50 protein-coding genes and 1 pseudogene (2 of these 51 only partly in view) are annotated in these 57,399 nt (G+C 65.2%); 23 read left to right on the forward strand and 28 right to left on the reverse strand.

The features are described 5' to 3' along the window. From betB to selO, 5 genes are all read left to right on the forward strand, one after another. Window positions 1-1,001: the 3' portion of a betaine-aldehyde dehydrogenase gene (gene betB, locus NJH59_RS00755; RefSeq protein ID WP_043860370.1), read on the forward strand. The gene continues 472 nt to the left of window position 1, outside the view; only the last 1,001 of its 1,473 coding nucleotides appear in the window; its start codon lies beyond the left edge, outside the window; the stop codon is at window positions 999-1,001. An 81-nt stretch (window positions 1,002-1,082) separates the two neighbouring features. Then, window positions 1,083-2,780: a choline dehydrogenase gene (betA, locus tag NJH59_RS00760; protein ID WP_253086231.1), complete on the forward strand. Its 1,698-nt coding sequence runs from the start codon at window positions 1,083-1,085 to the stop codon at window positions 2,778-2,780. Between the two features lie 260 nt (window positions 2,781-3,040). Next, window positions 3,041-4,783 carry a potassium/proton antiporter gene (locus tag NJH59_RS00765; RefSeq protein ID WP_043860372.1) on the forward strand — a complete coding sequence of 581 codons (1,743 nt, stop codon included), beginning with the start codon at window positions 3,041-3,043 and terminating at the stop codon, window positions 4,781-4,783. 36 nt (window positions 4,784-4,819) lie between these two features. Further along, on the forward strand, window positions 4,820-8,152 hold the full coding sequence (mscK, locus tag NJH59_RS00770; RefSeq protein WP_123753431.1) for a mechanosensitive channel MscK: 3,333 nt from the start codon (window positions 4,820-4,822) through the stop codon (window positions 8,150-8,152). After that, window positions 8,149-9,609 (forward strand): protein adenylyltransferase SelO, encoded by a 1,461-nt coding sequence (selO, locus tag NJH59_RS00775; RefSeq protein ID WP_253086232.1) that lies wholly within the window; start codon window positions 8,149-8,151, stop codon window positions 9,607-9,609. The genes mscK and selO overlap by 4 nt, the downstream gene beginning before the upstream one ends. A 103-nt stretch (window positions 9,610-9,712) precedes the next feature. Here the strand turns inward: selO and NJH59_RS00780 are convergent, their stop codons facing one another. Further along, the gene (locus NJH59_RS00780; protein ID WP_043860375.1) at window positions 9,713-10,198 is read right to left on the reverse strand and encodes a DUF4265 domain-containing protein; all 486 of its coding nucleotides are present in this window, start codon (window positions 10,196-10,198) and stop codon (window positions 9,713-9,715) included. A 155-nt stretch (window positions 10,199-10,353) separates the two neighbouring features. Here NJH59_RS00780 and trxC point away from each other — a divergent pair, with 155 nt between their 5' ends. After that, a complete protein-coding gene (gene trxC / locus NJH59_RS00785) occupies window positions 10,354-10,788 on the forward strand; it encodes a thioredoxin TrxC (protein WP_054915555.1) in 435 nt (144 codons plus the stop codon). Here trxC and NJH59_RS00790 read toward each other — a convergent pair. Both NJH59_RS00790 and NJH59_RS00795 read right to left on the reverse strand, forming a co-directional pair. Then, window positions 10,785-11,555, reverse strand: a complete 771-nt coding sequence (locus NJH59_RS00790) for a ParA family protein (protein WP_043859929.1) — start codon at window positions 11,553-11,555, stop codon at window positions 10,785-10,787. The genes trxC and NJH59_RS00790 overlap by 4 nt on opposite strands. A 66-nt stretch (window positions 11,556-11,621) precedes the next feature. Then, window positions 11,622-12,521: a LysR family transcriptional regulator gene (locus tag NJH59_RS00795; RefSeq protein ID WP_253086233.1), complete on the reverse strand. Its 900-nt coding sequence runs from the start codon at window positions 12,519-12,521 to the stop codon at window positions 11,622-11,624. 215 nt (window positions 12,522-12,736) lie between these two features. On the opposite strand from NJH59_RS00795, the gene NJH59_RS00800 reads away from it, so the two are divergent. Further along, on the forward strand, window positions 12,737-13,906 hold the full coding sequence (locus tag NJH59_RS00800; RefSeq protein ID WP_168186837.1) for an MFS transporter: 1,170 nt from the start codon (window positions 12,737-12,739) through the stop codon (window positions 13,904-13,906). Window positions 13,907-13,963: 57 nt separating this feature from the next. Here NJH59_RS00800 and NJH59_RS00805 read toward each other — a convergent pair whose 3' ends face one another. From NJH59_RS00805 to pilM, 12 genes are all read right to left on the reverse strand, one after another. Next, complete coding sequence (locus NJH59_RS00805) at window positions 13,964-14,311, reverse strand: YgiW/YdeI family stress tolerance OB fold protein (RefSeq protein ID WP_043859932.1); 348 nt, start codon at window positions 14,309-14,311, stop codon at window positions 13,964-13,966. 87 nt (window positions 14,312-14,398) lie between these two features. Beyond that, window positions 14,399-14,899 carry a hypothetical protein gene (locus NJH59_RS00810; RefSeq protein WP_116052377.1) on the reverse strand — a complete coding sequence of 167 codons (501 nt, stop codon included), beginning with the start codon at window positions 14,897-14,899 and terminating at the stop codon, window positions 14,399-14,401. Between the two features lie 147 nt (window positions 14,900-15,046). Next, window positions 15,047-16,111: a uroporphyrinogen decarboxylase gene (gene hemE, locus NJH59_RS00815; RefSeq protein WP_043859934.1), complete on the reverse strand. Its 1,065-nt coding sequence runs from the start codon at window positions 16,109-16,111 to the stop codon at window positions 15,047-15,049. Window positions 16,112-16,291: 180 nt separating this feature from the next. Further along, on the reverse strand, window positions 16,292-17,710 hold the full coding sequence (locus NJH59_RS00820; protein WP_043859935.1) for an FAD-dependent oxidoreductase: 1,419 nt from the start codon (window positions 17,708-17,710) through the stop codon (window positions 16,292-16,294). A gap of 33 nt (window positions 17,711-17,743) precedes the next feature. Next, complete coding sequence (gene gltB / locus NJH59_RS00825) at window positions 17,744-22,189, reverse strand: glutamate synthase large subunit (protein ID WP_078481687.1); 4,446 nt, start codon at window positions 22,187-22,189, stop codon at window positions 17,744-17,746. Window positions 22,190-22,556: 367 nt separating this feature from the next. Further along, complete coding sequence (locus NJH59_RS00830) at window positions 22,557-24,152, reverse strand: AAA family ATPase (RefSeq protein ID WP_043859937.1); 1,596 nt, start codon at window positions 24,150-24,152, stop codon at window positions 22,557-22,559. Between the two features lie 16 nt (window positions 24,153-24,168). After that, window positions 24,169-25,266, reverse strand: coding sequence for a 3-dehydroquinate synthase (gene aroB / locus NJH59_RS00835; RefSeq protein WP_043859938.1), 1,098 nt, complete (start codon window positions 25,264-25,266; stop codon window positions 24,169-24,171). 100 nt (window positions 25,267-25,366) lie between these two features. Then, entirely contained in the window at window positions 25,367-25,885 is a 519-nt protein-coding gene (aroK, locus tag NJH59_RS00840; RefSeq protein ID WP_043859939.1) for a shikimate kinase AroK, read from the reverse strand. 4 nt (window positions 25,886-25,889) lie between these two features. Next, window positions 25,890-27,137, reverse strand: coding sequence for a type IV pilus secretin PilQ (locus tag NJH59_RS00845; protein WP_231390559.1), 1,248 nt, complete (start codon window positions 27,135-27,137; stop codon window positions 25,890-25,892). Between the two features lie 48 nt (window positions 27,138-27,185). Continuing rightward, window positions 27,186-28,091 carry a pilus assembly protein PilP gene (locus NJH59_RS00850; protein WP_088514653.1) on the reverse strand — a complete coding sequence of 302 codons (906 nt, stop codon included), beginning with the start codon at window positions 28,089-28,091 and terminating at the stop codon, window positions 27,186-27,188. Further along, window positions 28,088-28,618, reverse strand: a complete 531-nt coding sequence (locus tag NJH59_RS00855) for a PilN domain-containing protein (protein WP_253086234.1) — start codon at window positions 28,616-28,618, stop codon at window positions 28,088-28,090. Before NJH59_RS00855 ends, NJH59_RS00850 begins: the two co-directional genes overlap by 4 nt. Beyond that, a complete protein-coding gene (gene pilM, locus NJH59_RS00860) occupies window positions 28,615-29,466 on the reverse strand; it encodes a pilus assembly protein PilM (protein WP_253086235.1) in 852 nt (283 codons plus the stop codon). The genes NJH59_RS00855 and pilM overlap by 4 nt, the downstream gene beginning before the upstream one ends. A 174-nt stretch (window positions 29,467-29,640) precedes the next feature. Here pilM and NJH59_RS00865 point away from each other — a divergent pair, with 174 nt between their 5' ends. Further along, entirely contained in the window at window positions 29,641-32,073 is a 2,433-nt protein-coding gene (locus NJH59_RS00865) for a penicillin-binding protein 1A (RefSeq protein ID WP_173925097.1), read from the forward strand. Window positions 32,074-32,185: 112 nt separating this feature from the next. Here NJH59_RS00865 and NJH59_RS00870 read toward each other — a convergent pair whose 3' ends face one another. The 3 genes from NJH59_RS00870 to rpmE all read right to left on the reverse strand — a co-directional run bounded on the left by NJH59_RS00870 (window position 32,186) and on the right by rpmE (window position 34,683). Beyond that, the gene (locus NJH59_RS00870; protein ID WP_043860148.1) at window positions 32,186-33,454 is read right to left on the reverse strand and encodes a malic enzyme-like NAD(P)-binding protein; all 1,269 of its coding nucleotides are present in this window, start codon (window positions 33,452-33,454) and stop codon (window positions 32,186-32,188) included. Between the two features lie 183 nt (window positions 33,455-33,637). Beyond that, window positions 33,638-34,435, reverse strand: a complete 798-nt coding sequence (locus tag NJH59_RS00875; RefSeq protein WP_253086236.1) for a thermonuclease family protein — start codon at window positions 34,433-34,435, stop codon at window positions 33,638-33,640. Between the two features lie 32 nt (window positions 34,436-34,467). Next, complete coding sequence (rpmE, locus tag NJH59_RS00880; protein WP_043860144.1) at window positions 34,468-34,683, reverse strand: 50S ribosomal protein L31; 216 nt, start codon at window positions 34,681-34,683, stop codon at window positions 34,468-34,470. 166 nt (window positions 34,684-34,849) lie between these two features. Between rpmE and NJH59_RS00885 the strand changes: the two genes are divergently transcribed. The 3 genes from NJH59_RS00885 (at window position 34,850) to NJH59_RS00895 (ending at window position 39,677) form a co-directional block, all read left to right on the forward strand. After that, the gene (locus NJH59_RS00885; protein ID WP_078481693.1) at window positions 34,850-37,069 is read left to right on the forward strand and encodes a primosomal protein N'; all 2,220 of its coding nucleotides are present in this window, start codon (window positions 34,850-34,852) and stop codon (window positions 37,067-37,069) included. Between the two features lie 177 nt (window positions 37,070-37,246). Further along, window positions 37,247-38,983, forward strand: coding sequence for an arginine--tRNA ligase (argS, locus tag NJH59_RS00890; protein ID WP_043860142.1), 1,737 nt, complete (start codon window positions 37,247-37,249; stop codon window positions 38,981-38,983). A gap of 1 nt (window position 38,984) precedes the next feature. After that, window positions 38,985-39,677: an SPOR domain-containing protein gene (locus NJH59_RS00895; RefSeq protein WP_043860141.1), complete on the forward strand. Its 693-nt coding sequence runs from the start codon at window positions 38,985-38,987 to the stop codon at window positions 39,675-39,677. A 40-nt stretch (window positions 39,678-39,717) separates the two neighbouring features. Here NJH59_RS00895 and NJH59_RS00900 read toward each other — a convergent pair whose 3' ends face one another. Beyond that, window positions 39,718-40,140, reverse strand: coding sequence for a TM2 domain-containing protein (locus NJH59_RS00900; protein WP_043860140.1), 423 nt, complete (start codon window positions 40,138-40,140; stop codon window positions 39,718-39,720). A gap of 156 nt (window positions 40,141-40,296) precedes the next feature. Here NJH59_RS00900 and NJH59_RS00905 point away from each other — a divergent pair, with 156 nt between their 5' ends. Further along, the gene (locus tag NJH59_RS00905) at window positions 40,297-40,935 is read left to right on the forward strand and encodes a C40 family peptidase (RefSeq protein WP_043860139.1); all 639 of its coding nucleotides are present in this window, start codon (window positions 40,297-40,299) and stop codon (window positions 40,933-40,935) included. On the opposite strand, the gene NJH59_RS00910 is transcribed toward NJH59_RS00905, so the two are convergent. Then, window positions 40,932-41,966: a type IV pilus twitching motility protein PilT gene (locus NJH59_RS00910; protein WP_058541786.1), complete on the reverse strand. Its 1,035-nt coding sequence runs from the start codon at window positions 41,964-41,966 to the stop codon at window positions 40,932-40,934. The two genes, NJH59_RS00905 and NJH59_RS00910, sit on opposite strands and share 4 nt — an antisense overlap. 66 nt (window positions 41,967-42,032) lie before the next feature. On the opposite strand from NJH59_RS00910, the gene NJH59_RS00915 reads away from it, so the two are divergent. From NJH59_RS00915 to NJH59_RS00955, 9 genes are all read left to right on the forward strand, one after another. Beyond that, entirely contained in the window at window positions 42,033-42,719 is a 687-nt protein-coding gene (locus NJH59_RS00915; protein WP_054915543.1) for a YggS family pyridoxal phosphate-dependent enzyme, read from the forward strand. A gap of 38 nt (window positions 42,720-42,757) precedes the next feature. After that, window positions 42,758-43,576 carry a pyrroline-5-carboxylate reductase gene (gene proC / locus NJH59_RS00920; protein ID WP_116052385.1) on the forward strand — a complete coding sequence of 273 codons (819 nt, stop codon included), beginning with the start codon at window positions 42,758-42,760 and terminating at the stop codon, window positions 43,574-43,576. 10 nt (window positions 43,577-43,586) lie between these two features. Continuing rightward, entirely contained in the window at window positions 43,587-44,177 is a 591-nt protein-coding gene (locus NJH59_RS00925; protein ID WP_054915542.1) for a YggT family protein, read from the forward strand. Between the two features lie 95 nt (window positions 44,178-44,272). After that, window positions 44,273-45,412 (forward strand): homoserine O-acetyltransferase, encoded by a 1,140-nt coding sequence (locus NJH59_RS00930; RefSeq protein WP_043860134.1) that lies wholly within the window; start codon window positions 44,273-44,275, stop codon window positions 45,410-45,412. Between the two features lie 7 nt (window positions 45,413-45,419). Then, window positions 45,420-46,040 (forward strand): methionine biosynthesis protein MetW, encoded by a 621-nt coding sequence (metW, locus tag NJH59_RS00935; RefSeq protein WP_043860133.1) that lies wholly within the window; start codon window positions 45,420-45,422, stop codon window positions 46,038-46,040. Window positions 46,041-46,066: 26 nt separating this feature from the next. After that, window positions 46,067-46,501: a DUF4426 domain-containing protein gene (locus NJH59_RS00940; RefSeq protein WP_253086237.1), complete on the forward strand. Its 435-nt coding sequence runs from the start codon at window positions 46,067-46,069 to the stop codon at window positions 46,499-46,501. After that, window positions 46,498-47,094, forward strand: a complete 597-nt coding sequence (gene rdgB / locus NJH59_RS00945) for an RdgB/HAM1 family non-canonical purine NTP pyrophosphatase (protein WP_043860131.1) — start codon at window positions 46,498-46,500, stop codon at window positions 47,092-47,094. The genes NJH59_RS00940 and rdgB overlap by 4 nt, the downstream gene beginning before the upstream one ends. Continuing rightward, window positions 47,091-48,305, forward strand: coding sequence for a radical SAM family heme chaperone HemW (gene hemW / locus NJH59_RS00950; RefSeq protein ID WP_253086238.1), 1,215 nt, complete (start codon window positions 47,091-47,093; stop codon window positions 48,303-48,305). Before rdgB ends, hemW begins: the two co-directional genes overlap by 4 nt. A gap of 9 nt (window positions 48,306-48,314) precedes the next feature. Next, entirely contained in the window at window positions 48,315-48,638 is a 324-nt protein-coding gene (locus tag NJH59_RS00955) for a DUF3392 family protein (protein ID WP_043860129.1), read from the forward strand. Between the two features lie 85 nt (window positions 48,639-48,723). Here NJH59_RS00955 and trmB read toward each other — a convergent pair whose 3' ends face one another. The 4 genes from trmB to NJH59_RS00975 form a co-directional block, all read right to left on the reverse strand. Further along, window positions 48,724-49,446 carry a tRNA (guanosine(46)-N7)-methyltransferase TrmB gene (trmB, locus tag NJH59_RS00960; protein ID WP_043860128.1) on the reverse strand — a complete coding sequence of 241 codons (723 nt, stop codon included), beginning with the start codon at window positions 49,444-49,446 and terminating at the stop codon, window positions 48,724-48,726. Between the two features lie 9 nt (window positions 49,447-49,455). Continuing rightward, the gene (locus NJH59_RS00965) at window positions 49,456-50,250 is read right to left on the reverse strand and encodes a thiazole synthase (RefSeq protein ID WP_043860127.1); all 795 of its coding nucleotides are present in this window, start codon (window positions 50,248-50,250) and stop codon (window positions 49,456-49,458) included. A 48-nt stretch (window positions 50,251-50,298) separates the two neighbouring features. Beyond that, on the reverse strand, window positions 50,299-50,499 hold the full coding sequence (thiS, locus tag NJH59_RS00970) for a sulfur carrier protein ThiS (protein WP_043860147.1): 201 nt from the start codon (window positions 50,497-50,499) through the stop codon (window positions 50,299-50,301). Between the two features lie 101 nt (window positions 50,500-50,600). Next, the gene (locus NJH59_RS00975; RefSeq protein ID WP_043860126.1) at window positions 50,601-50,972 is read right to left on the reverse strand and encodes a DUF423 domain-containing protein; all 372 of its coding nucleotides are present in this window, start codon (window positions 50,970-50,972) and stop codon (window positions 50,601-50,603) included. Window positions 50,973-51,006: 34 nt separating this feature from the next. On the opposite strand from NJH59_RS00975, the pseudogene mtgA reads away from it, so the two are divergent. Beyond that, a pseudogene (gene mtgA / locus NJH59_RS00980) lies at window positions 51,007-51,764 on the forward strand (monofunctional biosynthetic peptidoglycan transglycosylase). Between the two features lie 95 nt (window positions 51,765-51,859). Here the strand turns inward: mtgA and rpoH are convergent. The 4 genes from rpoH to ftsY form a co-directional block, all read right to left on the reverse strand. Further along, window positions 51,860-52,714: an RNA polymerase sigma factor RpoH gene (rpoH, locus tag NJH59_RS00985; protein ID WP_043860124.1), complete on the reverse strand. Its 855-nt coding sequence runs from the start codon at window positions 52,712-52,714 to the stop codon at window positions 51,860-51,862. Window positions 52,715-52,825: 111 nt separating this feature from the next. Next, complete coding sequence (gene ftsX / locus NJH59_RS00990; RefSeq protein WP_043860123.1) at window positions 52,826-53,857, reverse strand: permease-like cell division protein FtsX; 1,032 nt, start codon at window positions 53,855-53,857, stop codon at window positions 52,826-52,828. Beyond that, window positions 53,854-54,525, reverse strand: coding sequence for a cell division ATP-binding protein FtsE (ftsE, locus tag NJH59_RS00995; protein ID WP_043860122.1), 672 nt, complete (start codon window positions 54,523-54,525; stop codon window positions 53,854-53,856). Before ftsE ends, ftsX begins: the two co-directional genes overlap by 4 nt. Further along, window positions 54,522-56,021 (reverse strand): signal recognition particle-docking protein FtsY, encoded by a 1,500-nt coding sequence (gene ftsY, locus NJH59_RS01000; protein ID WP_123753417.1) that lies wholly within the window; start codon window positions 56,019-56,021, stop codon window positions 54,522-54,524. Before ftsY ends, ftsE begins: the two co-directional genes overlap by 4 nt. A gap of 229 nt (window positions 56,022-56,250) precedes the next feature. Here ftsY and NJH59_RS01005 point away from each other — a divergent pair, with 229 nt between their 5' ends. After that, window positions 56,251-57,399, forward strand: partial view of a pitrilysin family protein gene (locus tag NJH59_RS01005; RefSeq protein WP_043859990.1) — the 5' portion only. It continues 207 nt past the right edge of the window; the window shows 1,149 of its 1,356 coding nt (coding positions 1-1,149); it begins with the start codon at window positions 56,251-56,253; its stop codon lies off the right edge, out of view.

Below are 57,399 nucleotides of genomic sequence, written 5' to 3' on the forward strand. Positions count from 1 at the left end.
TCGCCCTGTGGAAATCCGCCCCGGCCCTGGCCGCCGGCAACGCGATGATCTTCAAGCCCTCGGAAGTCACTTCGCTGACCACCCTGAAACTGGCCGAGATCTACACCGAGGCCGGCCTGCCGGACGGCGTGTTCAACGTACTGACCGGCAGCGGCCGCGACGTCGGCACCTACCTCACCGAACACCCGCGCATCGAGAAGGTCTCGTTCACCGGCGGCACCGCCACCGGCAAGAAGGTCATGGCCAGCGCCTCGAGCTCCTCGCTCAAGGAAGTCACCATGGAGCTGGGCGGCAAGTCGCCGCTGATCATCTGTGAAGACGCCGACCTGGACCGCGCCGCCGACATCGCGATGATGGCCAACTTCTACAGCTCGGGCCAGGTGTGCACCAACGGCACCCGCGTGTTCATCCCGGCCTCGCTCAAAGCCGCCTTCGAAGCCAAGATCGCCGAGCGCGTGGCGCGCATCCGCATCGGCAACCCGCAGGACGAGAACACCAACTTCGGCCCGCTGGTCAGCTTCGCCCACATGGAAAGCGTGCTGGGCTACATCGCCAAGGGCAAGCAAGAAGGTGCCCGCGTACTGTGTGGCGGCGAGCGCCTGACCGACGGCGAGTTCGCCAAGGGCGCCTTCGTGGCCCCGACCGTCTTCACCGACTGCCGTGACGACATGACCATCGTCAAGGAAGAGATCTTCGGCCCGGTGATGAGCATCCTCTCCTACGAGACCGAAGAAGAAGTCATCCGTCGCGCCAACGACACCGACTACGGCCTGGCCGCCGGTGTCTGCACCAACGACATCAGCCGCGCGCACCGCATCATCCATCAGCTGGAAGCGGGCATCTGCTGGATCAACGCCTGGGGCGAATCGCCGGCCGAGATGCCGGTCGGTGGCTACAAGCAATCCGGTGTCGGCCGTGAAAACGGTGTCAGCTCGCTGGCCCAGTACACGCGGATCAAGTCGGTACAGGTCGAGCTGGGCAACTACGCCTCGGTGTTCTAAGCACCCGTGTAGCCGCGCCCGGGCCGCCAGGTCCGGGCGCCTCCCCCGCTCCCCTGCTCACTGCCTATGAGGGTACGCAACATGTCCCACGTTTTTGACTACATCATCGTCGGGGCCGGCTCGGCCGGTAACACCCTGGCGACCCGCCTGACCGAAGACGAAGGCGTCACCGTATTGCTGCTGGAAGCCGGCGGCCCGGACTACCGCTTCGACTTCCGCACCCAGATGCCGGCCGCACTGGCCTTCCCGTTGCAGGGCCGACGCTACAACTGGGCCTACGAGACCGACCCGGAGCCGCACATGGACGGCCGCCGCATGGAATGTGGCCGCGGCAAGGGCCTGGGCGGCTCCTCGCTGATCAACGGCATGTGCTACATCCGCGGCAACGCCATGGACTACGACGGCTGGGCCAAGCTGCCAGGCCTGGAAGACTGGTCTTACCTGGACTGCCTGCCGTACTTCCGCAAGGCCGAAACCCGTGACATCGGCCCCAACGACTACCATGGCGGCGAAGGCCCGGTGAGCGTCACCACGCCAAAAGCCGGCAACAACCCCCTGTTCCACGCCATGGTCGAAGCCGGCGTGCAGGCCGGTTACCCGCGCACCGAAGACCTGAACGGCTACCAGCAGGAAGGCTTCGGCCCGATGGACCGCACCGTGACGCCCAAGGGCCGTCGCGCCAGCACCGCCCGCGGCTACCTGGACACCGCCAAAAAACGCTCGACCCTGACCATCGTCACCCATGCCCTGAGCGACCGCGTGCTGTTCGAAGGCAAGCGCGCCGTAGGCGTGACCTACCTGGTGGGCGCCAGCGAAGAGCGCGTCGAAGCCCGTGCCCGCAAGGAAGTCATCGTGTGCAGCGGCGCCATCGCCTCGCCACAGTTGCTGCAGCGCTCCGGCGTGGGCCCGGCGGCCCTGCTCGAAAGCCTGGACATCCCGGTGGTGCACGACCTGCCGGGCGTGGGCGAGAACCTGCAGGATCACCTCGAACTGTACCTGCAGTACGCCTGCACCCAGCCGGTGTCGCTGTACCCGTCGCTGCTCTGGTACAACCAGCCGGCCATCGGTGCACAGTGGCTGTTCGCGGGCACCGGCATCGGCGCCAGCAACCAGTTCGAGGCCGGCGGCTTCATCCGCTCGCGCCCGGAATTCGAATGGCCGAACATCCAGTACCACTTCCTGCCGGTGGCGATCAATTACAACGGCAGCAACGGCGTGCAGGAACACGGCTTCCAGGCGCACATGGGCTCGATGCGTTCGCCTAGCCGCGGGCGTATCCAGCTCAAGTCCAAGGACCCGCGCCAGCACCCGAGCATCCTGTTCAACTACATGGCCACCGAGCAGGACTGGCAGGAGTTCCGTGACGGTATCCGCCTGACCCGCGAGATCATGGCGCAGCCGGCGCTGGACGCCTACCGTGGCCGCGAGATCAGCCCCGGTGCCGACGTGCAGACCGACGAGCAGCTGGACACATTCATCCGCGAGCACGCCGAGACCGCGTTCCACCCATCGTGCTCGTGCAAGATGGGCATCGACGAGATGGCGGTGGTCGACGGCCAGGGCCGCGTGCATGGCATGCAGGGCCTGCGCGTGGTGGATGCCTCGATCATGCCGATCATCACCACCGGCAACCTGAACGCGCCGACGATCATGATGGCCGAGAAGATCGCCGACAAGATCCGTGGCCGCCAGCCATTGCCGCGCAGCACGGCCAAGTACTATGTGGCCAATGGTGCACCGGTGAAGGGCAAGCCGATGCGTGAGGTGCCGCAGGCTTAAGACCCTGCTGCCCCCATCGCGGGTCAAGCCCGCTCCCACAGAGACCAATGTGATCCTTGTGGGAGCGGGCTTGACCCGCGATGGGGGCGGTACATTCACAGCAGATCAAGCACCCCTGCGGTGCTTTTTTTGTGCCCGCGATAATCGCTTTACAGCCCGCCAACCTCACAGGTTAGAATCCTTGGCACGCGACCTGCTAGCTGAAGTCAGGCAAAAAGCAAGTCGCGCCTCTTTCTGCAATCCCCCCTGGAGTACTGCCTTTGGATGCGTCCACCATCAATAGCCTGTTCTTGATCGGCGCATTGCTGGTAGGTGCAAGTATCCTGGTCAGTTCACTCTCCTCGCGCCTGGGCATCCCGATCCTGGTGATCATCCTGGCAGTGGGCATGGTTGCCGGCGTCGACGGCGGCGGCATCATCTTCAACAACTACCCGACCGCCTACCTGGTGGGCAACCTGGCACTGGCCGTGATCCTGCTCGACGGCGGCCTGCGCACCCGCGTCTCGAGTTTCCGCGTGGCCCTGTGGCCGGCGCTGTCGCTGGCCACGGTGGGGGTGATGATCACCACCGGCCTCACCGGCCTGGCCGCCGCCTGGCTGTTCGACCTGAGCCTGATGCAGGGCCTGCTGATCGGCGCCATCGTCGGCTCCACCGACGCCGCCGCGGTGTTCTCGCTGTTGGGCGGCAAAGGCCTCAACGAGCGGGTGACGGCCACCCTGGAAATCGAGTCGGGCAGCAACGACCCGATGGCGGTGTTCCTCACCGTGACCCTGATCGAGATGATCGCCAGCGGCCAGAACGGCCTGCACTGGGGCCTGCTCGGCCACCTGGTGCGCGAATTCGGCATCGGCAGCCTGCTGGGCCTGGGCGGCGGCTGGCTGATGCTGCAGCTGGTCAACCGCATGAACCTGGCCGGCGGCCTGTACCCGATCCTGGTGATCAGCGGCGGTCTGGTGGTGTTCGCGCTCACCAACGCCCTGCACGGCAGCGGCTTCCTGGCCGTGTACCTGTGCGGCCTGGTGCTGGGCAACCGGCCGATCCGCAGCCGCCACGGCATCCTGCACATGCTCGACGGCATGGCCTGGCTGGCCCAGATCGGCATGTTCCTGGTGCTGGGCCTGCTGGTAACGCCCCACGACCTGCTACCCATCGCGCTGCCGGCCCTGGGCCTGGCGCTATGGATGATCCTGTTCGCGCGGCCGCTGTCGGTGATGATCGGCCTGCTGCCATTCAAGGCCTTCCATGGCCGCGAAAAGGTGTTCATCTCATGGGTCGGCCTGCGCGGCGCGGTGCCGATCATCCTTGCGGTGTTCCCGTTGATGGCCGGGCTGCCGCATGCCCAGCTGTACTTCAACCTGGCCTTCTTCATCGTGCTGGTGTCGCTGCTGGTGCAGGGCACCAGCCTGCCGTGGGTGGCGCGCCTGCTCAAGGTGACCGTGCCGCCCGACCCGGCGCCGATCTCGCGCTCGGCCCTGGAAGTGCACATCACCAGCGAGTGGGAGCTGTTCGTGTATCGCCTGGGCGCGGAGAAGTGGTGCATCGGTGCCGCCCTGCGCGAGCTGAAAATGCCCGAAGGCACGCGTATCGCTGCCCTGTTTCGCGGCCAGCAACTGCTCCATCCGTCGGGAAGTACCACCCTCGAAGTCGGCGACCTGCTGTGCGTGATCGGCCACGAACACAACCTGCCGGCGCTGGGCAAGCTGTTCAGCCAGGCGCCGCAACGCGGCCTGGACCTGCGTTTCTTCGGCGACTTCGTGCTCGAAGGTGACGCAGAACTGGGGGCTGTAGCGGCGTTGTACGGTTTGCAGCTCGACGGCCAGGACCCGCACCAGCCGCTGGCGCACTTCATCGAGCAGAAGGTCGGCGGCGCACCGGTGGTGGGCGACCAGATCGAATGGAACAACACCCTGTGGACCGTTGCGCTGATGGAAGGGAACAAGATCCTCAAAGTGGGTATCAAATTCCCCGAAGGTTCTCGACCCGGCCCCGGGTTGTTCCTTTAAACTTCGATTCTCTGCCCGGTTCTACGACGTCTGCCTATGTCCCTGCGCACTGTTGTTAGCGCAGCCCTGCTCGGGCTGTGCCTGTCCCTCTCCTTCGCCCAGGCGGCGGAACCCCCCACCACGGCAAGCGTCCAGCACAGCCTGGACAAGATCGCCGAGCGCAAGCTGCCGGAGGCCGACCAGAAGGCCCTGCAGCAAGTGCTGGAGCAGACCCTTGGCCTGCTGGCCTCGCGCGACGACTACGACAAGCGCCTGGCCGCGCTCAAGCAGCAACTGGCCGACGCCCCGCGCCAGACCAGCGAAAACCAGCGCGAGCTGACCCGGCTCAAGGACACCAAAACCCTGCCCGTGGCGCAGCGCTACGCCAGCATGGGCGTGCCGCAGCTGGAGCAGTTGCTGTCCGAGCGCACCACCCAGCAGGGCGAGCTGCAGAAGGCGCTGTCCGAAGCAAACAGCCTGATCATCAACTCCCAGACCCGCCCCGAGCGCGCCCAGGCCGAGATCAGCAGCAACCAGACCCGCACCCAGCAGATCAACAGCATCCTCAAGCTGGGCAAGGACAACGGCAAGAGCCTCTCGGCCGACCAGCGCAACCAGCTCAATGCCGAACTCGCCTCGCTCAACGCGCTGACCCTGCTGCGCCGCCAGGAACTGGCCGGCAACAGCCTGCTGCAAGACCTGGGCAACAGCCAGCACGACCTGCTGATCGAGCGCGCCGCGCGCCTTGAGCAGGAGATCCAGGACCTGCAGACGCTGATCAACCAGAAGCGCCTTGCGCAGTCGCAGCAGACCGTCACCGAACAGTCCATCGAGGCACAGAAGGCCGGCGGCAGCAGCGTGCTGGCCACCGAAAGCGCCACCAACCTGAAGCTGTCCGACTACCTGCTGCGCAGCACCGACCGCCTCAACGAGCTGACCCAGCAGAACCTGCAGACCAAGCAGCAGCTCGACAGCCTGACCCAGGCCGACCAGGCACTGGACGAACAGATCAGCGTGCTCAAGGGCAGCCTGTTGCTGTCCAAGATCCTCTACAAGCAGAAGCAGGCCCTGCCGCACCTGAAGGTCGATCGCGACCTGGCCGACCAGATCGCCGACATTCGCCTGTACCAGTTCGAGGTCAACCAGCAGCGCGAGCAGATCAGCAGCCCCAGCAGCTACGTCGACAAGCTGCTGGCCACCCAGCCGCCCGACAGCGTCACCCCACAGTTGCGCAAGGCCTTGCTGGAGGTGGCGATCACCCGCAGCGATTTGCTGGAGCGGCTCAACCGCGAGCTGAGCGCCCTGCTCAACGAATCCATCACCCTGCAACTGAACCAGAAGCAGCTGCTGAGCACCGCACAGAACCTGCGCGGCACCCTCGACGAACAGATGTTCTGGATCCCCAGCAACAAGCCGCTGGACTTCGAATGGCTGCGCAGCGTGCCCGAACGCCTGCAAAAGCAGGTGGTGAGCCTGCCGTGGGGGTCGGGCATCAACGAACTGGCCGACGGCCTGACGCAGCGCCCGCTGCTGTTCCTGCCGCTGCTGTTGCTGATCGGCGCCCTGCTGTGGCGGCGCAAGTACCTGTATGCGCGGCTGAACAAGGTTCACCAGGATGTGGGCCACTTCAAGCGTGACAGCCAGTGGCACACGCCCCAGGCCATTCTGATCAATATCCTGCTGGCGATGCCGCTGAGCCTGGGCCTGGCGCTGTGCGGCTATGCGCTGCAGATCGACGCCCGCGGCCAGAACGCCAACCTGGGCGCCGCGCTGTGGCAGATCGCCCAGGCCTGGCTGGTGTTCTACACCGCCTACCGGATTCTGGCGCCCGGCGGCGTGGCCGAGCTGCACTTTCGCTGGGAAAAGGCCCAGGTCGAGTTCCTGCGCGGCTGGATCCGCCGCCTGGGCAGCGTGGTACTGGCGCTGGTCGGCGTGGTGGCGGTGGCCGAGCACCAGCCCTCGGCGCTGGCCGACGACGTGCTCGGCATCGGTGTGGTACTGACCTGTTACGCACTGATGGCCTGGCTGCTCAGCCGCCTGCTGCTGAGCAGCCCCGCGCACCGCAATACCTCGCTGTTTCGCAAGGCCGTGGGCGTGGCGTTCACGGCGCTTCCGGTGGCGCTGTTCATTGCCGTGTGCTTTGGCTACTACTACACCGCACTCAAGCTCACCGACCGCCTGATCGACACCCTGTACCTGCTGATGTTCTGGCTGGTGATCGAGGCCGCCTTCGTGCGCGGCCTGGCCGTGGCCGCCCGGCGCCTGGCCTACCAGCGCGCACTGAGCAAGCGCCAGGCCACCAAGGAAGGGCTCGATGGCGAGGTGATCGTCGAGGAGCCGACCCTGGACATCGAGCAGGTCAACCAGCAGTCGCTGCGCCTGATCCGCCTGGCCCTGCTGGGCGGCTTCATCGCCGCGCTGTACTGGGTGTGGGCCGACCTGATCAGCGTGTTCGCCTACCTCGACAACATCACCCTGTACGAGTACACCAGCGGCACCGGCGCGGCCATGAGCATGGTGCCGATCAGCCTGGGCGACCTGCTCGGGGCACTGGTGATCATCGGCATCACCTTCGCCCTGGCCGGCAACCTGCCGGGGCTGCTCGAGGTGCTGGTGCTGTCACGCCTGAACCTGGCCCAGGGCAGCGCGTATGCGACCACCACGTTGCTGTCGTACGTGATTGCCGGGGTGGGCTTCGTCACCACGCTGTCGACCCTCGGCGTCAGCTGGGACAAGCTGCAATGGCTGGTGGCGGCGCTGTCGGTGGGCCTGGGCTTCGGCATGCAGGAGATCTTCGCCAACTTCATCTCCGGCATCATGATCCTGTTCGAGCGCCCGGTGCGCATCGGCGACACCATCACCATCGGCAATCTGTCGGGCACGGTGAGCAAGATCCGCATCCGCGCCACCACCATCACCGACTTCGACCGCAAGGACATCATCGTCCCCAACAAGACCTTCATCACCGGCCAGTTGATCAACTGGTCGCTGACCGACACCATCACCCGCGTCACCCTCAAGCTGGGCGTGGACTACGGCTCGGACCTGGACCTGGTACGCACCCTGCTGCTGCAGGCAGCCAACGAGAACCCGCGGGTGCTCAAGGAGCCGGCACCGATCGTGTACTTCCTGAACTTCGGCGAGAGTACCCTGGACCACGAACTGCGCATGCACGTGCGTGACCTGGGCGACCGCAACCCGGTACTCGACGAGATCAACCGCTACATCAACAAGGAATTCAAGCGCCAGCACATCAACATCTCGTTCCGCCAGATGGAGGTGTACCTGAAGAACATGCAGGGCCAGGAGTACAAGATGGTACCGGTCGAAGCGCCGAACAAGACCGTGCTGCCCGAGCCCCCCACCGATGCGCCAGGAGATGGCCGTTGAAATCCCTCGACGAACTGACCTTCGACAACCGCTTCGCCCGCCTGGGCGATGCGTTCTCTACCCACGTGCTGCCCGAGCCGATTGCCGAGCCGCGCCTGGTCGTGGCCAGCGACGCGGCCATGGCACTGCTCGACCTGGACCCTACCGAGGCGCATTCCCCGGTGTTCGCCGAGCTGTTCAGCGGACACAAGCTGTGGGCCGAGGCCGAGCCGCGGGCGATGGTGTATTCGGGGCATCAGTTCGGTTCGTACAACCCGCGCCTGGGTGACGGTCGCGGGCTGTTGCTGGGCGAGGTGTACAACGATGCCGGCGAGCACTGGGACCTGCACCTCAAGGGTGCCGGGCAGACGCCGTATTCACGCATGGGCGATGGCCGTGCGGTGCTGCGCTCGTCGATCCGCGAGTTCCTCGCCTCCGAGGCTCTGCACGCGCTGGGCATCCCCAGCAGCCGCGCGCTGTGCGTGATCGGTTCGAGCACGCCGGTGTGGCGCGAAACCCAGGAGCGCGCGGCGATGGTGCTGCGTCTGGCGCCCAGCCATGTGCGCTTTGGCCACTTCGAATACTTCTACTACACCCGCCAACCCGAGCAGCAGCGCGAGCTGGCCGAGCACGTGCTCAACCTGCACTTTGCCGAGTGCCGCGAGCAGCCCGAGCCGTACCTGGCGATGTTCCGTACCATCGTCGAACGCAATGCCGAGCTGATTGCGCGCTGGCAGGCCTATGGTTTCTGCCACGGGGTGATGAACACCGACAACATGTCGATCCTGGGCATCACCTTCGACTTCGGGCCGTTTGCCTTCCTCGACGACTTCGATGCCGGCTTCATCTGCAACCATTCCGACGACCAGGGGCGCTACAGCTTCAGCAACCAGGTGCCGATCGCACACTGGAACCTGAGCGCGCTGGCCCAGGCGCTGACGCCGTTCATCAGCGTCGAGGCGCTGAAGGAAACGCTGGGGCTGTTCCTGCCGTTGTACCAGGCCCATTACCTGGACCTGATGCGTCGACGCCTGGGGCTGACCGAGGCGCGCGATGACGATTCGGCGCTGGTCGAGCGCTTGCTGGGGCTGATGAACAAGGGCGCTGTGGACTACACGCTGTTCTTTCGCAAGCTGGGTGATCAGCCGGCGGCGCAGGCTGTGCGGGTGGTGCGCGACGATTTCGTCGACCTGGCCGGGTTCGATGCCTGGGCGGTGGAGTACCTGGCGCGCCTGGGCCAGGAGCCGGGCAATGCCGAAGGCCGGCGCGCGCGGATGCACGCGGTGAACCCGCTGTACATTCTGCGCAACTACCTGGCGCAGCGTGCCATCGAGGCGGCTGAAGGCGGGGATTACGAGGAAGTGCGACGCCTGCACCAGGTGCTGACACGGCCGTTCGAGGAACAGCCGGGGATGCAGGCCTATGCCGAACGCCCGCCCGAGTGGGGCAAGCATCTGGAGATCAGTTGTTCATCCTGAGATCGCAGCGCCTGCTTCGCGGGTCAAGCCCGCTCCCACAGGTACTGCGGTGTTCTTGTGGGAGCGGGCTTGACCCGCGATAGAGCGCGCAGCGCTCGCAGCTTCAGTTGTCGACCCACCAGTTCAGCAACGTCTCATCCTCGTCGTCATCGAGGTTCTGGTAGATGTTGGCGTAATACCACTGCACCCCCGTCGCCTCCCGAAACCGGTCGAACACCGGGCGAATCGCCTCGAACCCATTGCTCGCCGGCACTGCCAGCGTCAGGTTGCCTTTGTAGCGACCGTCCAGCGTGCCGCCCAGCAACGTCTGCACCTCGCTTTCCAGCGTGTCGACGGCATCCTGGGGCAGCTCGTTGGCGTAGATATGAATGCAAAAATTGCCACCCCGGCGCACCACCTCGACATGCTGATCGGGGATGGCCGTGCAGATGATGTCGCCGCGCGCCATGTTCAGCGCCAGCCCCGGCGACGACAGCAGTTCATAGGTATGTTCGCCCACTTCGCGCACCGGCACGCTTTCGAACACCGGCTCGCCGTTCTTCTTTCTGTCGACGAATACGCGAATGTGCGGTGAATGCTGACAATCCATCGGTCTGTCCCTGGCCTGTTCAGAAAGGCCGCATGCTAAACCATTACAGCCTCTTCGCCAGCATCGCTGGCTTATCTGGCAGGCTATGGCATCTTGCAATCCACCCTCATCACCTCCAGATACCCAATATCACCTGACGCATCCGGACTCCCACCATGACCGACCCCCTCCACATCCCCTGCCCCCACTGCAACGGCCTCAACCGCATCCCCGCCGCACGCCTGAGGGACGCACCCAAGTGCGGGCGCTGCAAGGGTGAGGTCCTGTTGCACAAGCCATTCGAATTGAAACAGGGCGACTACGCCAGCCAGATCAAGGGCGACCTGCCATTGCTGATCGATGTGTGGGCCGACTGGTGCGGGCCCTGCAAGGCGTTCGGCCCGGTCTTCGAACAGGCCGCCGGCCAACTGGCCGGACGCTGCCGCCTGGCCAAGCTCGACAGCGAAGCCAATCAGCAACTGGCCGGGCAACTGGGCATACGCTCCATTCCCAGCCTGATCCTGTTCAAGAACGGCCGCGAAGTGGCGCGCCAGAGCGGCGCCTTCCCACTCCAGCAACTGCTGGAATGGCTGCGCAGCCAGGGGGTCTAGGCATTTTCCAGCAGCGTATGCAGTTCGACGAACTGCTGGGTCAGCTTGTGCCGCGGTTCCAGGTGAATCAGCGGCAGGCTGGCCTGGTGGGACTCGCGCATCTTCACCGAGCTGTTGAGGTACACCGGCAGCACCGGCAAGCCTTCGGCAATCAGTTCGTCGAGCATCTGCTGCGGCAGGCTGGCCCGCGCCTGGAACTGGTTGACCACGATGCCCTCGACTTCCAGGCCCTCGTTGTGGTCTTCCTTGAGCTCTTCGATCTCGGCCAGCAGGCCGTACAGCGCCTGACGCGAGAAGCTGTCGCAGTCGAAGGGGATCAATACGCGATCGGCGGCGATCAACGCTGAAACCGCATAGAAGTTCAGCGCAGGCGGGGTGTCCAGGTAGATGCGGTCGTAATCGTCGGACAGCTCGTCCAGCAGCTTTCGCAGTTTGTTGATCTTGTGCTTGGCCTCGAGCTTGGGCTGCAGGTCGGCCAGCTCTGCCGTGGCGGTCACCACATGCAGGTTGTCGAACGGGGTTTCATAGATGTCGACCTTGTTCTTCTTGGCGAAGGGCCCCGAGGACAGGGTCTGCTTGAAGAAGTCGGCAATGCCCATGGGAATGTCCTCGCCGGTCAGGCCGGTGAGGTACTGGGTCGAGTTGGCCTGGGCGTCCAGGTCGATCAACAGGGTTCGATAGCCTTCGTTGGCACTGACGGCCGCCAGGTTGCAGGCAATGCTCGACTTGCCCACGCCACCTTTCTGATTGAACACCACGCGCCGCATGAACAGACCTCCATGTGAAAGGAACTACCGAGTATGTGAGGGTTGCGCCGGTTTAGCCAGTGCCTTTCAGCCCTGCGCCTGGGCCTGGCGGATCAACAGTTCGGTGAACGCCCGGGCCATCGCCGACACGTCCTCGCGCCGCTGCGCCAGCCATACCGCTGTCACCGCGTCGGCGTCGAGCAAGGTGCGGTACGCCACCCCGTCGATGCGCATGCGCTTGAACGACGCCGGCAGCACCGACACCCCAAGCCCCGCCGATACCAGGCCGATGATGGTCATGGCCTCGCCTGCCTCCTGGGCAAAGTGCGGGCTGAAGCCGGCCGAGCGCGCCAGGCTGAGCAACTGCGCGTGCAGGCCGCTGCCGTAGCTGCGCGGGAAGAACACGAACGGCTCCTGGGCCAGGGCCGCCAGCGGCAGGCCCTGCTCGTTGCCCTGGGCCAGCGGGTGCGCGGCATTGAGCACCGCCACCAGCGGCTCGCGGAACAGTTCGGTGATCACCACGCCATCGGGCACGCTCATCGGGCGCATCAGGCCAACCTCGATGGACTCGTCGAGCAAGGCATCCACCACGTCGCGGCTGCTCATTTCCTTGAGGTTCAGGTGCACCGCCGGGAAGCGCTGGCGAAACGCATTGATGGCCTTGGGGATGCTGGAGTTGAACGGCGCCGAGGAGGTGAAGCCGATCTTCATCTCACCCAGCTCGCCGAGCTGGGCACGCCGCGCCACGTCGGCGGCCTTGTCGACCTGCGCCAGCACCTGGCGCGCCTCGTCGAGAAACAGCCGGCCGGCTTCGCTGAGTGCCACCCGTCGGTTGGTACGCTCGAACAGGCGTGCACCCAGCTCCTGCTCCAGGGCCTGGATCTGCTGGCTCAGCGGCGGTTGAGAGATGCCCAGTTGCTGTGCGGCACGGCCAAAATGCAGCTCTTCGGCCACGGCGATGAAGTAGCGAAGGTGGCGCAGTTCCATGGCAACTCCAATAGGTCGTAAAACCTCTTAAACAGGTCGAACAATATATTGGAAAAGATCAATAGCCAGCTATATGCTTTTTTCACTGCCTGCGAGGCCGTGCCCCTTTCGAGGTCCCCGTGAAAACTGCTGTTGCCCATGAGCTGCCCCCTGCCCCGGCGAACACCGCCGCCCCCCTGAACGAAAGCTGGATCGAGAAAGGCACCCCTGCGTTCATGCGCACGGTGCTGGCATTGTTCTGTGGCGGCTTTGCCACCTTCGCCCTGCTGTACTGCGTGCAGCCGATGATGCCGCTGCTGTCCCACGAGTTCTCCATCAATGCCGCCCAGAGCAGCCTGGTGCTGTCGGTGTCGACCGGCCTGCTGGCGTTCGGGCTGCTGGTGACCGGGCCGATTTCCGACCGCGTCGGGCGCAAGCCGGTGATGGTGTTCGCCCTGTTCTGCGCCGCGCTGTGCACCATCGCCAGCGCATTGATGCCCAGCTGGCACGGCGTGCTGGCCATGCGTGCCTTGGTGGGCCTGTCGCTGAGCGGGCTGGCGGCGGTGGCCATGACCTACCTGAGCGAAGAGATTCATCCGCAGCACATCGGCCTGGCCATGGGGCTGTACATCGGCGGCAACGCCATCGGCGGCATGAGCGGGCGCCTGATCACCGGGGTACTGATCGACTTTGTCAGCTGGCACACCGCGATGCTGGTGATCGGCGGCCTGGCACTGGTCGCGGCGGCAGTGTTCTGGAGGATCCTGCCCGAGTCGCGCAACTTCAGTGCACGCTCGATGAACCCGCGCAGCCTGCTGAACGGCTTCACCCAGCACTTTCGCGACGCCGGGCTGCCGTGGCTGTTTCTGGAAGCGTTCCTGCTGATGGGCGCCTTCGTCACGCTGTTCAACTACATCGGCTACCGGCTGCTCGCCGAGCCGTACCACATGAGTCAGGCGCTGGTGGGGCTGCTGTCGGTGGTGTACCTGGCAGGCATCTACAGCTCGGCGCAGATCGGCGCACTGTCGGACAAGCTGGGGCGGCGCAAGGTGTTCTGGATGAGCATCCTGCTGATGTTCGGTGGGTTGCTGCTGACGCTGTTCTCGCCCCTGGTGCTGGTGATCGTCGGCATGCTGGTGTTCACCTTCGGCTTCTTTGGCGCGCATTCGGTGGCCAGCAGCTGGATCGGCCGGCGTGCGCTCACGGCCAAAGGGCAGGCCTCTTCGCTGTATCTGTTCAGCTATTACGCGGGGTCGAGCGTGGCGGGCACGGCAGGCGGGGTGTTCTGGCATTACGGTGGGTGGAACGGCATCGGGCTGTTCATCGGCAGCCTGCTGGTGATCGCACTGCTGGTGGCGTTGCACCTGAGCAAGCTGCCGGCGCTGCCGGGGAATGTGAAGGGCTGATACCCCTCGCCGGCAAGGCCGGCTCCTACCAGGAGCCGGCCTTGCCGGCGAAGCTGTTCAGTTGATGATTTCGACCAGGTCGACATCGATCTCGCGGGACATCAGGTTCTTCTCGACCTCACCGGTCAGCTTGACCTTGGTCTTGTCGTTGAAGGCCACCGCCGGCAAGTCTTCGTTGTCGATCTCGACGGTGATGGTGCCGCTGGCATCCTTGAATTCGTACTTGTCGTCGTTGTTGAGCTTCTTGACCACAAAGCCCTGCAGTACCACCGGAGTGTCGTCGGCGGCGTCGTTGGCTGCCGCGACCGTGGTGACCGGCTGGGCGCCAGGGCCGGTGTAGCCGGCGGCCATCGCGCCAGTGGTGAACAGCGGGGCAAGCAGCAGAGCCAGGTAACGAGTTTTCATGGTGGGCATTCCGTTTCAAGTGGGGATGCGCTCAGGTTAATCCCCACGCCTGAACTGAAGCTTAATGCGCGATGGTGGGAAACCCGATCAGGCCAGCAACGCGGTGAGGCTCAGAATCGGCATAAGGATGGCCAGCCCGATGAACAGCATCACACCGCCCGTCATCGCCAGCATCAATGGCTCAAACAGGCCCAGGGCTCGTTCAACCCTTACGTCCGACAGCAAACCGTGCCACCTCAGTCGACGCCGCAGTGCGTGCAACGCGAGCCGTGCGAACACGCCGGCGGCGACCAGCACACCGGCAAACGGCAGCGCAAAGCGCTGCCCGCTCTCGTTCAGCGCCATCGAAATGCGGATCGTGGCCGGCAACGCCTGCTGGTGATGGGCGAATATCTGCACGACATCAGGGATCACGACACCCAGCAGGAACGCGAAGATGGCCAGCACGGCGCACATCAGAATCGCCGGACACAGCAACGCCAGGCGGATGCCCTGACGCGTCAGTTGCTGGTTGTCACCGTGCTCGGCAAGCCGTTGGCAGGTTGCCGCCAGCAGGGGATGCTGTACTGCGCGGGTATCCTTGGGCACGGGTTCCTTCCTTGAATGGCACGGCTGTGCATCGAGGTCGGAATGGTAAGGGAGGGGGCTTGGACGGGCAGTAGGACGGATCGGCGGGGGAGCGTGAAAAGTCAGTGGCGGGGCCGCGATGCGCGGCACCCGCCAGGCAGTTGCCCGTTACTGGTGGTACTGCGCCGACAGTTCGTGCACGGCGTGGATGAAGGCACCGGCATGTTCCGGATCGACTTCCGGGGTGATGCCATGGCCCAGGTTGAACACGTGGCCGGTACCGTGGCCATAGCTGGCCAGGATACGCCCGACTTCGGCGCGGATGGCCTCGGGCTTGGCGTAGAGCACGGTCGGGTCCATGTTGCCCTGCAGGGCCACCTTGCTGCCCACGCGCTGGCGCGCCTCACCGATGTCGCAGGTCCAGTCCAGGCCCAGCGCGTCGGCGCCGGCATCAGCAATGCTTTCCAGCCACAGGCCGCCGTTCTTGGTGAACAGGATCACCGGCACCTTGCGCCCTTCGTGCTCGCGGATCAGGCCGCTGACGATCTTGCGCATGTAGGCCAGGGAGAACTCCTGGTACGCCGCCGCCGACAGGTTGCCACCCCAGGTGTCGAAGATCTGCACGGCCTGTGCACCGGCCAGGATCTGCCCGTTGAGGTAGCTGACCACCGACTGGGCGAGCTTGTCGAGCAGCAGGTGCATGGCCTGCGGGTTGTCGTAGAGCATGGCCTTGGTCTTGCGAAAGTCCTTGGACGAGCCGCCTTCGACCATGTAGGTGGCCAGGGTCCACGGGCTGCCGGAGAAGCCGATCAGCGGCACACGGCCGTTGAGCTCGCGGCGGATGGTGCTGACCGCATCCATCACGTAGCCCAGGTCCTTTTGCGGGTCGGGGATCGGCAGCGCCTCGATGTCGGCCAGGGTGCTGATGACTTTCTTGAAGCGCGGGCCTTCGCCGGTTTCGAAATACAGGCCCTGGCCCATGGCATCAGGGATGGTCAGGATGTCCGAGAACAGGATCGCGGCGTCCAGCGGGTAGCGGTCCAGCGGCTGCATCGTGACCTCGCAGGCGAACTGCGGGTTCATGCACAGGCTCATGAAGTCACCGGCCTTGGCGCGGCTGGCGCGGTACTCCGGCAGGTAGCGGCCGGCCTGGCGCATCATCCACACCGGGGTGACGTCTACGGGTTGCTTGAGCAGGGCGCGCAGAAAACGATCGTTCTTCAAGGCAGTCATGTCGGCATCCGGAAAAAAAGTGGGGGCATTTTCTCAGACACCAACGTAAAAGGCACGGTATGAACCGTGCCTTTTGTCTATCGACCTGTGGTAGGTCAATAGATTTAGTTAAAAGCTTCGCCGGCAAGGCCGGCTCCTACAGGTTTGGCAGGAGCCAGCCTTGCCGGCGAAGAGGCCCGATCAGACCTCCAGGTAGTCCAGAATCCCCTCGGCGGCATTGCGCCCCTCGAAGATAGCCGTCACCACCAGGTCCGAACCGCGCACCATGTCGCCACCGGCAAACACCTTGGGGTTGCTGGTCTGGTGCTTGAAGCGGTTCTGCTCCGGCGCCACCACACGGCCCTGGCTGTCGGTCTGGATGCTGAACTGCTCGAACCACGGCGCAGGGCTGGGGCGGAAACCGAAGGCGATGACCACAGCGTCCGCCGGGATGATCTCTTCGGAACCCGGAATCGGCTCCGGGCTGCGACGGCCACGGGCATCCGGCTCGCCGAGACGGGTCTCGACCACCTTCACGCCCTCGACCTTGTCTTCACCCACGATCGCGATCGGCTGGCGGTTGTAGAGGAACTTCACGCCCTCCTCCTTGGCGTTCTTCACCTCCTTGCGCGAGCCGGGCATGTTCGCCTCGTCACGCCGGTAGGCACAGGTCACGGCCTTGGCGCCCTGGCGAATGGAGGTACGGTTGCAGTCCATCGCGGTGTCGCCGCCGCCCAGCACCACGACCTTCTTGTCCTTCATGTCGACGAAGTCTTGCGGGGACTTTTCAAAGCCCAGGTTGCGGTTGACGTTGGCGATCAGAAAATCCAGCGCGTCGTGCACACCCGGCAGGTCTTCGCCAGGGAAGCCACCCTTCATGTAGGTGTAGGTGCCCATGCCCATGAACACCGCATCGAACTCCTCGAGCAACTGGTCCATGGTGACGTCCTTGCCCACCTCGGTGTTCAGGCGGAACTCGATGCCCATGCCGGTGAAGACTTCGCGGCGGTTGCTGAGCACGGTCTTTTCCAGCTTGAACTCGGGGATGCCGAAGGTCAGCAGGCCGCCGATCTCGGGGTTCTTGTCGAACACCACCGGGGTTACCCCGCCGCGCACCAGCACGTCGGCACAACCCAGGCCCGCCGGGCCGGCACCGATCACCGCGACGCGCTTGCCGGTGGGCACCACCTTGGACATGTCCGGGCGCCAGCCCATGGCGAAGGCGGTGTCGGTGATGTACTTCTCCACCGAGCCGATGGTCACCGCGCCGAAGCCGTCGTTGAGGGTACAGGCACCCTCGCACAGGCGATCCTGCGGGCACACCCGGCCGCACACTTCGGGCAGGGTGTTGGTCTGGTGCGACAGCTCCGCAGCGGCGAGGATGTTGCCCTCCGACACCAGCTTGAGCCAGTTGGGAATGAAGTTGTGCACCGGGCACTTCCATTCGCAGTACGGGTTGCCACAGCCCAGGCAGCGGTGGGCCTGTTCGGCCGACTGCTGGGGTTTGAAGGGCTCGTAGATTTCCACGAACTCTTTCTTGCGTTGACGCAACAGTTTCTTCTTCGGATCCTTGCGCCCGACCTCGATGAACTGGAAGTCATTACTCAGACGTTCAGCCATGTTCAAAACCTCATCAAACTCTTCAGGCGCATATCACTGCGGGTTGGCACGGGTGCTGGACAGCAGGTTCTTCAGGTTGGCCGCCTTCGGCTTGACCAGCCAGAAGCGACGCACGTAGTCATCCAGGTTTTCCCAGAGCTCACGACCCCATTCGCTGTTGGTTTCTTCGACGTATTCACCCAGCACGCGCTGCAGGTGGCTGCGATAAGCCTCCATCGCCTCGCCGCTGATACGCTGGATCTCCACCAGTTCGTGGTTGACCTTGTCGACGAAGCTATTGTCCTGGTCGAGCACGTAGGCAAAACCACCGGTCATCCCGGAACCGAAGTTGTAACCGGTCTTGCCCAATACGCAGACAAAGCCCCCGGTCATGTATTCACAGCAGTGATCGCCCGTGCCCTCGACGATGGCGTGGGCACCGGAGTTGCGCACCGCGAAGCGCTCACCCGCGGTACCGGCGGCGAACAGCTTGCCGCCCGTGGCGCCGTACAGACAGGTGTTGCCGACGATGGCGCTGTGCTGGGTTTCGAACGGGCTGCCCGCTGGCGGCACGATCACCAGTTTGCCGCCGGTCATGCCCTTGCCGACATAGTCGTTGGCATCACCTTCGAGGTACATGTTCAGGCCACCGGCGTTCCACACCCCGAAGCTCTGCCCGGCAGTGCCCTTGAAGCGGAAGGTCAGCGGCGCCTTGGCCATGCCCTGGTTGCCGTGCAGGCGGGCGATTTCACCAGAGATCCGCGCGCCGATGGAGCGGTCGCAGTTGCAGATATCCAGCTCGAATTCGCCGCCGGCCAGGTCACGGATCGCCGGCAGGGCCATCTGCACCATCTTCTCGGCCAGCACGCCCTTGTCGAACGGCGGGTTGCGGTCCACTTCGCAGAACTGCGGCTTGTCGGCCGGAACGTGCGGGCTGCCCAGCAACGGGCTGAGGTCCAGGTGCTTCTGCTTCTCGGTTTCACCGGGGAGCATTTCCAGCAGGTCGGTCCGCCCGATCAGCTCGCCCAGGCTGCGCACGCCCAGCCTGGCCAGCCATTCACGGGTTTCCTCGGCCACGTAGGTGAAGAAGTTGACCACCATGTCGACGGTGCCGATGTAGTGGTCCTTGCGCAGTTTTTCGTTCTGCGTGGCCACGCCGGTGGCGCAGTTGTTCAGGTGACAGATGCGCAGGTACTTGCAGCCCAGGGCGATCATCGGTGCGGTGCCGAAGCCGAAGCTCTCGGCGCCGAGGATCGCGGCCTTGACCACGTCCAGGCCGGTTTTCAGGCCGCCGTCGGTCTGTACCCGCACCTTGCCGCGCAGGTCGTTGCCACGCAGGGTCTGGTGGGTTTCGGCCAGGCCCAGTTCCCACGGTGCACCGGCATACTTGATGGAGGTCAGCGGCGAGGCGCCGGTACCACCGTCGTAGCCGGAGATGGTGATCAGGTCGGCATAGGCTTTGGCCACGCCGGCGGCGATGGTGCCTACCCCGGCTTCGGCCACCAGCTTGACCGAGACCAGCGCCTGCGGGTTGACCTGCTTCAGGTCGAAGATCAGCTGCGAGAGGTCTTCGATCGAGTAGATGTCATGGTGCGGCGGTGGCGAGATCAGGGTCACGCCCGGCACCGCATAGCGCAGCCTGGCGATCAGGCCGTTGACCTTGCCGCCCGGCAGCTGGCCGCCCTCGCCCGGCTTGGCGCCCTGGGCCACCTTGATCTGCAGCACTTCGGCATTGACCAGGTATTCGGGGGTGACGCCGAAGCGGCCGGTGGCCACCTGCTTGATCTTGGAACTGCGGATGGTGCCGTAGCGGGCCGGGTCTTCGCCGCCCTCGCCGGAGTTGGAGCGCGCGCCCAGGCGGTTCATCGCCTCGGCCAGGGCTTCGTGGGCCTCAGGCGACAGCGCGCCCAGGGAAATACCCGCCGAGTCGAAGCGCTTGAGGATGGCCTCCAGCGGCTCGACTTCGCTCAGGTCCAGCGGCTGCTCCAGGGTTTTCACCTTGAGCAGGTCGCGGATCATCGACACCGGACGCTTGTCGACCAGTGCGGTGTATTCCTTGAACTTGGCGTAGTCGCCCTGCTGCACGGCAGCTTGCAGGGTATTGACCACGTCCGGGTTGTAGGCGTGGTATTCGCCACCGTGCACGAACTTGAGCAGGCCGCCCTGCTGGATCGGCTTGCGCGGGCTCCAGGCTTCGGCGGCCAGCAGCTTCTGCTCGTTCTCGATGTCGACGAAGCGCGCGCCCTTGAGGCGGCTGGCCACGCCACGGAAGCTGAGGTTGACCACTTCCTCGGACAGGCCCACGGCTTCGAACAGCTGCGCGCCCCGGTAGGAACCGATGGTCGAGATGCCCATCTTGGAGAGGATCTTGAGCAGGCCCTTGGAGATGCCCTTGCGGTAGTACTTGAACACTTCGTCCAGGTCACCGAGCACTTCGCCGGTGCGGATCAGGTCGGCCAGCACTTCGTAGGCAAGATACGGGTACACCGCCGAGGCGCCGAACCCGATCAGCACCGCGTAGTGGTGTGGATCGCGGGCGGTGGCGGTCTCGACCAGGATGTTGCTGTCGCAGCGCAGGCCCAGTTCGGTCAGGCGATGGTGCACGGCGCCCACGGCCAGCGACGCATGCACCGGCAGCTTGCCGGGTGCGATATGACGGTCGCTCAGTACCAGCTGGGTCTTGCCGCTGCGCACGGCTTCTTCGGCCTGTTCGGTGATGTTGCGCACGGCCGCTTCCAGGCCGATGCTTTCCTCGTAGTTGAGGTCGATCACCTGGCGTTCGAAGCCCGGGCGGTCGAGGTTCATCAGCGAGCGCCACTTGGCCGGCGAAATCACGGGCGAGCTGAGAATCACCCGCGAGGCGTGCTCGGGGGATTCCTGGAAGATGTTGCGCTCGGCACCCAGGCAGATCTCCAGCGACATCACGATGGCTTCGCGCAGCGGGTCGATCGGCGGGTTGGTGACCTGTGCGAACTGCTGGCGGAAGTAGTCGTAGGTGGAACGCACGCGTTGCGACAGGATCGCCATCGGCGTGTCGTCGCCCATCGAGCCCACGGCTTCCTGGCCCTGCTCACCCAACGGGCGCAGCACCTGGTCACGCTCCTCGAAGGTGACCTGGAACATCTTCATGTACTGCTTGAGCTGGTCGCCGTCGTAGCTGGCCACGCCCTGGTCGTCGCTCAGGTCGGCCTGGATGCGCAGGGCATTCTGGCGCAACCAGCGCTTGTACGGGTGGCGCGACTTGAGGCGGTTGTCGATCGCATCGGTGTCGAGGATCTGGCCGGTCTCGGTGTCGACCGCGAAGATCTGCCCCGGGCCCACGCGGCCCTTGGCGATGACGTCTTCGGGCTTGTAGTCCCACACGCCGATTTCCGACGCCAGGGTGATATAGCCGTTCTTGGTGGTGACCCAGCGCGCCGGGCGCAGGCCGTTGCGGTCGAGCAGGCACACGGCATGGCGGCCTTCGGTGAGCACGATGCCCGCCGGGCCGTCCCAGGCTTCCATGTGCATGGAGTTGTATTCATAGAACGCGCGCAGGTCGGGGTCCATGGTCTCGACGTTCTGCCAGGCCGGAGGTACCAGCATGCGCACGCCACGGAACAGGTCGATGCCACCGGTGACCATCAGCTCGAGCATGTTGTCCATCGACGAGGAGTCGGAGCCCACGCGGTTGACCAGCGGGCCGAGCTCTTCCAGATCCGGGATCAGGTCGTTGGCGAACTTGGTACGCCGCGCCTGGGCCCAGTTGCGGTTGCCGGTGATGGTATTGATCTCGCCGTTGTGGGCGAGGAAGCGAAATGGCTGGGCCAGCGGCCATTTGGGCAGGGTATTGGTGGAGAAGCGCTGGTGGAACACGCAGATCGCGGTCTGCAGGCGCTCGTCGCTCAGGTCCGGATAGAAGGCGGTGAGGTCCGCCGGCATCATCAGGCCTTTGTAGATGATGGTCTTGTGCGAAAAGCTGCAGATGTAGTGTTCGGCATCGGCGGCGTTGGCCACCGACGAGCGACGCCGGGCACTGAACAGCTTGATCGCGAATTCCTGATCGCTCAGGCCTTCGCCACCGACGAACACCTGCTCGATCTGCGGCAGGCGCTCCAGCGCCAGGCGACCGAGCACGCTGGTGTCGATCGGCACCTTGCGCCAGCCCACCAGGCTCAGGCCTGCAGCGAGGATCTCGCGGTTCATGTTGTCGCGCGCGGCTTCGGCCTTGGCGGTGTCCTGGTTGAAGAACACCATGCCGACCGCGTACTGGCGGGGCAGCTCGCTGCCGAACTGTTCCAGGGCCACGGCCCGCAGGAACCGATCGGGCTTCTGCATCAGCAGCCCGCAGCCGTCGCCGGTCTTGCCGTCGGCGTTGATCCCACCACGGTGGGTCATGCAGGTCAGGGCCTGGATAGCCGTTTGCAAAAGGTGGTGGCTGGGTTCGCCCGTCATATGGGCGATCAGGCCGAAACCACAGTTATCCTTGAATTCTTCGGGATGGTACAGACCTGTTTTCATAGACACTTTCTCACCAGGTTCGCCTCTCACCAAGGCAAATCTCTTTTTAATACAACCACTTACCATCCACGCCGAACGAACGTCAGCTTTGCGGGGGCAATACGGATGCCATTGTTGCACAGCGACAGTGAAGCCCACAAATTTACTGACGCATCAGTGAAAATCCATGTCGCATTTTTGAATGTTTTTATACAAGAATCCGTGGTAACGGAATTGCTTGAGTCTGAAGCGTTTCAGCCTGGACTGCAACAGGGGCTTGTGGCCGGCAGTCTGGGACAGAAAAGCCTGCCGCGTGTTACGCAGCAGGCTAGACCGGGGTTCAGGAGTCGCTCAGCAGGTGGCGGGGGTAGTGCCACCCGACCATGTATCAGCGGGTCGCAGCCAGTTCTTGTTGGACGCTGGCAACGGTACGAGGCCAAGGTTTACCAGCCTGGACCTTGGCTGGCAAGGTTTTGATTGCAGCGACGGCTGCATCGCGGCTGGAGAAGTTGCCGTAGGTGATCACGTACAGGGGTTTGCCCTGCAGGGTTTTCTTGAAGTAGCGATAGTCGCCACCCTCGGCCTTGACGAACGCCTGGGCCGATGCCTCGGAACTGGTGCCCAGGATCTGCACCACGTAGTTGCCTGGCGCCTGGCCGCTGTACCAGCTACCGCCCGCAGCGGGCTTGGCAGCGGGTTTTTCTGCAGGTTTGGGTGCTGGCTTGGCCGTGGCCACCTGCACGGGTGCAGGGGCGGGCTTGGCGGCAGGTGCAACCGGCTTGCTGGCCACTGGCGCGGCAGGCTGCTGCGCCGGTACAACCGGCTGGGCCATCGTAGGCGCCGGGCCTGCAGTGACACCGGCGGGCGGTGCAGTGGTGGTAACGGTAGGCGGCTGCAGTGCAGTGTCGCCAGCCGGGCCGGATTCCTCGCCATCACCCATGCCGGCCGCCTCGGCCAGCGGGCCGCGCATCACCGGCTGGGACTGGCCCACCAGTGGCAGCGGCATCGGCTGCGAAGAACCGGCGAACTCGATGGCCGGGCCACCGTTGTTCGACTGGGCATTGCCCGGCTTGCCCTGGCCCAGGGGCAGTTGCGCCTGCTCGGCAGGCGCAGTGGCCGGCGCCTGGTCGCCCTTCTTGGGCATCAGCACGGCTGCCGCCACGGCAACCACTACCACGGCAGACAACGCCAGCACGTGTTTCTTCGGCATATTGAACCCCATTGATGGTCGCTTCACCGGCGAGCGGGTGGCGAGCATGGCTTCGATCATGGTATCGCGGGCCACCTGGTTGATTGCTCCAGGCCAGCCGTCCGAGTTTTCGTGAATCTCGGCGATCTGCTCGCTGGTGAACACCTCGATGCCACGCCCGGCACCTTCCAGACGCTGCTCCAGGTATTCCCGGGTTTCGTCCTCGGTGTAGGGCTGCAACTCGATGACGTGGAAACGCTCCTGCTCGGCATTGAGTTCATCCAGGGCTGCGATCAGTGACGGCTCGCCGAACAGGAACACGTGCGGGCGACCTTCCGGTGTGCCCGCCGCCAGTTCCAGCAAGGCTTGGAGTGCCGACTCGCCAAGTTGTTCCGCATCGTCCACCAGCAAGTAGACTTCCTGACCGGTCAGCGCCAGCTGCACGATCTGGGCGAGGATCTCGGTGACTTGCGCCTTGGCCACGTTCAGCGACTGCGCTACCTGGGCCAGCAGGCCGGCTGCATCGCCGGCGCCACGCGCCGAAACCACCACGCTGAGCACCGACTGCTTGTTGGTGCTGGCCACCAGGGCCTGGCGCAGCAGGGTCTTGCCGCTGCCCAGAGGGCCTGTGACCACCAGCAGCAACTGGCTGTAGCGGGCCAGGTGATGCAACTGGCCCAGCACCGGCTTGCGCTGGGCAGGGAAGAACTTGAAGCCAGGCACCCGCGCAGCGAAGGGGTCATGGTTCAACTGGTAATGGCCGAGAAAGGCCTCGTCGGCATGCAAACTAGTCATCGAACTCTCGTCAACCTCAAAGCTGGGCCACGATTGCGCGGTAATCCGCCGCCAGCGTGGCCTGAAGAATCTCTTGCGGATAGTCGTCGGTCACCACGGCTTCGCCCATATGGCGCAGCAGGACCAGGCGCAGACGACCGTCGAGCACCTTTTTATCGACCGCCATGTGTTCCATGAAATGGGCCGGGGTCATTTCGGCCGGAGGCACCACCGGCAGGCCGGCGCGCTGGAACAGGCGAATGCCGCGGTCGCGCTGCGCCTGGCTGATCCAGCCCAGGCGCATGGACATTTCCAGGGCCATTACCGTGCCAGCCGCCACGGCTTCACCGTGCAGCCACACACCATAGCCCATGTGGGTTTCGATGGCGTGGCCAAAGGTGTGACCGAGATTGAGCGTGGCACGCACGCCCGACTCGCGCTCGTCAGCCCCCACCACGGCCGCCTTGGCCTCGCAGGAGCGCTGGATGGCGCGGGTCAGTGCAGCCTGGTCGAGCGCACGCAGCGCATCGACATTGTCTTCGAGCCAGCCCAGGAACGGCTCGTCGCAGATCAGGCCGTACTTGATCACCTCGGCCAGGCCCGCCGACAGCTCGCGCGGCGGCAGGCTCTTGAGGCTGGCGGTATCGATCAGCACTGCGTTGGGCTGATAGAAGGCACCGACCATGTTCTTGCCCAGCGGGTGGTTGATGCCGGTCTTGCCGCCCACCGACGAGTCCACCTGGGACAGCAGCGTGGTGGGCACCTGGATGAAGTCCACGCCGCGCTGGTAGCAGGCGGCGGCAAAGCCGGCCATGTCGCCGATCACCCCGCCGCCCAGGGCGATCACGGTGGTGCGACGGTCGTGACGTGCCGTCAGCAGGGCGTCGAAGATCAGTTGCAGGGTTTCCCAGTTCTTGAAGGCCTCGCCATCGGGCAGCACCACCGGCAGTACCGAATAGGCCCCCAGGCTGTGGGTGAGGCGTTGCAGGTAAAGGGGCGCGACAGTCTCGTTGGATACGATGGCGACCTGCTTGCCGGCAATGTGCGGCGCCAGCAGTTCAGGCTGATCCAGCAGGCCTTCGCCGATGTAGATCGGGTAGCTGCGTTCGCCCAGTTCGACCTTAAGTGTCTGCATGTGTCCCCACAAAGAACAAAGGCGCGGCATCGAAGACCCGACCCGCGCAATAACGAAGTGCCCTGCCAGGGCATGACTGGCCGCCGAGGATAGTCAAGCCTTAACGGGGCGGCAACTTCTGCAAGCGCTCCAGAATATCCAGAACCACCATGCGCGGCGGCCGCTCGTCGGTTTCCACCACCAGGTCGGCGATTTCCCGATAAAGCGGGTCGCGCAACTCGAGCAAGGCACGCAGCGTGGCCTCCGGGTTGGCCGTGCGCAGCAGCGGCCGGTTGCGGTCACGGGCCGTACGCCCCACCTGCTGCTCCACCGAGGCGTGCAGGTAGATCACGCGCCCCCCGGCATGCAGCGCCGCACGGTTGGCATCGCGCATCACCGCGCCGCCGCCGGTGGCCAGCACCACACCGTCGGCCTCGCACAGCTCGGCGATCATCGCCTGCTCGCGATCACGAAAGCCGGGCTCGCCTTCCTTGTCGAAGATCCACGGGATGTTGGCGCCCGTGCGCAGCTCAATTTCCTTGTCGGAATCCTTGAACGGCAGGCGCAGCTCTTTGGCCAGCAAGCGACCGATGGTGCTCTTACCGGCACCCATCGGCCCTACAAGTATCAAATTTCGCACAGAATCAACGACTCACAGCAATCGCCCGGTCACTCATGATACGCGGAGTCAGGAAGACCAGCAGCTCGGATTTTTTCTCTTGGATGACAGCGCGACGAAACAGCCGCCCAACATACGGCACATCGCCGAAAAATGGCACCTTGTCGACAACATTACTTTGCACGGTGGCATACACCCCGCCGATCACGATGGTCTCGCCATCCCCCACCTGAACCTTGGCATTCACCTCGTTCTTGCGGATCGGCGGCACGCTGTTGAGGGCATTGAGGTAGTCCGGCTCGTCCTTGGTGACCTTGACCGTCATGATCACCCGGTTGTCGGCCGTGATCTGCGGGGTCACCTCCAGCGACAGCGAGGCCTCGCGAAAGGTGGTGGACGTAGTGCCGTTGGCGCCCGACTCCTGATACGGCACCTCGGTACCCTTGAGAATGCGCGCGGTTTCCTTGTCGGCGGTGACCACCTTGGGCTGGGAGATGATTTCGCCATTGCCGGTCTTTTCCATCGCGCTGAGCTCCAGGTCGAGCAGCACACTGTCGCGCACCAACCCCAGGCCGATACCCGAGGTGGCCCGTTCCACCCCCAGGTCGACGAACGGCAGCCCGTCGGCGGCCAACCCGCCTGCGCGCAGGCCGCCGCCCAGTTGCACCGCCCCGCCCCAGCGCACCCCCAGGCTTTTTTCGTAATCGACATTGGCCTCGACGATGCGCGCCTCGATCATCACCTGGCGAACCGGTACATCGAGCTGCGCGAGCAGCCGCCGCAGGTCGGCCAGGCGTGCCGACGGCTGGCTGGCAATGATGGTGTTGGTGCGCTCGTCGACCGTGATCGCGCCGGGGTCGTCGTCCTCGACCATGGCCTGGAACAGCTGCACGATGTCCCCGGCCCGCGCATGGCTGACCGTGAGCAGTTCGCGCACCAGCGTGGGCGGGGCCTGCGCCGCACGGGCCTGGGTATCGTGCCCGGCCAGTTCGGCCAAAGGCGCCACCAGCAGCACGTTGCCCTCCTGACGCCGACCCAGGCCCTTGCTGCGCAGCACCAGGTCCAGTGCCTGTTCCCAGGGCACCTCGTGCAGGCGCAGGGTCACCTTGCCCTGTACTGCATCACTGGCCACCAGGTTGACCCCGGTGAAGTCGGCCAGCACCTTGAGCACCGAACGCACCTCGACATCCTGGAAACTCAACGACAGCGACTCGCCGCCATACCCTGCCCCCTCGGCCCCAAGCCCTGCACCTGCTACCGGCAGCGCCACCATCAGTACCGCACACAGGCGGAACATCCTGTTCATCCACGACCTCCCTGGTCAGTTGACGACGTGTCGAGCCACCCCATTGGCTTCGATCACCTGCGAGCGCTCCACCCAGCCGGCGCCCTCGACCCATACCTGCTCCTCGAGCTCGACCTGCTGCGCATCGATGCGCACCACCCGCCCCTTGTCCGGCCCCAGCCGGTCACCTTCGCGCAACGGGTACAACGCCCCCGCAACACGGATCAACGCGACCCCGCCGCGACGGTCGGCCAGGTGCCCAACCAGTTCCATCTGTTCCAGCGGCACGTGTTCCAGCGCAAATTCGAGCGCTGCGCGCGCCGGCGCGGCAAAGGGATCGCGCGCCTCCGCCAGCACCGGCGCCGGCTGCGCCACGGGGTCGACCGGCAGGCCGGACGCATAGGCCTTGAGGTGCATCTGCAGACGCAGTTGCCCACGCCCCGCCAGCGGCGCCAGGTGAAGGTCATGCAGGGTCACGCGCTCAGGCAGTGTGGCCAGGGCGTCGACAAAACCGGCCAGCGCGGCGAAGTCGCCCACCACCTGCAGGTGCACCGGCATTTCGGCATGCAGGGCCTGCGGCTGCGCCGGCAACACTTTCACCTGCTCGAACACCAGGCCCCGCCCGGCCCGGGCGACAGCCTGCAGCAGGCCGGGCATGCCGCCCGCTGGCAGCAGCCGGGCCTGGGCCTCCCGCAGGCGTTGCTCCAGGCCGAGCAAGCGGGCCTGCTGCTCGTCCAGCCGGGCGACCTGGTCTGCCTGCGCTTGCCAGGCCTGCTGCAACTCGGCCCCACGCGCCAGCGCCCGCTCAAGCGAAGCGTTCGCCCCGCGCAGGTGCAGCCCATAACCGCTACCGAGCGCCAGCAGCAGGCAAGCCGACAGCAACAGCGCCTTGTACCGCCGAGGCCACGCTGCCATCAGGTACCAGTCGAGAGCCGGGCTCATGGCTGCACCTGCGCACGGAGGTGGAACACCTCGCCGGCGGCGGTGGCCTTGATCTCCTGCAACTGCACCTCGCTCAGGCCAGGGGCCTGATCCAGATTGCGCAGCAGTTGAGTGACCGACGCCCGCCCCTGTGCCACCCCCTCCAGGCGCAGCGCGCTGCCCTCGAGCGCCAGTGCAGTCAGTTGCAGCCCTTGCGGTACCCGCGTGGCCAGCGGTGCAAGTACCTGCCCACCTGGGGACGCGGCGCGCAGCACGGCATCCAGCCCCTGGATGCGCTCCTGCAGCGCATCGCCCCGGGCGGTCAGGTCGGCCAGTTCTGCCAGCGGGCCCTCAAGCCGGGCGATGGCATCGCGCAGGGCCGCATTGGCCTGCCCCTGGTGCGCCAGGCGATAGGCGCCATGCCGGTCCAGCAGCACCACGATGGCGAGCCCCAGCAGCAGAGCCACCAGCATCAACCCCTGCAACTGCCGCACACTGCGCTGGCGTTGCCAGGCCCGCCACGGCAGCAGGTTGATATCGCGCCTCACGGGGCACGCCTCATCGCCAGCCCATAGGCCAGCGCCAGGGCGGGTTCGGCGGCATCGAACACCGTGGTTTCGATACCCAGCCGACGCTGCACTTCCAGCGCCCGGGCCGAATCGGCAGCCGCCCCGGTCACCACCAGCCGCGCCGGTGCAGGGCCCTCCAGGGCCTGCAACCAGCGTTCGATGCAGGCAGCCAACGCCTGCGGCACATCGGCCACTGCACCCGCGTCGGCACGCCATGCCTGGTGCTGTGCATGCAGCGCCCAGTGCCCTGGCTCGACCCGCACCACGGCGACCGCGTCATCGTCCGCCCCGACCGCGCGCAACAACGCCAGGCTGTCGGTCTCGACCACCCGCGCACGCAGGCCTGCCAGCTCCAGTGCCGCCTCCAGCCCGTCGAGCCAGCCCTGATGACAGGCATACACCCCCACCGCCTCGTAGCACGGGTCGTGCGCCACCGAGCCGCGGCACTCGAAATCGAAGGCCGCCTCGTCCAGGGCAAAGGGTATGAAAGGTTCGGCCTCATGGCACAGGCGAGCAATCAGGGCATCCTCTGCCAGCCCCGCCGGCACCTGCACGGTCTTGCTCAGCACGGCCGCGGCCGGAATCGCCAGCGCCGCCTCGCGCAAGGTGGCACCGCTGCGGGCCAGGGCATCGCCCAGCACCTGCGCCAGCTGTGCCGGGTCGGCCACCCGGCCGTCCTGCAGCACGCCCGCCGCCAGCGTCTGCACGGCCTGCGCACGCACCTCGAAGGCCCCTGCCACCTGCCGCAGCTGCAGCAATCGCACCGCGCAACATGAAATATCGATACCCAGCAGTGAACCGGCATCCTTGCCGAAACGTCCAAACATTGGCTTTCCCTGGCATCCGCCTGCTTCGACCGGCCCCCAGACAGGGCACCGGTCAGCCCGTGCACCGCGCAACCCACGCGGCACAGTGAAAATTGCTTATAATGCCCAGCGTTTTTTCTCGTCGATCAGCCCTGCGCTCAATCCATATTTCAAACTGGACACCCCAAAGCCTTGATACGCCTGCTGAAGTTCTTCTGGTGGTCTTTCGTCGCAGTCATCTGTGCCGTCGTGCTCGGTCTGAGCGGCGCGTTTCTGTATCTTAGCCCCAGCCTGCCCTCGGTAGAGGCCCTGAGAAGCATCCAGTTGCAGATCCCTTTGCGGGTATACAGCAGCGATGGAAAGCTGATTGCCGAGTTCGGCGAGATGCGGCGTTCTCCCATCCGTTTCGCCGACATTCCCCCGCATTTCATCCAGGCTTTGCTGTCCGCCGAAGACGACAACTTCGCCAATCACTATGGGGTCGACCCCAGCAGCCTGATGCGCGCTGCAACACAATTGCTCAAGTCCGGGCACATCCAGACCGGCGGCAGCACCATCACCATGCAAGTGGCGAAGAACTTCTTCCTCAGCAGCGAACGCAGCTTCTCGCGCAAGACCAACGAGATCCTGCTGGCCCTGCAGATCGAGCGCGAGCTGACCAAGGACGAGATCCTCGAGCTGTACGTGAACAAGATCTACCTGGGCAACCGTGCCTACGGCATCGAAGCCGCAGCGCAGGTGTACTACGGCAAGTCGATCCGTGACGTGAGCCTGGCGCAGATGGCGATGATCGCCGGCCTGCCCAAGGCACCGTCGCGCTTCAACCCGCTGGCCAACCCGACGCGCGCCAAGGAACGCCGCGACTGGATCCTGGGGCGCATGTACAAGCTGGGCAAGATCGACGAAGCCAGCTACCAGGCTGCCCTGGCCGAACCGATCAACGCCAGCTACCACGTGCCGACGCCCGAGGTGAATGCCCCGTACATCGCCGAGATGGCCCGCGCCGAGATGGTCGGCCGCTACGGCAGCGACGCCTACACCGAAGGTTTCCGCGTGACCACCACGGTGCCGAGCGACCTGCAGGAAATGGCCAACAGCGCCGTGCTCGATGGCCTCAGTGCCTACGACCACCGCCACGGCTACCGCGGCCCCGAGTCGCGCCTGCCGGGCAAGACCCAGGCCGCCTGGCTGCAGGAGCTGACCAAGCTGCGCCCACTGGGCGGGCTGGAACCGGCCATCGTCACCCAGGTCGACAAGACCGGCCTGCAGGTGCTGACCAAGTCGGGCCAGACCGAGACCGTGGCCTGGGACACCATGAAATGGGCCCGCCCATTCCTCAACACCAACAGCCAGGGCCGCGCCCCGCAGCAGCCGGGCGATGTGGCCCAGGTCGGCGACGTGATCCGCGTGCAACGCACCGGCGAAGGCGAACTGAAGTTCAGCCAGGTGCCGGGCGCCCAGAGCGCACTGGTGACCCTGGACCCGAACAACGGCGCCATCCGCGCTCTGGTGGGCGGCTTCTCGTTCGAGCAGAGCAACTACAACCGCGCCATGCAGGCCAAGCGCCAGCCGGGCTCGAGCTTCAAGCCGTTCGTCTACAGCGCGGCGCTGGACAACGGCTACACCGCCGCCAGCCTGGTCAACGACGCCCCTATCGTGTTCGTCGACGAGTACCTGGACAAGGTGTGGCGACCCAAGAACGACACCAACACCTTCCTTGGCCCGATCCGCATGCGCGAGGCGCTGTACAAGTCGCGCAACCTGGTATCGATCCGCCTGCTGCAGGCCATGGGCGTGGACAAGACCATCGACTACATCGCCCGTTTCGGCTTCAACAAGCAGGACCTGCCGCGCAACCTGTCGCTGGCGCTGGGCACCGCGACCCTCACACCGATGGAGATCGCCACCGGCTGGAGCGCGTTTGCCAACGGCGGCTACAAGATCACCCCGTACCTGATCGACCGCATCGAAAGCCGCAATGGCGAGACGCTGTTCACCGCCAACCCGCCCAGCGTGCCCCGGGGGCATCAGGACGAGGCCGGGATTGGCGCCGCCGAAACGCCGATCGTCACCGATGCGGCACTGGGCGCCGACGTGAGTGCGGTGGCGCCGCAGGTGCCGGCGGTGGCCGAGCAGATCATCGACGGACGTACCAGCTACATCCTCACCAGCATGCTGCAGGACGTGATCAAGCGTGGCACCGGGCGACGCGCCCTGGCGCTGGGGCGCACCGATCTGGCGGGCAAGACCGGTACCACCAACGAGTCCAAGGATGCGTGGTTCTCCGGCTACAACGCCGACTACGTGACCACCGTATGGAGCGGCTTCGACCAGCCCGAGACCCTGGGCCGTCGCGAGTATGGCGGTACCGTGGCGCTGCCGATCTGGATGAGCTTCATGGGCGCCGCGCTCAAGGACAAGCCGATGCACACGCTGCCGCAGCCTGAAGGCATCCTCAGCCTGCGGGTGGACCCGGTGAGCGGCCGTGCGGCCACGCCGAGCACGCCTGATGCGTACTTCGAGCTGTTCAAGGCCGAAGACACCCCGCCGTCGGTCAACGAGCTGGGTGGCAGTGCGCCAGGCAGCCCGCTGCCGGCGGACGAGTCGGCGCCGATCGATCTGTTCTGATGGGGTAACCCGGGGGCTGCCCTGCAGCCCATTCGCCAGCACAATTACCAGCCCCAAACAAAAAGCCCCGACTCTCGCGAGCCGGGGCTTTTTGCTACAACGCTACAACGGCTCAGCCGTTGAACACGTCATCAACGCTCTTGAGCGGGTAGTTCTTCGGATACGGCAGGGTCGCCACACCGCTTTCGATCGCAGCCTTGGCCACGGCATCGGAAACCACGGTGATCAGGCGTGCGTCCATCGGCTTCGGAATGATGTACTCACGACCGAATTCCAGCGCGTCGACGCCGTAGGCAGCGCAGACTTCCTTGGGCACCGGCAGCTTGGCCAGGTCTTTCAGGGCGTTGGCGGCAGCGATCTTCATCTCTTCGTTGATGCGCTTGGCGCGAACGTCCAGGGCACCACGGAAGATGAACGGGAAGCCCAGTACGTTGTTGACCTGGTTCGGGTAGTCGGAACGACCGGTGGCCATGATCACGTCGCTGCGGGTGGCGTGGGCCAGCTCCGGCGAGATTTCCGGGTCCGGGTTCGAGCAGGCGAACACGATCGGGTTCGGTGCCATCGACTTGAGGCCTTCAGGGCTCAGCAGGTTCGGACCGGACAGGCCGACGAACACGTCAGCGCCTTCCAGGGCATCGGCCAGGCTGCGCTTGTCGGTAGCGTGGGCGAACACCGCCTTGTACTGGTTCAGGTCGTCACGGCCAGCGTGGATCACGCCGGTACGGTCGACCATGAAGATGTTTTCGATCTTCGCGCCCATGCTCACCAGCAGCTTCATGCAGGAGATGGCCGCAGCACCGGCGCCCAGGCAGACGATCTTGGCATCGGCGAGGGTCTTGCCCGCGATTTCCAGGGCGTTGATCATGCCGGCCGCGGTCACGATCGCGGTGCCGTGCTGGTCATCGTGGAACACCGGGATGTCGCACTGCTCGATCAGCGCGCGCTCGATCTCGAAGCACTCGGGTGCCTTGATGTCTTCCAGGTTGATGCCACCGAAGGTGATCGAGATGCGCTTGACGGTGTCGATGAAGGCCTGCGGGCTTTCGGCATCGACTTCGATGTCGAACACGTCGATACCGGCGAAACGCTTGAACAGAACACCCTTGCCTTCCATCACCGGCTTGGACGCCAGTGGGCCCAGGTTGCCCAGGCCGAGGATGGCGGTGCCGTCGGAAATGACTGCTACCAGGTTGCCCTTGCCGGTGTACTGGTAGGCCAGCTCCGGGTCACGGGCGATTTCACGTACTGGCTCGGCAACACCCGGGCTGTAGGCCAGCGCCAGGTCGCGAGCAGTCGCGGTCGGTTTGGTGAGCTCTACGCTCAGTTTCCCCGGACGAGGCTGAGCATGGTATTCGAGAGCGGCAGTTTTCAAATCTGACATGATGGGCATTCCGCTTTTACTGTTCTGACGGACCGCCGAGGATACGCAAAGAGCAATGGGCCGACAAGACTGCCCGGTCACTTGTGTCAAGGCCTTTAGCCTACGACTTTAAGCCAAGAGCCGCAGCCCGCAAGGCTTTCAGTGTGTACAATCCATTTTTAAAATGTTCACAATTTATTATCTTTATTGTCTTTCCAGCATCGTCGGGTCGGTGAGTGGCAGCATCCAGCGCGCCTGACCCGGCTTGAGCCCGCCCTTGCGGGAACGATCCAGCACCCAACCGCGGGCTTCGACGCGCCGGCCTTCGAGGCCGTCGGTGAAATCAGGCGCAAAGTTGCGCGACAACCTGGCCGGCACCTGAAGCACCAGCGAATGGCCCAACTCGATCCAGATGGCGCCACCGCTGTGCTCGACCGACTGAACCTGGCCAGCGACCAGCGCAAAACCGGCCTGGCGCAGGTGCCCCGGCGCGATCACCGGCGGCTGGCCCCACAGCCCCGCGCGGGCGCTGCGGGCGGCCTGTTCAGCCTGTTGATGGCAGTCGCGCAGGGCGATGTTGGGCGCTACCGCGATGCGATAACCCAGACCCTCGCCCAGCAGTTGTTCTTCCAGATTGTGACCAGAGCGGTCGAACACATGGGCCAGGGTGCGCTTGTATTTGTCGCGCGGCTCTGTACCCGGCAGCAGCTCGACCCGCCCGCCACTGGCCTTGACCAGGGCCTGCAAACGCTGGCGCGCGGCCACCGCATAGGGCTCGCTGGGCCGCCCCTTGCGCCCGATCTCGGGAGCATTGATGCCGATCAGGCGCACATTGCGCCCATCCTTCAGACGCAAGGTATCGCCGTCGATCACCTGGCGTACCGCAACGCTCTGCACCTCGCGCTGCGCGTCGGCCGGCAGCGTACACAGCGCATGCGCCGGCAACTGCCAGATCGCGGCCACAAAAAAGGCGCCCACCAGGGACGCCTTCTTCAACAGCATTGCCAAGCCCATGGGGCCAGCTTCGCGCCGTCTTACTTCTTGGCACCGAACATGCCGAAACGGTCGGCGAACTTCTGTACGCGGCCGCCGGTGTCCAGCACTTTCTGCTTACCGGTGTAGAACGGGTGGCACTCGTTGCAGACGTCGGTGGCCAGTGGAGCGCACAGGGTCGAACGGGTCTGGAACACATTGCCGCAGCTGCAGGTGACTGCGACTGCTTCATAATTCGGATGAATTTCTGGTTTCATGGTCACTTCCTCGACTGCGTGCCGCCACCCAACACCATTGTTGAATACCGCACGTAATTAGGCGGCGAATAATACCAGAGCATGCCATCAGCGCAAGTTGTCGCTTGTACCGACTGTCGTCTGCTAGGCTCGGCGGCTACCGAATTGCCCTTCAGAGACCCTGCGCGTGTCCGACGTCATCCTTCGCCTTGCCTTGCCCTCGCCCCTGCGGCGGTTGTTCGACTACAGGGCCCCGGCAAGCATGGCGCACACCGCATTCACCCCCGGCATGCGCCTGCGCGTGCCGTTCGGGCGCCGCGAGATGATCGGCATCCTGGTGGAGGTGTGCGAGCACAGCGAGGTGCCCGCCGACAAACTCAAGCCCGCCATCGCCCTGCTTGACCCGGTATCGCCGATACCGCCAGCCCTGTTCAAGCTGTGCGTGTGGACCGCGCAGTACTATCAGCACAGCCTGGGCGACACCCTGAGCTGGGCGCTGCCGGTGCTGCTGCGCCAGGGCGAGCCGGCCGAAGCGCACCAGGAACGCTTCTGGCAGGTGGCCCCGGGGGCGCGCCACGACGACCCGCGCATCGCCCGCGCACCGCGCCAGCGCGATGCCCTGGCCACCCTGGCGCAGCATCCGCACGGCGTGGCCCACGGCCTGCTGAGCAAGCTCAAACTGAGCAAGGACAGCCTCGACCTGCTGCTGGCCAAGGAGCTGGTGCAGGTGGAGGTACGCCGGCATGCCCCGCCGGCGCGCCACGAACACTGGCTGGCACAGCCCGAACTGCCGCTCAACGATGAACAGAAGGCGGCGTTTCATGCGGTGCAGGCAGGGTTCGGCAGCTTCCATGCCTTTCTGTTGGCCGGGGTCACCGGCAGCGGCAAGACCGAGGTCTACCTGCAACTGATCCGCGAGACCCTGGAGGCCGGCAAGCAGGCGCTGATCCTGATTCCGGAGATCAACCTCGGGCCGCAGACCCTGGCGCGCTTCGAGCAGCGCTTCAATGCGCGCATTGCCCTGCTGCATTCGGCAGTCAACGACCGCGAACGCCTCAAAGCCTGGCTGGCAGCCCGTGATGGCGAGGCCGACATCATCATCGGTACCCGCTCGGCGCTGTTCACGCCCATGAAGAACCCGGGCCTGATCATCATCGACGAGGAGCACGACGGCTCCTACAAGCAGCAGGAAGGCCTGCGCTATCACGCCCGCGACCTGGCCCTGGTGCGCGCGCACCAGGAGCACATCCCGATCCTGCTGGGCTCGGCCACGCCATCGCTGGAAAGCCTGCACAACGCCTACTCCGGTCGTTACGGCCTGCTGCGCATGAACCACCGCGCCGGTGGCGCCAAGGCGCCGCGCTTCCTGCGCCTGGACGTCAAGAGCCGGCCCCTGGACAGCGGCATCAGCGGGCCCATGCAACAGGCCATCGGCCAGACCCTGGCCGCCGGTCAGCAGGTGCTGGTGTTCCTCAACCGTCGCGGCTTTGCCCCCACGCTGCTGTGCCACGACTGCGGCTGGCTGTCGGAATGCCCGCGCTGCGATGCGCGCATGACCGTGCATCAGCGCTCCGGCGAACTGCGCTGCCACCACTGCGGCTATGACGAGCGCGTACCGCGCCAGTGCCCGCAGTGCAACCATGTGGACCTGCGCCCGGTAGGTGCAGGCACCGAGCGCGCCGAAGAGCGCCTGAGCATTCTGTTTCCGGATGTCCCGGTGCTGCGCGTGGACCGCGACAGCACCTCGCGCAAGGACGCGATGAACCAGCTGTTCGCCACAGTGCAGCGCGGCGAGCCGTGCATCCTGGTCGGCACCCAGATGCTGGCCAAGGGGCACCACTTTCCGCGGGTCACCCTGGTGGCGATCCTGGATGCCGATGGCGGGCTGTTCTCCGGGGATTTTCGCGCCAGCGAGCGCATGGCCCAACTGATCGTGCAGGTGGCAGGGCGTGCCGGGCGTGCAGAGGAGCCAGGCAAGGTGATCATCCAGACGCACCTGGCCGACCATCCTCTATTGGTACAGCTTACCGAGCAGGGCTATTTCGCGTTTGCCGAACAGGCCCTGAGCGAGCGCCGCGCCGCCGGCCTGCCGCCCTTCGCGCACCTGGCGCTGCTGCGCGCCGAGGCGCACAAGCCGGGGCAGGCCGAGAGCTTTCTCGATGAGGCCTGCAGCGCCGCCGAGCAGTTGCTGGCAGAGCACGACCTGCACGGCATCGAGCTGCTGGGCCCGGTGCCGGCGCCGATGGAGCGACGGGCGGGACGTTTTCGTGCGCAATTGTTGTTGCAGGCCAATGCAAGGGCATCCTTGCATCGTCTGATGAGCGCCTGGCTGTTAGTGTTGGAGCAGATGCCGAGCGGGCGACAGGTGCGCTGGTCGCTGGATGTGGACCCGGTCGACCTGTACTGACCGCTTCGCCGGCAACGCCGGCTCCTACAGGTTTGATGAGCCCTGGCCCTCTGCAGAGCCTGCATTGTCGGCCAAAGGGCCCTAAAGGTTGGCAACCTCGCCCCGGCAACGGATAATACCCAGTTTTTCCACCTGCGCATCCAGGCGCCGCCGCGCTTGCGGTCGAAAGAGAAGCCCATGAAAGACACCATTCGCCAGCTGATCCAGCAAGCCCTCACCCAACTCGTCAACGACGGTGTGCTGCCTGACGGGCTGACGCCGGCGATCCAGGTGGAAAACGCCCGGGACAAGACCCACGGCGATTTCGCCAGCAACATCGCGATGATGCTGGCCAAGCCCGCCGGCCTCAAGCCGCGCGACCTGGCCGAGAAACTCATCGCCGCCCTGCCCGCCGACCCGCAGGTCAGCAAGGTGGAGATCGCAGGCCCGGGCTTCCTCAACTTCTTCCAGAACACCCAGGCCCTGGCCTCGCGCCTGGATGCCGCACTGGCCGACGCCAGGCTCGGCGTGCACAAGGCCGGCGCCACGCAGAAGGTCGTGATCGACATGTCGGCGCCCAACCTGGCCAAGGAAATGCACGTCGGCCACCTGCGCTCGACCATCATCGGCGACGCCGTGGCCCGTGTGCTGGAGTTTCTCGGTGACGATGTGGTACGCCAGAACCACGTGGGCGACTGGGGCACCCAGTTCGGCATGCTGATGGCGTACCTGGAAGAGAACCCGATCACCAGCGAAGAGCTGTCGGACCTGGAGAACTTCTACCGCGCCGCCAAGAAGCGGTTCGACGAGTCCAGCGAGTTCGCCGACCGCGCCCGTGGCCTGGTGGTCAAGCTGCAGGCCGGCGACCCCGAGTGCCTGAAGCTGTGGACCCGCTTCAAGGACATCTCGCTGTCGCACTGCCAGAAGACCTACGAGCTGCTCAACGTCAAGCTGACCATGGCCGACGTGATGGGCGAAAGCGCCTACAACGACGACCTGGCCAATGTGGTCGAGGACCTCAAGGCCAAGGGCATGCTGGTGGAAAGCAACGGCGCCCAGTGCGTGTTCCTCGACGAGTTCAAGAACGCCGAGGGCGAGCCGCTGCCGGTGATCATCGTCAAGGCCGACGGCGGCTACCTGTACGCCACCACCGACCTGGCCGCCGTGCGCTACCGCAGCGGCGTGCTCAAGGCCGACCGCGCCCTGTACTTCGTCGACCAGCGCCAGGCCCTGCACTTCCAGCAGGTGTTCGCGGTGGCCCGCAAGGCCGGCTTCGTGACCCACCCGATGGACATGGAGCACATGGGCTTCGGCACCATGAACGGCGCCGACGGCCGCCCGTTCAAGACCCGCGACGGCGGCACCGTGAAGCTGATCGACCTGCTCAACGAAGCCAAGGAGCGTGCCTACGCCCTGGTCAAGGAGAAGAACCCGCAGCTGCCTGAAGAAGAACTGCGCGCCATCGCCAAGGTGGTGGGCATCGGCGCGGTCAAGTACGCCGACCTGTCCAAGCACCGTACCAGCGACTACAGCTTCAACTTCGAGCTGATGCTCAACTTCGAAGGCAACACCGCGCCTTACCTGCTGTACGCCTACACCCGCGTGGCCGGCGTGTTCCGCAAGCTGGGCAAGGGCTTCGACCAGGTCGAAGGCGAGATCCGCTTGCAGGCACCGCAGGAACAGGACCTGGCCGCGCGCCTGGCGCAGTTCGGCGAAATCCTGAACAACGTCGCCGAAAAAGGTACCCCGCACGTACTGTGCAGCTACCTCTACGACGTGGCCGGCCTGTTCTCCAGCTTCTACGAGAACTGCCCGATCCTCGCCGCAGAAACACCCGAACAGCAGCAGAGCCGCCTGCGCCTGGCCGCCCTGACCGGTCGCACCCTCAAGCAGGGCCTGGAACTGCTTGGCCTGGAAACCCTGGAGCGCATGTAAGTTGGCTGCCAAGAAAAAACCTGCTCCCAAGCGCGGCGCCAGCCGCTATCAGGCCCCGGCCAAGCAACCGATACCGGGCTGGATGTGGCTGGCCATCGGCCTCACGGTCGGTGCGTTCATCGTGTTCTTGATGAAACTCGAGCCCAGCCGCGACGAGGTCAAGCGCACCAAGCCTGAAGCCCAGCAGAAGGCCGAGAAGATCGCCGAGGCGAACAAGACCGCGCCGAGCCCGCAGCAGCCGGTCAAGCCCAAGTACGACTTCTACACACTGCTGCCCGAGTCGGAAGTGATTGTGCCGCCCGAAGCCGTGCCGGAGAAAACCCCGCCGGTACCGGCGCAGCCACCGGTGACCCCGGCCGAGGCGGCCAAGATCGACACCGCCCGCGCCCAGGCCGCGCTGCTGGGGCAGACCCCGCCACCGGCACCGCCGGTGATCAAGCCGGCCGCTACCACGCAGTTCTACCTGCAGGCGGGCTCGTTCCGCAAAGAGGCCGATGCCGACAAGGTGCGTGCGCAGATCATCCTGCTCGGCCAGGCGGTGAAGGTGGAGTCCGGTACGGTGAAGGAAGAGACCTGGTACCGCGTGCTGGTCGGCCCGTTCAGCAATCGCGAACAGCTGACCGTGGCGCAGAAGCAACTGGCCGGCAGCGGCTTCAACAACCTGCTGCTGCAACAGCGCCAGATACGCCAGTAACCCCGATGTTCGGCGGCCCGCAGCAGCGGGCCGCCTGCTTTCAGGCCCGCGCCTGCACGTTCTTGAGCGATACCTGGGTGTTCAGCGTCCAGAAGTCGTACAGCACCCCCAGCAGAAACAGCCCGCCGGTAAAGGCATAGATCACGCCGCTGATCCACTTGCCCTGGTACATGCGGTGCACGCCGAATATCCCCAGGAAGGTCAGCAGGATCCAGGCCAGGCTGTAGTCCAGCGGGCCGGCGTGAAAGCGCAGGTCGGCCTCGCTGTCCATCTTCGGGATCAGGAACAGGTCGATCAGCCAGCCGATACCGAGCAGGCCCAGGGTGCAGAACCAGATGGTGCCGGTCACCGGCCTGCCGTAGTAGAAACGGTGCGACCCGGTAAAACCGAAGATCCACAGCAAGTAGCCGAGGACCTTGCTGTGGGTGTCCTGGGGCTGCGCCTGTTGCTGATAACTGTTCATTCATAGCCTCCACGGTTTAGAGAGAAATTTTCTAAGAAAAAATGTGACTTTTACGTGCTCAGCCGACGTATGGCGCCTCTGCAATCGACCAACGGACCAGAATTCGATCAAAAAGCTGTTATAAAGTTGCGCGCTTAACCAACAAGAGCCCTGCCCATGCGACCTTTTTTCAAGACATGGCTGACTGTTTGCCTTTTATTGCCACTGGCCGCCCACGCCACCAACCGTGAGCAACGTCTTCCCAACGGCTTCAACGTGCACACCACCAGCACTGCAGCCGTACGCTCGACCAAGGGCGCCCACGCCAAGGTCACCTCGTCCGCCGCCTCTTCCAAGGTCGCCAAGACCACCCGCCAGGTCGCCTCGATGCCGGCCAAGCAGAGCAGCGATGTGCTCAGCCGCGCGGTGAACGTGCTGGGCACCCCGTACCGCTGGGGCGGCAGCAGCCCGAGCAAGGGCTTCGACTGCAGCGGGCTGGTCAAGTACGCCTTCAACGACATCGACGAGGTCGACCTGCCGCGTACCTCCAACGCCATGGCCAGCGGCCACGGCGTGAAAGTCGACCGCAAGGACCTCAAGCCCGGCGACCTGCTGTTCTTCAACATCAAGAGTCGCCGCGTCAACCACGTGGCCATCTACCTGGGCAACGACCGCTTCATCCACGCGCCACGGCGCGGCAAGCGGGTCAGCATCGATACCCTGAACAAGCCCTACTGGCAGAGCCACTACGTGGTCGCCAAGCGCGTACTGCCCAAGGAGCAGCCGCAAACCCAGCTGCGCCTGGCCAAACGCTAGACCTGATCGGGCGAACGCGCGTTCGCCCTGGCCGTTTCCAGGCTGACGATTCCCCGCCTCACCAGGCCCTGCAGGCTGCTGTCCAGGGTCTGCATGCCCAACGCCGCGCCGGTCTGCATGGCCGAGTACAGCTGCGCCACCTTCCCCTCGCGAATCAGGTTGCGCACCGCCGGCGTGGCCAGCAGGACCTCGTGCGCGGCCACTCGCCCGCCTTGCACCCTGGGCACCAGCACCTGGGCCACCACCGCCTGCAAGGCGTCGGCGAGCATGGTGCGTACCAGGGCCTTCTCCTGCGCGGCAAACACGTCCACCAGCCGGTCGATGGCCTTGGCAGCCGAGGCGGTGTGCAGGGTCGCCAGCACCAGGTGGCCGGTTTCGGCGGCGGTCAGGGCCAGACGGATCGTCTCCAGGTCGCGCAGCTCGCCCAGCATGATCACGTCCGGGTCCTGGCGCAGCGCAGCCCGCAGCGCCTGGGCGAACCCCTGGCTGTGACGCCCCATCTCACGCTGGCTGAGCTGGCTGCGCAGCGGGATGTGGATAAATTCGAGCGGGTCTTCCAGGGTCAGGATATGCACGGCGCGCTCGCGGTTGAGGTGATCGACCAGCGCCGCCAGGGTGGACGACTTGCCTGAGCCGGTGGGGCCGGTCACCAGCACCAGCCCGGCCGGCGACTCGGCAATGCGACGAAACACCTCCGGCAGCTGCAGGCTCGCCAGCGTCGGCACCTGGTCGGGTATCAGGCGCAGTACCGCCGCCGGCCCGCGCACCTGCACGAAGGCGTTGACCCGAAAGCGCCCCAGCCCGGGCACGGCCACGGCAAAGTCCAGGTCCTGCAGCCTGGCGAAGTCCTCCTGCTGCTGTGGGCTCATGAGCTGCGCCAGCAGGGCATGCAGGTTGTCGCTGCTCAACGCCGCCGGCCCCAGCGGCTGCATCTGCCCGTCACGGCGGATCATCGGCGCACTGCCGGCCGCCAGGTGCAGATCGGAGGCGCCTTCCCTGAGCGCCAGGGCCATCAGCCCGGTCATGTCCATAACACTCCCCAAACATCGCCAAGCAGGTAGAATGCCGCAGACCCGAACAGCCGCTGGCGTTGATCCATGTCCACCATAGCAGACAACCTTTCCACGCTTGCCGACCGCATCCGCAGCGCTGCACAGGCCGCCGGGCGTGACCCCGGGCAGGTCCGCCTGCTGGCCGTGAGCAAGACCAAGCCGGCTGCCGCGATACGCGAAGTGTATGCGGCCGGCGTGCGCGACGTGGGCGAAAACTACTTGCAGGAAGCCCTGGCCAAGCAGCTCGAATTGACCGACCTGCCCTTGACCTGGCACTTCATCGGCCCCATTCAATCGAACAAGACGCGAGCAATCGCCGAGCACTTCGACTGGGTACATTCGGTGGACCGACTGAAAATCGCACAACGCCTCAGCGAACAACGCCCTGCCGGGCTGCCCGCACTGAATGTGTGCGTACAGGTCAACGTCAGCGGCGAGGCCAGCAAATCGGGCTGCAACCCCGACGAGCTGCCGGCGCTGGCCCAGGCCATCGCGGCGCTGCCGCACCTGAAGCTGCGCGGCCTGATGGCGATTCCCGAACCCACCGACGACCCGGCCGCCCAGGCGGCGGCATTCGCCCGTGTACGCCAATTGCAGGACAGCCTGAACCTGGGCCTGGACACCCTGTCGATGGGCATGAGCCACGACCTGGAAGCAGCGATTGCCCAGGGCGCGACCTGGGTGCGCATCGGCACCGCCCTGTTCGGTGCCCGCGACTACGGCCAGGCCTGACCCATGCATCGTTCACCTTCTTCAACCAAGGACCTGACATGAGCAAGACTCGAATTGCCTTCATCGGCGCCGGCAACATGGCCGCCAGCCTGATCGGCGGCTTGCGCGCCCAGGGTGTGGACGCCGCGCAGATCCGCGCCAGCGACCCGGGTGCCGAGACGCGCGCCAGGGTGCACGCCGAACACGGCATCCAGCTGTTCGAAGACAACGCCCAGGCCGTCGATGGCGCCGACGTGGTGCTGATCGCGGTCAAGCCGCAAGCCATGAAGGCGGTGTGCCAGGCGCTCAAGCCAAGCCTCAAGCCCAACCAGCTGGTGGTGTCGATTGCCGCCGGCATCACCTGCGCCAGCCTGCGCAACTGGCTGGGCGAGCAACCGCTGGTACGCTGCATGCCCAACACCCCGGCGCTGCTGCGCCAGGGCGTCAGCGGTCTGTACGCCACCGAGCAGGTATCGGCCGAACAACGCGCCGAAGCCGAGCAACTGCTCTCGGCAGTGGGCGTGGCCCTGTGGGTCGACAGCGAACAGCAACTGGATGCAGTGACCGCGGTCTCCGGTAGCGGCCCGGCGTATTTCTTCCTGCTGATCGAGGCGATGACCGCAGCCGGCGAAAAACTCGGCCTGCCCCGCGACGTCGCCTCCCGGCTGACCCTGCAAACCGCCCTGGGCGCGGCGCACATGGCCGTGGCCAGCGATGTCGAGGCCAGCGAACTGCGCCGGCGCGTCACCTCCCCCAATGGCACCACCGAGGCGGCGATCAAGTCGTTCCAGGCCAACGGGTTCGAGGTGCTGGTAGAAAAAGCACTGGGCGCCGCGGCGCACCGCTCGGCCGAAATGGCCGAACAACTGGGCAACTAAGGAGCTCTGCATGAATGCACTTTCGGGCGCCGCGATCTTCGTGGTGCAAACACTGGTCAGCCTGTACCTGGTCATCGTGCTGCTGCGCTTCGTGCTGCAGCTGGTCAAGGCCAACTTCTACAACCCGCTCAGCCAGTTCGCGGTGCGCGCCACCCAGCCGCTGCTCAAGCCGATCCGGCGCGTCATCCCCAGCGTGTTCGGGCTGGACACCTCATCGCTGATCCTGTCGATCGTGATCCAGGCGCTGTTGATGGCGTTCGTGCTGATGGTCACCTACGGCACCTTCGGCGACATCCCGCACCTGCTGATGTGGGCCGTCATCGGCGTCACCTCGCTGTTCCTGAAGATCTTCTGGGTCGCGATGATCGTGATGGTGATCGTGTCGTGGATCGCCCCCGGCAGCCACAACCCCGCCGCCGAGCTGGCCTACCAGATCAGCGAGCCGGTGCTGGCACCGTTTCGCAAGCTGGTGCCCAACCTCGGAGGCCTGGATATTTCGCCGATCTTCGCCTTCCTGGCGATCCAGGTGATCCAGTCGTTCGTGATGCCGCCGCTGGCCGCCTACGCCGGAATGCCGCAGGAACTGTTCCGCATGATCTGACCCGCACCACCCCCGGCCGCAAGCCGCGCCATGTTGCTTGCCGCTGGGGGTGGCGGTCTTTAGACTTACGCCTCATTCAAGCGTGAGCAGGGTCGATGTCCACTGTCTTTCCCGAAGATTCGGTCGGTCTGGTAGTACCGCAACTGGCGCGATTCGATGAGCCCCTGGCCCTGGCCTGCGGTCGCTCGCTGGCCAGCTACGAGCTGGTCTTTGAAACCTACGGTACCCTCAACAGCGCGGCCAGCAATGCCGTGCTGATCTGCCATGCCCTGTCCGGGCATCACCATGCCGCCGGCTACCACAGCCCCGACGACCGCAAGCCGGGCTGGTGGGATAGCTGCATCGGGCCGGGCAAGCCGATCGATACCAACCGCTTCTTCGTGGTCAGCCTGAACAATCTCGGCGGCTGCAACGGCAGCACCGGCCCCAGCAGCGTCAACCCGGCCACCGGCCAGCCCTACGGCGCCGACTTCCCGGTACTCACCGTGGAAGACTGGGTGCACAGCCAGGCGCGCCTGGCCGATCGCCTGGGCATCGGCCAGTGGGCCGCCGTGGTGGGCGGCAGCCTGGGCGGCATGCAGGCGCTGCAATGGACCATCACCTACCCCGACCGCGTGCGCCACTGCCTGGACATCGCCTCGGCACCCAAGCTGTCGGCGCAGAACATCGCCTTCAACGAAGTGGCGCGCCAGGCCATCCTCACCGACCCCGAGTTCCACGGCGGCTCGTTCCAGGCCGAAGGCGTGATCCCCAAGCGCGGGCTGATGCTGGCGCGCATGGTCGGGCACATCACCTACCTGTCGGATGACTCGATGGGCGAGAAATTCGGCCGCGAGCTCAAGAGCGACAAGCTCAACTACGACTTTCACAGCGTCGAGTTCCAGGTCGAAAGCTACCTGCGCTACCAGGGCGAGGAGTTCTCCGGGCGTTTCGATGCCAACACCTACCTGCTGATGACCAAGGCGCTGGACTACTTCGACCCCGCCGCCAGCCACGGCGGCGACCTGGCCGCGACCCTGGCCCACGTCACCGCCGACTACTGCGTGATGTCGTTCACCACCGACTGGCGTTTCTCGCCGGCGCGCTCGCGGGAGATCGTCGATGCGCTGATCGCCGCGCGCAAGAACGTGTGCTACCTGGATATCGACTCGCCGTATGGCCACGATGCCTTCCTGATCCCGACCCCGCGCTACATCACGGGATTCACGAACTACATGAACCGCATCGTCTGCTGAGGACCCCATGAGAGCCGACCTGGAAATCATCCAAGACTGGATCCCCGCCGGCAGCCGGGTACTCGACCTCGGTTGCGGTACTGGCGAGCTGCTCGCCTCGCTGCGTGACACCAAGCAGGTGGCTGGCTACGGCCTGGAAATCGACCCCGACAACATCGCCCAGTGCGTGGCCAAGGGCGTCAACGTCATCGAGCAGGACCTGGACAAGGGCCTGGGCAACTTCGCCAGCAACAGCTTCGACGTGGTGGTCATGACCCAGGCCCTGCAGGCCGTGGAGTACCCCGACCGGATCCTCGACGAAATGCTGCGCGTGGGCCGCCAGTGCATCATCACCTTCCCCAACTTCGGCCACTGGCGCTGCCGCTGGTACCTGGCGACCAAGGGTCGCATGCCAGTGTCGGACTTCATGCCGTATACCTGGTACAACACGCCGAACATCCACTTCTGCACCTTCGAGGATTTCGAGGCGCTGTGCAGCGAACGTCGCGCCCAGGTGCTCGACCGCCTGGCGGTCGACCATATGCACCGGCATGGGTGGGCGAGCAAGCTATGGCCTAATCTTCTAGGGGAGATCGGCATTTACCGTGTCAGCAGCCCGGGCCTGCAGGAACACAAGGTCGCGGTTTGAACAACCCACACTGGAGGAGACAGATCATGGGTCGCTTGTTGAGCTTTTTACTGGTTGCCTGCCTGAGCACGACGGCGCTTTCTGCCGATGCGATCAAGGGCGAGCGCAAGGAAGTCTTCGGTGACACCACGGTGCACTACAGCACCTTCATCTCCACCTTCCTGCAGCCGGACATCGCCAAGGCGGCGCAACTGGTGCGCAGCAAGAACCAGGGCGTGATCAACGTGTCGGTGATCAAGGCCGGCAAGCCGCAGGTGACCCAGGTCAGCGGCAGCGTCAAGGACCTGAGCAGCCGCACGGTGCCGCTCAGCTTCAAGCAGATCACCGAACAGGGCGCGATCTACTACATCGCCCAGTTCCCGGTGGAGCAGCAGGAAACCCGCACCTTCACGATCAATGTTGCAATTGGTGGCAAGACCGAGACCATCAGTTTCAACCAAGAGCTCTTCCCAGGCGAATGATGAACATCCAGCAACTCGTATTGGCCAGCCACAACGCCGGCAAACTCAAGGAACTGCAGGCCATGCTCGGTGACACCGTGCAACTGCGTTCGATTGGCGAATTCAGCAGCGTCGAGCCGGAGGAAACCGGCCTGTCGTTCGTCGAGAACGCCATCCTCAAGGCGCGCAATGCCGCACGTATCTCCGGGCTGCCGGCCCTGGCCGACGACTCGGGCCTGGCGGTGGACTTTCTCGGTGGTGCGCCGGGCATCTACTCGGCGCGCTACGCCGATGGCCAGGGCGACGCGGCAAACAACGCCAAGTTGCTCGAGGTACTCAAGGACGTGCCGGACGCCGAGCGCGGCGCGCAGTTCGTATGCGTGCTGGCGCTGGTACGCCATGCCGACGACCCGCTGCCGATCCTGTGCGAGGGCCTGTGGCATGGACGCATCCTGCACCAGGCCAGCGGTGCCCACGGCTTTGGCTACGACCCGCTGTTCTGGGTACCAGAGCGCGACTGCTCCAGCGCCGAGCTGAGCCCCGCAGACAAGAACCAGATCAGCCACCGCGCCCGCGCCATGAGCCTGCTGCGTCAGCGCCTGGGCCTGCAATGACCGACCGCACGCCGGCACAGCCACTGCATCTGGGCGAGGCTGGCTTCAGCTCCAACGCACCTCGGGCGGCACTCGCGCAGTTGCCGCCGCTGTCGCTGTACATCCATATCCCGTGGTGCGTGCGCAAATGCCCGTACTGCGACTTCAACTCCCATGCCGCCACCCCGCAGCTGCCGGAAGAGGCCTACGTCGACGCCCTGCTCGCCGACCTCGACCAGGAGCTGGGCGCGGTGTACGGGCGACCGATCAGCTCGATCTTCTTTGGCGGCGGTACCCCGAGCCTGTTCAGTGCCCGTGCGCTGGGCCGCCTGCTGGCGGGCGTGGAGCAACGCATCCCGTTCGCCGCCGACATCGAGATCACCCTGGAGGCCAACCCCGGGACCTTCGAGCAGGAGAAGTTCAAGGCCTACCGGCAACTGGGCATCAATCGCCTGTCGATCGGCGTGCAGAGCTTCCAGCAGGCCAAGCTCCAGGCGCTGGGGCGCATCCACAACGGTGACGAGGCGGTTCGTGCGGCCGGCATGGCGCGTGCGGCGGGGTTCGACAACTTCAACCTGGACCTGATGCACGGCCTGCCCGACCAGTCGCTGGACGATGCGCTGGGCGACCTGCGCCAGGCCATCGCGCTCAACCCTACCCACCTGTCGTGGTACCAGCTGACCCTGGAGCCGAACACGGTGTTCTGGAACCAGCCGCCGCTGCTGCCCGAGGACGACATCCTGTGGGATATCCAGGAGGCCGGGCAGGCGCTGATGGCCGAGCACGGCTACCGCCAGTACGAAGTGTCGGCCTACGCCCAGCCAGGGCGCCCGGCGCGGCACAACCTCAACTACTGGAGCTTTGGCGACTTCATCGGCATCGGCGCCGGTGCCCACGGCAAGCTCAGCCACCCGGACGGGCGCATCGTGCGCACCTGGAAAACCCGGCTGCCCAAGGACTACCTGAACCCGGCCAAGGCGTTCAAGGCGGGCGACAAGCTGCTGGCGGTGGACGAACTGCCGTTCGAGTTCCTGATGAACGCCCTGCGCCTGACCGAGGGCGTGGAGGCTGCGCTGTTCGCGCAGCGTACCGGCCTGCCGCTGGAACAACTGGCGGCGGCGCGCCGTGAAGCCGAACAAAAGGGCCTTTTGCAGGTCGAACCGACGCGGCTGGTGGCAACATCGCGGGGCCAGCTGTTTCTCAACGACCTGCTGCAGTATTTCTTGACCTAAGGATAGCGAATGGACCTGGTACTCGACCTGCTCTCGACCGTCTCCCGCTGGAGCCGCAGTAACCTGTCGGAGATCTCTCTGGCGCTTGTAGGCTGTTTGCTGGTGTTGTTCGGCACCGACATCAAGGGCTGGGTCGAACAGCGCTTGGGCGGGCTGGCAGGTGCGTTGCGCGTGCCGTTCATGGCCCTGCTGGTGCTGATCGGCAGTGGTGCGGCGTTGATCTATGCCACGCCGTGGGTGGTACGCGGGCTGAGCCAGTTCAACAACTATGCACTGGCGCCGGTGCTGCTGGTGGTGCTGGTGTTGCTTGGCGTGGTCGCAGACCGCCGCTAGAAGCTTCGCCAGCAAGGCTGGCTCCTACAGGATCTCGCTGAATCTGTAGGAGCCGGCCTTGCCGGCGAATGGCCGTGATGCGGTCTTAAGCCAGCTTCTCGAACTTCAGATCCCACACCCCATGCCCCAGGCGCTCGCCACGGCGTTCGAACTTGGTGATCGGACGCTCGGCAGGGCGAGGTACGCACTTGCCGTCTTCGGCCAGGTTCCTGTACCCCGGCGCGACATTCATCACTTCCAGCATGTACTCGGCGTACGGTTCCCAGTCGGTCGCCATGTGGAACACGCCGCCCACCTTCAGCTTGCTGCGCACCAGCTCGGCAAATTCCGGCTGCACGATGCGACGCTTGTGGTGACGGCTCTTGTGCCACGGGTCCGGGAAGAACAGCATCAGGCGGTCCAGGCTGTTGTCGGCCACGCACTTGTTCAGCACTTCGATGGCATCGCAGTCATACACCCGCAGGTTCTGCAGGCCCTGGGTCAGCACGCCATTGAGCAGCGCGCCCACGCCCGGGCGGTGCACTTCGACACCGATGAAGTCCTGCTCGGGCGCGGCGGCAGCCATCTCCAGCAGGGAATGGCCCATGCCGAAGCCGATCTCCAGGGTGCGCGGCGCCGAACGGCCGAACACCTGGTCGTAATCCACCGGGCTGTCGGCCAGTGGCAGCACGAACAGCGGCGCGCCCTGGTCCAGGCCGCGCTGCTGGCCTTCGGTCATGCGCCCGGCACGCATCACGAAACTCTTGATGCGGCGGTGTTGGCGTTCTTCGCCTTCGGCGGTGATCGGCGATTCTTGCGATTCAGTCATCAGGGGCTCTTACTTGATCAGACCATCCAGCGGCGACGAGGCGCTGGCATAGAGTTTTTTCGGCATGCGGCCGGCCAGGTAGGCCAGGCGGCCTGCCACGATGGCGTGCTTCATGGCTTCGGCCATCATCACCGGTTGTTCGGCATGGGCGATGGCGGAATTCATCAGCACTGCCTCGCAGCCCATTTCCATGGCAATGGTGGCGTCCGACGCGGTACCCACACCGGCATCGACCAGCACCGGCACTTTCGATTCCTCGAGAATGATGCGCAGGTTGTACGGGTTGCAGATGCCCAGGCCCGTACCGATCAGGCCTGCCAGCGGCATGACCGCGATGCAGCCGATTTCGGCCAGCTGACGCGCGATGATCGGGTCGTCGCTGGTGTAGACCATCACGTCGAAACCGTCCTTGACCAGCACTTCGGCGGCCTTGATGGTTTCGATCACGTTGGGGAACAGCGTCTTCTGGTCGGCCAGCACTTCGAGCTTGACCAGGTTGTGCCCGTCGAGCAGTTCGCGGGCCAGGCGGCAGGTGCGCACGGCCTCGACCGCGTCGTAGCAGCCGGCGGTGTTCGGCAGGATGGTGTAGCGGTCCGGTGGCAGCACGTCGAGCAGGTTCGGCTCGCCCGGGTTCTGGCCCAGGTTGGTGCGGCGCACGGCGACGGTGACGATCTCGGCACCCGAGGCCTCGATGGCCAGGCGGGTTTCTTCCATGTCGCGGTACTTGCCGGTACCGACCAGCAGGCGCGACTGGAAGGTACGACCGGCCAGCGTGAAGGGCTTGTCGCTACGAACATTGCTCATCGGTAATCCTCTTGAAGGTTGAGGGACTTGCAGGTGAAGCGCGTGGGCCTAGCCGCCGCCGATGGCGTGAACCACCTCGACCTGGTCGCCTTCGCGCAGGGCGGTGGCGTCGTGCTGGCTGCGCGGCACGATGTCCAGGTTCAGCTCCACCGCCACCCGGCGACCTGCGAGGTCGAGCCGGGTCAGCAGGGCCGCGACGCTTTCGCCGTCGGGCAATTCGAAAGGTTCACCGTTCAGTTGAATGCGCATGCGCACGGCCGCCATTGTTTTTAGGGGCCCGCATTCTAGCCCCTATCCGGGGCTGAACCCAAGGCCAAGCGGCGCCATTCGTCTCGATCCGGACCCGCGGGTCAACCCAGGCGCCAGGCCGCCAGGCCCAGGCACAGCCAGCCGCCGAGGAAGGCCAGGCCGCCAAAAGGGGTGATGATGCCGAGCTTGCCGATGCCACTCAGGGTCAACAGGTACAGGCTACCGGAAAACAGCACGATGCCCAGGCAGAACAGACCACCGGCCCAGGCCGTGAGTCGCCCGGGCAGGTGCGCCCAGAGCACTGCCACGCCCAGCAGGGCCAGGGCGTGCACCAGCTGGTAGGTGACGCCGGTATGGAAGATCGCCAGGTACTCCTGGCTCAGGCGGCCCTTGAGGCCATGGGCGGCGAAGGCACCGAGGGCCACGCCGGTAAAGCCGAAAAAGGCGGCGAGCAACAGAAAGCTGCGAAGCATGCGCAAGACTCCTTGGGGGCACAGGGTCTGTATAATGGCCCGCTCATTCGGTTCGGCCAAGCCATCTCTATGCTTTCATCCCTGATCCGCCGCCTCACCCGCGCCCTGCTCTGGTTCGCCGTTGCCAGCGTGTTGCTGGTGCTGCTGTTTCGCTGGGTACCGCCGCCGGGCACCATGCTGATGGTCGAGCGCAAGGTGGAATCGTGGGTCGACGGCCAGCCCATCGACCTGCAACGCGACTGGCGCCCATGGGGCGAGATTTCCGATGAACTGAAGGTGGCGGTGATTGCCGGCGAGGACCAGAAGTTCGCCGGGCACTGGGGTTTCGACTTCAATGCCATCCAGGCCGCGCTGGCGCACAACGAGCGTGGCGGCACGCTTCGCGGCGCCAGCACACTGAGTCAGCAGGTGGCCAAGAACCAGTTCCTGTGGGCCGGCCGCAGTTGGCTGCGCAAAGGGCTGGAGGCATGGTTTACCGCACTGATCGAGCTGCTGTGGTCCAAGGAGCGCATTCTGGAGGTGTACCTCAACAGCGCCGAGTGGGATGACGGCGTGTTCGGCGCCCAGGCAGCGGCGCGCCATCACTTCGGTACCGATGCGAGCAAGCTGACGCGCCAGCAGGCCAGCCTGTTGGCGGCGGTGCTGCCCAGCCCGCGCAACTGGAGCGCAAGCCGGCCCAGCAGCTATGTGGCGCGACGGGCGGCGTGGATTCGTCAGCAGATGAGCCAGCTGGGCGGCAGCGGCTACCTGGTGCAACTGGATGAGCCGCGCAAGGCGCCCTGGGCCAACTGAAACAAAGAGGGCCCCTTCGCCGGCAAGGCCGGCTCCTACAGGGATTTTTGTAGGAGCCGGCCTTGCCGGTGAAGGGGCCCTCAGGGTCCCGCAGATCAGGCAGCGATCAGGGCTTTCACCTTGTTCATCGCATTCTTCTCCAGCTGCCGGATACGCTCGGCCGACACGCTGTACTTGGCCGCCAGGTCATGCAGGGTGGCCTTCTCTTCGGCCAGCCAGCGCTGGTACAGGATGTCGCGGCTACGGTCGTCCAGGCCTTGCAGCGCCTCGTGCAGGTTGTTCGAGGAGCTGTCGCTCCAGTCCGCATCCTCCAGCTGACGCGCCGGGTCGTAACGGTGATCTTCGAGGTAGTTGGCCGGCGACTGGAACGCGCTGTCGTCGTCCGCCTCGCTGGCCGGGTCGAAGGCCATGTCCTGACCGGTCAGGCGGCTTTCCATCTCGCGCACTTCACGCGGCTCCACCCCGAGGCTTTCGGCCACACGATGCACTTCATCGTTGTTCAGCCAGGCCAGACGCTTCTTCTGGCTGCGCAGGTTGAAGAACAGCTTGCGCTGCGCCTTGGTGGTCGCGACCTTGACGATGCGCCAGTTGCGCAGGATGAATTCGTGAATTTCGGCCTTGATCCAGTGCACGGCAAAGGACACCAGGCGCACACCCATCTCGGGGTTGAAACGCTTGACCGCTTTCATCAGGCCAACGTTGCCTTCCTGAATCAGGTCGGCCTGGGCCAGCCCGTAGCCCGAATAGCTACGCGCGATATGTACGACAAAACGCAGGTGGGCGAGCACCATCTGCCGAGCCGCCCCCAAATCCTGCTCATAGTAGAGACTCTCGGCCAGTTCACGCTCCTGCTCGGGCGTCAGCAATGGAATGCTGTTGACCGTGTGCACATAGGCCTCCAGGTTCGCACCCGGGACCAAGGCATAGGCAGGTTGCAACGAAGTGGTCATACGAAAAAACCTCCGACTCACTGAATTGTGCCATCAGGCACTGCCACCATTGACCGGGAACCGCGAAACAAGTTCCCGAAATACACGATAGTCAATGACAGCTGGAAGACACTATCGCGGTGCAAGCTCACGCAGATGCCGAGCGACCGCAATCCAAGCACCGATATACCCTAACAGCACCGCCCCAAGCAAGAGCGACAGACCATCGGCAGGCGGCACCCCCGCCAGTGAGAAATCGCTGCCGTACAGACCCGACAGCCCGACGACCGCGTCATCCAGCCAGTTGAGGCCGAACGCCAGTACCCCCCAGGACAGTACGCCTGCCCCCAGGCCATACAGCGCGCCCATGTACAGGAACGGCCGGCGCACGTAGGCATCGGTACCGCCCACCAGCTTGATGACCTCGATTTCGGTACGGCGGTTCTCGATATGCAGGCGAATGGTGTTGCCGATGACCAGCAGCAGCGCCGACACCAGCAGCACGGTCAGGCCGAAGACAAAGCGATCACCCAGCTTGAGGATCGCCGCCAGCCGCTCCACCCACACCAGGTCGAGCTGGGCCAGTTCCACCTTGGGCAGTTCGGCCAGGCGTTGGCGCAGGGCCTCCAGCGCTGGCTTGTCGACTTCGGCCGGGGTCACCACGACCACGCCAGGCAAGGGGTTCTCCGGCAGCTCGCGCAAGGCCTCGCCCAGCCCGGACTGCTGCTGGAACTCGTCGAGGGCCTGTTCACGGCTGACATACTCGGCATCGGCCACCCCCGGCATGCCCTTGATCTGGGTACGCAGGGCTTCGCCTTCGCTCACGCTGGCGTCAAGTTTGAGGTACAGCGAAATCTGCGCTGCACGCTGCCACGAGCCGCCCAGGCGCTCGACATTGCTCAGCAGCAGCGACAACCCCATCGGCAGGCTCAGGGCCACGGCCATCACCAGGCAGGTGAAGAAGCTTCCGATCGGCTGCTTGCCCAGGCGACGCAGGCTGTCGAGCAGGCTGGAACGATGGCTTTCCAGCCAGGCGTGCAGCAGCGTGCTGAAATCCGGGCCGTCATCGTCATCATCACGGCGCTTTTTCTGTTTCTGAGGGCTTGGCTCGGCTGCCGCAGGGGCCACCCGCTCGGACACCTTGGGACTACGTGTTGCACTCATTGCCCGGCCTCCCCATCGCCGATCAAGCGGCCGCGCTGCAGGGTCAGCATGCGATGGCGCATGCGCGCGATCAGCGCCAGGTCGTGGCTGGCGATCAGCACGCTGGTGCCCAGGCGGTTGATATCTTCGAAAACACCCATGATCTCGGCCGCCAGGCGCGGGTCGAGGTTGCCGGTGGGTTCATCCGCCAGCAACAGGGCCGGACGGTGCACGATGGCACGCGCAATGCCCACCCGTTGCTGCTGGCCGGTGGACAGGTCGCCGGGGAACAGCTGGGCCTTGTCCGACAGGGCCACACGCTCCAGCGCCGCGTCCACACGCTTGGCCACCTCGACCTTGGACAGGCCCAGGATCTGCAGCGGCAGGGCGACGTTGTTGAACACGGTACGGTCGAACAGCAACTGGTGGTTCTGGAACACCACGCCGATCTGGCGACGCAGGAACGGGATCTGCGCGTTGCTGATCTGACCCAGGTCCTGGCCGGCCAGCAGCAACTTGCCGCTGGTCGGACGCTCCATGGCCAGCAGCAGGCGCAGCAAGGTGCTCTTGCCCGCGCCGGAATGGCCGGTGACGAACAGGAACTCGCCCCGACGCACCCGAAAACTCAATTCATGCAGGCCAACGTGACCGTTAGGGTAACGCTTGGCGACCTGTTCGAATCGGATCATGAAGGCTCCCGCTCGGCAAACAAGGCTTGTACGAAGGGCTCGGCTTCGAAGGTGCGCAGGTCATCGATGCCTTCGCCCACACCAATGTAGCGGATCGGCAGGCCGAACTGCTTGGCCAGGGCGAAGATCACCCCGCCCTTGGCGGTGCCGTCGAGCTTGGTCAGCGCCAGGCCGGTGAGCTCCACGCTCTGGTTGAAGTGCTTGGCCTGGTTGATGGCGTTCTGCCCGGTGCCGGCGTCCAGCACCAGCAGCACCTCGTGCGGCGCGTCGGCGTCCAGCTTGCCGATCACGCGGCGAACCTTCTTCAGCTCTTCCATCAGGTTGTCTTTGGTGTGCAAGCGACCGGCGGTGTCGGCGATCAGCACGTCGATGTTGCGCGCCTTGGCCGCCTGCACCGCGTCGAAGATCACCGAAGCGGAGTCGGCGCCGGTGTGCTGGGCGATCACCGGGATCTGGTTGCGCTCGCCCCATACCTGCAGCTGCTCCACCGCGGCAGCACGGAAGGTGTCGCCGGCGGCCAGCATGACCTTCTTGCCTTCGAGCTGGAGCTTTTTCGCCAGCTTGCCGATGGTGGTGGTCTTGCCGGCGCCGTTGACGCCGACCACCAGGATCACGAACGGCTTGTTCGCGGCATGCACCTTCAGCGGCTGTTCGACCGGCTTGAGCAGGTCGGTCAGCTCGCCCTGCAGCGACTTGTACAGGGCATCGGCATCGGCCAACTGCTTGCGTGCGACCTTCTGGGTGAGGCTCTGCACGATCACCGAGGTGGCCTCGACGCCGACGTCGGCGGTCAGCAGGCGGGTCTCGATCTCTTCGAGCAGGTCGTCGTCGATGACCTTCTTGCCCAGGAACAGGCTGGCCATGCCCTCGCCAATGCTGGCGCTGGTCTTGGACAGGCCCTGCTTGAGGCGGGCGAAGAAGCCGGCCTTGGTGGTGGTTTCAGGCACCGACGGGGCGGCCTCGGGAACAGGCAGGGCGACCTCGGTGGCCGCAACAGGTGCGGGCGGCACCACTGCAGGCGGCTCGACCACCGGCTCGGGTGCGTTGTACTGCGGTACAGGCTCGACCACCGGCTCGGGCGCGCTGTACTGCGGTACAGCCTCGATCACCGGCTCGGGCGCGGCGTACTGCGGCGCAGGCGCTACCACAGGCTCGGGCGCAGCGTACTGCGGGGCAGGCTCGGGGGCTGGGCGCTCGGGAATCGGCGGGGGGACGTGGGGCTCTAGGTCGGCCACCAGCGCCACCGGCTCTTCGGGCACCGGCAGCACCAGGCTGCTGGGGTGATCCTCGACGGCGACGGGCGCGCTCGCGACCGGGGCGGGCTCGACGGCTACCGGCTCAGGCAAAGTCGGGGCGATAGGCTCCAGCGCCTCTGGCACTGGGGTTTCGGGCTGTTCGACAACAGGTTGCTGGGGCTTTTTGCGCAGCCAGCCGAACAGGCCTTTCTTTTCACCGGCCGCAGCCGGGGTCTTTTTGTCGTCGTTGGAACCAAACATGGAAGACGGCTATCTCAGGGTAGCGATGCGCCAGTGTGGCGCCTCAAAATTCTTCTAACGCAGAACAGACTATGGTCAAGCCGACTGGTTCATGCGCAACATTTTGTCGGGACGCCTGCAACGCTTGATCTCGACAGGCATGGTCGTCAGGCAACCGGATCAGTATCCTAGCACCTCCTAGCCCGCCGACGCTAAGGCCATGCGGGCAGCCCTACAGGTTGAATCATCAATGAATGCTCTAGCCCGCCGCGCCGCCGGCCTGCTGCTCAGCACAATTGTCATGCCCCTGGTGGCGGTTGCCGCCGACGTCCAGCCCACCCATGAATTCACCCTCGACAACGGCCTCAAGGTCATCGTGCGTGAAGACCATCGCGCCCCGGTGGTGGTATCGCAGGTCTGGTACAAGGTCGGCTCCAGCTACGAGACCCCGGGTCAGACCGGCTTGTCCCATGCCCTGGAACACATGATGTTCAAGGGCAGCAACAAGCTGGGGCCTGGCGAAGCCTCACGCATCCTGCGTGACCTGGGCGCCGAAGAGAACGCCTTCACCAGCGACGACTACACCGCCTACTACCAGGTGCTGGCCCGCGACCGCCTGGGCGTGGCCCTGGAACTGGAAGCCGATCGCATGGGCAGCCTGCGCCTGCCGCCCGAAGAGTTCAGCCGCGAAATCGAGGTCATCAAGGAAGAGCGCCGCCTGCGCGTCGACGATCAGCCCAACTCCAAGGCCATGGAGCTGTTCAGCGCCATGGCCCACCCGGCCAGCGGCTACCACACCCCGACCATCGGCTGGATGGCCGACCTCGAACGCATGAAGGTCGAAGAGCTGCGCCACTGGTACGAAGCCTGGTACGTGCCCAACAACGCCACCCTGGTGGTGGTCGGCGACGTCACCGCCGACGAGGTCAAGGGCCTGGCCCAGCGTTACTTCGGTGCCATCCCCAAGCGCGCCACACCCCCTGCCAAACTGCCGCTGGAACTGGCCGAGCCGGGCCTGCGCCAGCTCACCGTGCATGTACGCACCCAACTGCCGAGCCTGATCTACGGCTTCAACGTGCCGGGCCTGGCCACCGCCAAGGACCCGCGCAGCGTGCACGCCCTGCGCCTGATCGCGGCCCTGCTCGACGGCGGCTACAGCGCGCGCATGGCCACCCGCCTGGAACGCGGTCAGGAACTGGTGGCCGGCGCGTCGGCCAGCTACAACCCGTTCACCCGTGGCGACAGCCTGTTCGTGCTCTCCGCGGTGCCTAACACGCAGAAGAAAAAGACCCTGGCCGAGGTCGAAAGCGGCGTCTGGAAGCTGCTCGACGAGCTGAAAACCACCCCGCCAACCGCTGAAGAGCTGGAGCGCGTGCGCGCCCAGGTGATTGCCGGGCTG

The organism is Pseudomonas sp. VE 267-6A, assembly GCF_024126555.1.
Classification (GTDB): domain Bacteria; phylum Pseudomonadota; class Gammaproteobacteria; order Pseudomonadales; family Pseudomonadaceae; genus Aquipseudomonas; species Aquipseudomonas palmensis.

What these genes read in the sequence shown, in the direction of transcription:
- betA (WP_253086231.1), top strand. Translation starts at nt 1,083, where the DNA reads ATGTCCCACGTTTTTGACTACATCATCGTCGGGGCCGGCTCGGCCGGT.
- mscK (WP_123753431.1), top strand. Translation starts at nt 4,820, where the DNA reads ATGTCCCTGCGCACTGTTGTTAGCGCAGCCCTGCTCGGGCTGTGCCTG.
- NJH59_RS00780 (WP_043860375.1), bottom strand. Translation starts at nt 10,198, where the DNA reads ATGGATTGTCAGCATTCACCGCACATTCGCGTATTCGTCGACAGAAAG.
- trxC (WP_054915555.1), top strand. Translation starts at nt 10,354, where the DNA reads ATGACCGACCCCCTCCACATCCCCTGCCCCCACTGCAACGGCCTCAAC.
- NJH59_RS00790 (WP_043859929.1), bottom strand. Translation starts at nt 11,555, where the DNA reads ATGCGGCGCGTGGTGTTCAATCAGAAAGGTGGCGTGGGCAAGTCGAGC.
- NJH59_RS00795 (WP_253086233.1), bottom strand. Translation starts at nt 12,521, where the DNA reads ATGGAACTGCGCCACCTTCGCTACTTCATCGCCGTGGCCGAAGAGCTG.
- NJH59_RS00800 (WP_168186837.1), top strand. Translation starts at nt 12,737, where the DNA reads ATGCGCACGGTGCTGGCATTGTTCTGTGGCGGCTTTGCCACCTTCGCC.
- NJH59_RS00805 (WP_043859932.1), bottom strand. Translation starts at nt 14,311, where the DNA reads ATGAAAACTCGTTACCTGGCTCTGCTGCTTGCCCCGCTGTTCACCACT.
- hemE (WP_043859934.1), bottom strand. Translation starts at nt 16,111, where the DNA reads ATGACTGCCTTGAAGAACGATCGTTTTCTGCGCGCCCTGCTCAAGCAA.
- NJH59_RS00820 (WP_043859935.1), bottom strand. Translation starts at nt 17,710, where the DNA reads ATGGCTGAACGTCTGAGTAATGACTTCCAGTTCATCGAGGTCGGGCGC.
- gltB (WP_078481687.1), bottom strand. Translation starts at nt 22,189, where the DNA reads ATGAAAACAGGTCTGTACCATCCCGAAGAATTCAAGGATAACTGTGGT.
- NJH59_RS00830 (WP_043859937.1), bottom strand. Translation starts at nt 24,152, where the DNA reads ATGACTAGTTTGCATGCCGACGAGGCCTTTCTCGGCCATTACCAGTTG.
- aroB (WP_043859938.1), bottom strand. Translation starts at nt 25,266, where the DNA reads ATGCAGACACTTAAGGTCGAACTGGGCGAACGCAGCTACCCGATCTAC.
- NJH59_RS00845 (WP_231390559.1), bottom strand. Translation starts at nt 27,137, where the DNA reads ATGGTGGCGCTGCCGGTAGCAGGTGCAGGGCTTGGGGCCGAGGGGGCA.
- NJH59_RS00850 (WP_088514653.1), bottom strand. Translation starts at nt 28,091, where the DNA reads ATGAGCCCGGCTCTCGACTGGTACCTGATGGCAGCGTGGCCTCGGCGG.
- pilM (WP_253086235.1), bottom strand. Translation starts at nt 29,466, where the DNA reads ATGTTTGGACGTTTCGGCAAGGATGCCGGTTCACTGCTGGGTATCGAT.
- NJH59_RS00870 (WP_043860148.1), bottom strand. Translation starts at nt 33,454, where the DNA reads ATGTCAGATTTGAAAACTGCCGCTCTCGAATACCATGCTCAGCCTCGT.
- NJH59_RS00875 (WP_253086236.1), bottom strand. Translation starts at nt 34,435, where the DNA reads ATGCTGTTGAAGAAGGCGTCCCTGGTGGGCGCCTTTTTTGTGGCCGCG.
- rpmE (WP_043860144.1), bottom strand. Translation starts at nt 34,683, where the DNA reads ATGAAACCAGAAATTCATCCGAATTATGAAGCAGTCGCAGTCACCTGC.
- argS (WP_043860142.1), top strand. Translation starts at nt 37,247, where the DNA reads ATGAAAGACACCATTCGCCAGCTGATCCAGCAAGCCCTCACCCAACTC.
- NJH59_RS00900 (WP_043860140.1), bottom strand. Translation starts at nt 40,140, where the DNA reads ATGAACAGTTATCAGCAACAGGCGCAGCCCCAGGACACCCACAGCAAG.
- NJH59_RS00905 (WP_043860139.1), top strand. Translation starts at nt 40,297, where the DNA reads ATGCGACCTTTTTTCAAGACATGGCTGACTGTTTGCCTTTTATTGCCA.
- NJH59_RS00910 (WP_058541786.1), bottom strand. Translation starts at nt 41,966, where the DNA reads ATGGACATGACCGGGCTGATGGCCCTGGCGCTCAGGGAAGGCGCCTCC.
- NJH59_RS00915 (WP_054915543.1), top strand. Translation starts at nt 42,033, where the DNA reads ATGTCCACCATAGCAGACAACCTTTCCACGCTTGCCGACCGCATCCGC.
- proC (WP_116052385.1), top strand. Translation starts at nt 42,758, where the DNA reads ATGAGCAAGACTCGAATTGCCTTCATCGGCGCCGGCAACATGGCCGCC.
- NJH59_RS00925 (WP_054915542.1), top strand. Translation starts at nt 43,587, where the DNA reads ATGAATGCACTTTCGGGCGCCGCGATCTTCGTGGTGCAAACACTGGTC.
- NJH59_RS00930 (WP_043860134.1), top strand. Translation starts at nt 44,273, where the DNA reads ATGTCCACTGTCTTTCCCGAAGATTCGGTCGGTCTGGTAGTACCGCAA.
- metW (WP_043860133.1), top strand. Translation starts at nt 45,420, where the DNA reads ATGAGAGCCGACCTGGAAATCATCCAAGACTGGATCCCCGCCGGCAGC.
- NJH59_RS00940 (WP_253086237.1), top strand. Translation starts at nt 46,067, where the DNA reads ATGGGTCGCTTGTTGAGCTTTTTACTGGTTGCCTGCCTGAGCACGACG.
- rdgB (WP_043860131.1), top strand. Translation starts at nt 46,498, where the DNA reads ATGATGAACATCCAGCAACTCGTATTGGCCAGCCACAACGCCGGCAAA.
- hemW (WP_253086238.1), top strand. Translation starts at nt 47,091, where the DNA reads ATGACCGACCGCACGCCGGCACAGCCACTGCATCTGGGCGAGGCTGGC.
- NJH59_RS00955 (WP_043860129.1), top strand. Translation starts at nt 48,315, where the DNA reads ATGGACCTGGTACTCGACCTGCTCTCGACCGTCTCCCGCTGGAGCCGC.
- trmB (WP_043860128.1), bottom strand. Translation starts at nt 49,446, where the DNA reads ATGACTGAATCGCAAGAATCGCCGATCACCGCCGAAGGCGAAGAACGC.
- NJH59_RS00965 (WP_043860127.1), bottom strand. Translation starts at nt 50,250, where the DNA reads ATGAGCAATGTTCGTAGCGACAAGCCCTTCACGCTGGCCGGTCGTACC.
- thiS (WP_043860147.1), bottom strand. Translation starts at nt 50,499, where the DNA reads ATGCGCATTCAACTGAACGGTGAACCTTTCGAATTGCCCGACGGCGAA.
- NJH59_RS00975 (WP_043860126.1), bottom strand. Translation starts at nt 50,972, where the DNA reads ATGCTTCGCAGCTTTCTGTTGCTCGCCGCCTTTTTCGGCTTTACCGGC.
- rpoH (WP_043860124.1), bottom strand. Translation starts at nt 52,714, where the DNA reads ATGACCACTTCGTTGCAACCTGCCTATGCCTTGGTCCCGGGTGCGAAC.
- ftsX (WP_043860123.1), bottom strand. Translation starts at nt 53,857, where the DNA reads ATGAGTGCAACACGTAGTCCCAAGGTGTCCGAGCGGGTGGCCCCTGCG.
- ftsE (WP_043860122.1), bottom strand. Translation starts at nt 54,525, where the DNA reads ATGATCCGATTCGAACAGGTCGCCAAGCGTTACCCTAACGGTCACGTT.
- ftsY (WP_123753417.1), bottom strand. Translation starts at nt 56,021, where the DNA reads ATGTTTGGTTCCAACGACGACAAAAAGACCCCGGCTGCGGCCGGTGAA.